The 57,671-nt window shown below is 60.8% G+C and carries 49 protein-coding genes (1 of these 49 running past the window's edge); 16 read left to right on the forward strand and 33 right to left on the reverse strand.

What is annotated here, in order from left to right; translation table 11 throughout:
- A protein-coding gene (gene hpnN, locus HNQ36_RS02950) for a hopanoid transporter HpnN (RefSeq protein WP_184082436.1) crosses the window boundary here: on the reverse strand, positions 1–2,208 show its 5' portion. 390 nt of this gene lie to the left of the window's left edge; 2,208 of the gene's 2,598 nt are visible here — the first part of the coding sequence; the start codon lies at positions 2,206–2,208; its stop codon lies off the left edge, out of view.
- Between the two features lie 213 nt (positions 2,209–2,421).
- On the opposite strand from hpnN, the gene dxs reads away from it, so the two are divergent.
- Genes dxs through hpnH form a run of 3 tightly spaced genes read left to right on the forward strand, consistent with a single transcriptional unit; the run spans position 2,422 to position 6,523 of the window.
- Complete coding sequence (gene dxs / locus HNQ36_RS02955; protein WP_184082437.1) at positions 2,422–4,338, forward strand: 1-deoxy-D-xylulose-5-phosphate synthase; 1,917 nt, start codon at positions 2,422–2,424, stop codon at positions 4,336–4,338.
- A 4-nt stretch (positions 4,339–4,342) separates the two neighbouring features.
- Complete coding sequence (ispH, locus tag HNQ36_RS02960; RefSeq protein ID WP_137325331.1) at positions 4,343–5,320, forward strand: 4-hydroxy-3-methylbut-2-enyl diphosphate reductase; 978 nt, start codon at positions 4,343–4,345, stop codon at positions 5,318–5,320.
- A 6-nt stretch (positions 5,321–5,326) separates the two neighbouring features.
- Positions 5,327–6,523 (forward strand): adenosyl-hopene transferase HpnH, encoded by a 1,197-nt coding sequence (gene hpnH / locus HNQ36_RS02965; RefSeq protein ID WP_184082438.1) that lies wholly within the window; start codon positions 5,327–5,329, stop codon positions 6,521–6,523.
- Positions 6,524–6,600: 77 nt separating this feature from the next.
- Here hpnH and HNQ36_RS02970 read toward each other — a convergent pair whose 3' ends face one another.
- The 8 genes from HNQ36_RS02970 to HNQ36_RS03005 form a co-directional block, all read right to left on the reverse strand.
- A complete protein-coding gene (locus tag HNQ36_RS02970; RefSeq protein WP_184082439.1) occupies positions 6,601–7,293 on the reverse strand; it encodes a phosphorylase in 693 nt (230 codons plus the stop codon).
- On the reverse strand, positions 7,290–9,263 hold the full coding sequence (shc, locus tag HNQ36_RS02975) for a squalene--hopene cyclase (protein ID WP_184082440.1): 1,974 nt from the start codon (positions 9,261–9,263) through the stop codon (positions 7,290–7,292). Before shc ends, HNQ36_RS02970 begins: the two co-directional genes overlap by 4 nt.
- Before the next feature lie 22 nt (positions 9,264–9,285).
- Entirely contained in the window at positions 9,286–10,545 is a 1,260-nt protein-coding gene (gene hpnE / locus HNQ36_RS02980; RefSeq protein WP_184082441.1) for a hydroxysqualene dehydroxylase HpnE, read from the reverse strand.
- Entirely contained in the window at positions 10,545–11,384 is an 840-nt protein-coding gene (hpnD, locus tag HNQ36_RS02985) for a presqualene diphosphate synthase HpnD (protein WP_184082442.1), read from the reverse strand. Before hpnD ends, hpnE begins: the two co-directional genes overlap by 1 nt.
- 6 nt (positions 11,385–11,390) lie before the next feature.
- On the reverse strand, positions 11,391–12,269 hold the full coding sequence (gene hpnC / locus HNQ36_RS02990; protein ID WP_184082443.1) for a squalene synthase HpnC: 879 nt from the start codon (positions 12,267–12,269) through the stop codon (positions 11,391–11,393).
- A complete protein-coding gene (locus HNQ36_RS02995) occupies positions 12,269–13,519 on the reverse strand; it encodes a glycosyltransferase (protein WP_184082444.1) in 1,251 nt (416 codons plus the stop codon). The genes hpnC and HNQ36_RS02995 overlap by 1 nt, the downstream gene beginning before the upstream one ends.
- A 115-nt stretch (positions 13,520–13,634) precedes the next feature.
- Positions 13,635–14,822, reverse strand: a complete 1,188-nt coding sequence (locus HNQ36_RS03000; RefSeq protein WP_184082445.1) for a BaiN/RdsA family NAD(P)/FAD-dependent oxidoreductase — start codon at positions 14,820–14,822, stop codon at positions 13,635–13,637.
- Positions 14,823–14,869: 47 nt separating this feature from the next.
- Complete coding sequence (locus HNQ36_RS03005; RefSeq protein ID WP_184082446.1) at positions 14,870–16,456, reverse strand: B12-binding domain-containing radical SAM protein; 1,587 nt, start codon at positions 16,454–16,456, stop codon at positions 14,870–14,872.
- Between the two features lie 237 nt (positions 16,457–16,693).
- Between HNQ36_RS03005 and HNQ36_RS03010 the strand changes: the two genes are divergently transcribed.
- Both HNQ36_RS03010 and HNQ36_RS03015 read left to right on the forward strand, forming a co-directional pair.
- The gene (locus HNQ36_RS03010; RefSeq protein ID WP_184082447.1) at positions 16,694–17,692 is read left to right on the forward strand and encodes an NADP-dependent oxidoreductase; all 999 of its coding nucleotides are present in this window, start codon (positions 16,694–16,696) and stop codon (positions 17,690–17,692) included.
- Positions 17,693–17,878: 186 nt separating this feature from the next.
- Positions 17,879–19,468, forward strand: a complete 1,590-nt coding sequence (locus tag HNQ36_RS03015) for a gamma-glutamyltransferase family protein (protein ID WP_184082448.1) — start codon at positions 17,879–17,881, stop codon at positions 19,466–19,468.
- A gap of 142 nt (positions 19,469–19,610) precedes the next feature.
- Here HNQ36_RS03015 and eda read toward each other — a convergent pair whose 3' ends face one another.
- The 7 genes from eda to HNQ36_RS03050 all read right to left on the reverse strand — a co-directional run bounded on the left by eda (position 19,611) and on the right by HNQ36_RS03050 (position 26,796).
- Positions 19,611–20,270, reverse strand: a complete 660-nt coding sequence (gene eda, locus HNQ36_RS03020) for a bifunctional 4-hydroxy-2-oxoglutarate aldolase/2-dehydro-3-deoxy-phosphogluconate aldolase (RefSeq protein ID WP_184082449.1) — start codon at positions 20,268–20,270, stop codon at positions 19,611–19,613.
- Positions 20,267–21,205 (reverse strand): sugar kinase, encoded by a 939-nt coding sequence (locus HNQ36_RS03025; protein ID WP_184082450.1) that lies wholly within the window; start codon positions 21,203–21,205, stop codon positions 20,267–20,269. The genes eda and HNQ36_RS03025 overlap by 4 nt, the downstream gene beginning before the upstream one ends.
- Before the next feature lie 17 nt (positions 21,206–21,222).
- Entirely contained in the window at positions 21,223–22,206 is a 984-nt protein-coding gene (gene denD / locus HNQ36_RS03030) for a D-erythronate dehydrogenase (RefSeq protein ID WP_184082451.1), read from the reverse strand.
- A 40-nt stretch (positions 22,207–22,246) separates the two neighbouring features.
- Entirely contained in the window at positions 22,247–23,158 is a 912-nt protein-coding gene (locus HNQ36_RS03035) for a carbohydrate ABC transporter permease (RefSeq protein WP_184082452.1), read from the reverse strand.
- Positions 23,159–23,245: 87 nt separating this feature from the next.
- On the reverse strand, positions 23,246–24,205 hold the full coding sequence (locus HNQ36_RS03040; RefSeq protein WP_137325270.1) for a carbohydrate ABC transporter permease: 960 nt from the start codon (positions 24,203–24,205) through the stop codon (positions 23,246–23,248).
- A gap of 119 nt (positions 24,206–24,324) precedes the next feature.
- Positions 24,325–25,650 carry an ABC transporter substrate-binding protein gene (locus HNQ36_RS03045; RefSeq protein WP_184082453.1) on the reverse strand — a complete coding sequence of 442 codons (1,326 nt, stop codon included), beginning with the start codon at positions 25,648–25,650 and terminating at the stop codon, positions 24,325–24,327.
- Positions 25,651–25,728: 78 nt separating this feature from the next.
- Positions 25,729–26,796 carry an ABC transporter ATP-binding protein gene (locus HNQ36_RS03050; RefSeq protein WP_184082454.1) on the reverse strand — a complete coding sequence of 356 codons (1,068 nt, stop codon included), beginning with the start codon at positions 26,794–26,796 and terminating at the stop codon, positions 25,729–25,731.
- Positions 26,797–27,053: 257 nt separating this feature from the next.
- Between HNQ36_RS03050 and HNQ36_RS03055 the strand changes: the two genes are divergently transcribed.
- Genes HNQ36_RS03055 through HNQ36_RS03065 form a run of 3 tightly spaced genes read left to right on the forward strand, consistent with a single transcriptional unit; the run spans position 27,054 to position 30,407 of the window.
- Complete coding sequence (locus HNQ36_RS03055) at positions 27,054–28,877, forward strand: dihydroxy-acid dehydratase (protein ID WP_184082455.1); 1,824 nt, start codon at positions 27,054–27,056, stop codon at positions 28,875–28,877.
- 21 nt (positions 28,878–28,898) lie between these two features.
- The gene (locus HNQ36_RS03060) at positions 28,899–29,633 is read left to right on the forward strand and encodes an SDR family oxidoreductase (RefSeq protein WP_184082456.1); all 735 of its coding nucleotides are present in this window, start codon (positions 28,899–28,901) and stop codon (positions 29,631–29,633) included.
- A 27-nt stretch (positions 29,634–29,660) separates the two neighbouring features.
- Complete coding sequence (locus tag HNQ36_RS03065) at positions 29,661–30,407, forward strand: SDR family NAD(P)-dependent oxidoreductase (protein WP_184082457.1); 747 nt, start codon at positions 29,661–29,663, stop codon at positions 30,405–30,407.
- Positions 30,408–30,428: 21 nt separating this feature from the next.
- Here HNQ36_RS03065 and HNQ36_RS03070 read toward each other — a convergent pair whose 3' ends face one another.
- The 10 genes from HNQ36_RS03070 to HNQ36_RS03115 form a co-directional block, all read right to left on the reverse strand.
- On the reverse strand, positions 30,429–30,854 hold the full coding sequence (locus HNQ36_RS03070; RefSeq protein WP_184082458.1) for a DUF4399 domain-containing protein: 426 nt from the start codon (positions 30,852–30,854) through the stop codon (positions 30,429–30,431).
- Positions 30,855–30,862: 8 nt separating this feature from the next.
- Entirely contained in the window at positions 30,863–32,386 is a 1,524-nt protein-coding gene (locus HNQ36_RS03075) for an SUMF1/EgtB/PvdO family nonheme iron enzyme (protein WP_184082459.1), read from the reverse strand.
- Between the two features lie 218 nt (positions 32,387–32,604).
- Positions 32,605–34,323, reverse strand: a complete 1,719-nt coding sequence (locus HNQ36_RS03080; RefSeq protein ID WP_184082460.1) for an IlvD/Edd family dehydratase — start codon at positions 34,321–34,323, stop codon at positions 32,605–32,607.
- Between the two features lie 97 nt (positions 34,324–34,420).
- Positions 34,421–35,944, reverse strand: a complete 1,524-nt coding sequence (locus HNQ36_RS03085; protein ID WP_184082461.1) for a UxaA family hydrolase — start codon at positions 35,942–35,944, stop codon at positions 34,421–34,423.
- A 75-nt stretch (positions 35,945–36,019) separates the two neighbouring features.
- A complete protein-coding gene (locus HNQ36_RS03090) occupies positions 36,020–36,796 on the reverse strand; it encodes an HpcH/HpaI aldolase family protein (protein WP_184082462.1) in 777 nt (258 codons plus the stop codon).
- 92 nt (positions 36,797–36,888) lie between these two features.
- Positions 36,889–37,974 carry a malate/lactate/ureidoglycolate dehydrogenase gene (locus HNQ36_RS03095; RefSeq protein WP_184082463.1) on the reverse strand — a complete coding sequence of 362 codons (1,086 nt, stop codon included), beginning with the start codon at positions 37,972–37,974 and terminating at the stop codon, positions 36,889–36,891.
- A gap of 3 nt (positions 37,975–37,977) precedes the next feature.
- The gene (locus HNQ36_RS03100; RefSeq protein WP_184082464.1) at positions 37,978–38,706 is read right to left on the reverse strand and encodes an ABC transporter ATP-binding protein; all 729 of its coding nucleotides are present in this window, start codon (positions 38,704–38,706) and stop codon (positions 37,978–37,980) included.
- Positions 38,707–38,709: 3 nt separating this feature from the next.
- Positions 38,710–40,488 (reverse strand): branched-chain amino acid ABC transporter ATP-binding protein/permease, encoded by a 1,779-nt coding sequence (locus HNQ36_RS03105; protein ID WP_184082465.1) that lies wholly within the window; start codon positions 40,486–40,488, stop codon positions 38,710–38,712.
- Positions 40,485–41,360, reverse strand: a complete 876-nt coding sequence (locus HNQ36_RS03110; RefSeq protein WP_184082466.1) for a branched-chain amino acid ABC transporter permease — start codon at positions 41,358–41,360, stop codon at positions 40,485–40,487. Before HNQ36_RS03110 ends, HNQ36_RS03105 begins: the two co-directional genes overlap by 4 nt.
- Before the next feature lie 105 nt (positions 41,361–41,465).
- Complete coding sequence (locus tag HNQ36_RS03115; protein WP_184082467.1) at positions 41,466–42,611, reverse strand: ABC transporter substrate-binding protein; 1,146 nt, start codon at positions 42,609–42,611, stop codon at positions 41,466–41,468.
- A gap of 303 nt (positions 42,612–42,914) precedes the next feature.
- Here HNQ36_RS03115 and HNQ36_RS03120 point away from each other — a divergent pair, with 303 nt between their 5' ends.
- Entirely contained in the window at positions 42,915–43,418 is a 504-nt protein-coding gene (locus HNQ36_RS03120; RefSeq protein ID WP_184082468.1) for a hypothetical protein, read from the forward strand.
- 75 nt (positions 43,419–43,493) lie between these two features.
- Here HNQ36_RS03120 and HNQ36_RS03125 read toward each other — a convergent pair whose 3' ends face one another.
- Entirely contained in the window at positions 43,494–45,848 is a 2,355-nt protein-coding gene (locus HNQ36_RS03125; protein ID WP_184082469.1) for an efflux RND transporter permease subunit, read from the reverse strand.
- A 262-nt stretch (positions 45,849–46,110) separates the two neighbouring features.
- On the opposite strand from HNQ36_RS03125, the gene trhO reads away from it, so the two are divergent.
- The 7 genes from trhO to HNQ36_RS03160 all read left to right on the forward strand — a co-directional run bounded on the left by trhO (position 46,111) and on the right by HNQ36_RS03160 (position 52,200).
- Positions 46,111–46,911 carry an oxygen-dependent tRNA uridine(34) hydroxylase TrhO gene (trhO, locus tag HNQ36_RS03130; RefSeq protein ID WP_184082470.1) on the forward strand — a complete coding sequence of 267 codons (801 nt, stop codon included), beginning with the start codon at positions 46,111–46,113 and terminating at the stop codon, positions 46,909–46,911.
- Entirely contained in the window at positions 46,904–47,122 is a 219-nt protein-coding gene (locus HNQ36_RS03135; RefSeq protein ID WP_184082471.1) for a SlyX family protein, read from the forward strand. Before trhO ends, HNQ36_RS03135 begins: the two co-directional genes overlap by 8 nt.
- 129 nt (positions 47,123–47,251) lie before the next feature.
- The gene (locus HNQ36_RS03140) at positions 47,252–48,433 is read left to right on the forward strand and encodes a substrate-binding domain-containing protein (RefSeq protein WP_184082472.1); all 1,182 of its coding nucleotides are present in this window, start codon (positions 47,252–47,254) and stop codon (positions 48,431–48,433) included.
- Between the two features lie 203 nt (positions 48,434–48,636).
- Positions 48,637–49,404 carry an ABC transporter ATP-binding protein gene (locus HNQ36_RS03145; protein ID WP_184082473.1) on the forward strand — a complete coding sequence of 256 codons (768 nt, stop codon included), beginning with the start codon at positions 48,637–48,639 and terminating at the stop codon, positions 49,402–49,404.
- The gene (locus tag HNQ36_RS03150; RefSeq protein WP_184082474.1) at positions 49,401–50,138 is read left to right on the forward strand and encodes an ABC transporter ATP-binding protein; all 738 of its coding nucleotides are present in this window, start codon (positions 49,401–49,403) and stop codon (positions 50,136–50,138) included. The genes HNQ36_RS03145 and HNQ36_RS03150 overlap by 4 nt, the downstream gene beginning before the upstream one ends.
- On the forward strand, positions 50,135–51,145 hold the full coding sequence (locus tag HNQ36_RS03155) for a branched-chain amino acid ABC transporter permease (protein ID WP_184082475.1): 1,011 nt from the start codon (positions 50,135–50,137) through the stop codon (positions 51,143–51,145). The genes HNQ36_RS03150 and HNQ36_RS03155 overlap by 4 nt, the downstream gene beginning before the upstream one ends.
- Positions 51,142–52,200: a branched-chain amino acid ABC transporter permease gene (locus HNQ36_RS03160; RefSeq protein WP_184082476.1), complete on the forward strand. Its 1,059-nt coding sequence runs from the start codon at positions 51,142–51,144 to the stop codon at positions 52,198–52,200. The genes HNQ36_RS03155 and HNQ36_RS03160 overlap by 4 nt, the downstream gene beginning before the upstream one ends.
- Positions 52,201–52,253: 53 nt before the next feature.
- Here HNQ36_RS03160 and HNQ36_RS03165 read toward each other — a convergent pair whose 3' ends face one another.
- The 6 genes from HNQ36_RS03165 to HNQ36_RS03190 form a co-directional block, all read right to left on the reverse strand.
- The gene (locus HNQ36_RS03165; protein ID WP_184082477.1) at positions 52,254–53,027 is read right to left on the reverse strand and encodes an esterase/lipase family protein; all 774 of its coding nucleotides are present in this window, start codon (positions 53,025–53,027) and stop codon (positions 52,254–52,256) included.
- A 203-nt stretch (positions 53,028–53,230) separates the two neighbouring features.
- A complete protein-coding gene (locus tag HNQ36_RS03170) occupies positions 53,231–54,520 on the reverse strand; it encodes a DUF445 domain-containing protein (protein WP_184082478.1) in 1,290 nt (429 codons plus the stop codon).
- Positions 54,521–54,808: 288 nt separating this feature from the next.
- Entirely contained in the window at positions 54,809–55,303 is a 495-nt protein-coding gene (locus tag HNQ36_RS03175) for a phasin family protein (RefSeq protein WP_246395223.1), read from the reverse strand.
- Positions 55,304–55,462: 159 nt separating this feature from the next.
- The gene (locus tag HNQ36_RS03180; RefSeq protein ID WP_184082480.1) at positions 55,463–56,059 is read right to left on the reverse strand and encodes a GNAT family N-acetyltransferase; all 597 of its coding nucleotides are present in this window, start codon (positions 56,057–56,059) and stop codon (positions 55,463–55,465) included.
- Positions 56,056–57,150, reverse strand: coding sequence for a PHA/PHB synthase family protein (locus tag HNQ36_RS03185; RefSeq protein ID WP_184082481.1), 1,095 nt, complete (start codon positions 57,148–57,150; stop codon positions 56,056–56,058). The genes HNQ36_RS03180 and HNQ36_RS03185 overlap by 4 nt, the downstream gene beginning before the upstream one ends.
- Positions 57,147–57,533: a hypothetical protein gene (locus HNQ36_RS03190; RefSeq protein WP_184082482.1), complete on the reverse strand. Its 387-nt coding sequence runs from the start codon at positions 57,531–57,533 to the stop codon at positions 57,147–57,149. The genes HNQ36_RS03185 and HNQ36_RS03190 overlap by 4 nt, the downstream gene beginning before the upstream one ends.
- Positions 57,534–57,671 lie beyond the last annotated feature (138 nt).

Consider the following 57,671-nt stretch of genomic DNA (forward strand, 5'->3'; position numbering starts at 1 on the left):
CCGCTTCAGAACGATCCAGAGCAGGATTGCAATCGACAGTAGCGCCCAGCCACCCGCCTGAATAAAGGCCGACACGATGGTGTCGCCCGATTTCAGAATAGAGATCGGGCCGCCGATGGCGGTCGGCTCGACCTTCAGGACCGCGGCGGCGAAACTGCGCAGCGTGTCGTTGTCGTTCGGATCACCCTTCGGCTGCGCCTCGACGCGGGTTCGTCCGTCGGAAGACGTCCAGTCGGCCAGAATGTCGGGCGGCAAGGTTTTCGCGCTAACCGGCTGCGCCTTGAGCAACCCGCGAACCTGATCCAACGCGACGTTCAGGGAAGAAATAAACGTCGTCTCGGCCCTGTCACGCGTGGCCTTGTCGGCCTGCGCGAGTTTCGCGAGCGCGTCCGCGAGGCGGCGTGCTGCCACAGCGCCCGGCCCCTTGTCGTCGCCGGCGGTCCTGCGCAGGCTGTCCACCGAGCCCTTCAGCGCGGCGACATTTTCCTCATCTGACGGCGCAGTGCCGCGCGATGTCTCATTCAGGATCGGATTGAGCGACGCCGCCGCCTTGCGGATAATCGCGAGCTTTGCGGGCTGATCGTCGGGAATGAAACTGTCGAGCGAAACCGTTCGCGACACCTCTGGAATTTTCGCGAGGCGAGCCTGAATTTCCTTGGCCGCCGCCACAGACGGGGCCAGGACTTCGACGGCATTGGTGCCGGTGTTGGGATCGCGGCGCAGATCGAGATAGGTCGCAACCGATTCAACCTTCGCGCTGCGCAGGTTCATCGGGTTGAAGTCGAACTGCAGGAAATACAGCAATGGCAGGCCAAGAACGGCCACGCCAAGCGTCGCTGCAACAACGCCGACGCGATGCCGCTCCAGGAAACTATCGACCGGAGCCAGGAACTTGAAGCCCAACGGTTCGGCTTCGCCCGGAGGATTGAAAATCTTGAGCAACGCCGGCAACACCGTGATCGCGGCGACGAATGCGATAAGCATGCCCGCACCGGCGATCTTCCCGAGTTCAGACACGCCCTTGTAGTCGGTCGGCAAAAACGAGAGGAAGCCCGCAGCCGTGGCCACCGCCGCAAGTGTGAGCGGAATCGCAGAATACTCGGCGGCTTTCTCAAGCGCCGGACTAAGCTCGTCCTTTTCGTGACGTTCAGCGCGATATCGGACGCTGTACTGGATGCCGAAATCGACTCCAAGACCGACGAAGAGCACAAAGAACGCAATCGAAATCAGATTGAACGCCCCCACCAGCATAAGTCCGACGGCGGTGGTGATCGACAGCCCGATCACGAGCGTGATGAAAACGGCACCGATAATCTTGGATGATTTCAGCGCGCACCACAGGATGAAGAGGACGATCAGCACAGTCCCGGTATGGGTGACGAGCGCGCCCTCCTGCACCGTCGCGAATTCATCATTCGCAATCGGGACGGGTCCGGTGAGACGGACCCTGGCGTTGTACTCACCGGCGAGATTCGCATCCTGCGCCGCCTTCCGGATCGCCTCGGTGGCAGCTCCGCCCGGTTCCAGCGCCTTGAAGTCGAGAATCGGCCGCATCATCAGGAGCGTGCGCTTGTCAGCCTCCGTCAGGGCCTCGTTGCTGGACAGTTCCTTCCAGGAGAAGGTCGCAGGCTGATTTGCAGCCACCTTCTCAACGGTCGCGGCGACCAGGTTCAGCGGCCCCGCCATGGAATCTCGCGAATACTGGCCCCGCTGGGACCCAGCCAGACCGAATTCCAGCACGCCTGTCAGGCCGCGCAGGCTGGGGTCGTCCACCAGAATATCGAAAATTGGGGCTGCCGAAGCCAATTGACCGACCTGCTTGGCCACCTCGGGGGTCGGCAAGAACAAAAGTCCGTTATTATCGAAGAACGGTCCGCCGCCCGGACGCCTGATCCAAATGAACCTGTCGGTCTGTGGGAGCAACTTCTTCTCAAGAGCGGCGGCGGCTTGCCGGGAGAGTTCCGGCGTCGGAGCCTCCACAACGGCCAAAATGCTGTCATTTCGGCCCGGAAATGCCTTCTCGAAGTCAATTTCGCGCTTTCGCCAGTCCAGATTAGGAGAAATCAGCGTCGCGACGTCGGTATTGATGGCAAAGTTCCGGTGTGAATAGACGCCTGCCACCGCTGCCAAAGCTACGCCGGCCAGGAGGACCAGCCATGCATGGCGCGTGCAAAAACGAACAAGCGATACAATAGTCCTTGTCAGCACAGGTTTTCTTTCTATTTCTGGCGACCAGCTTGGGGTAAAGGCAACTGCCGGGGAGGCAGCGGGTTAACTTACTGATGCCTCAAACGATGCCCTTAAGTCACACAATAGTGGCATTTAGCCAGCAGTTCCTCAGAACTACTGCTGAATAGCTGCAATAATGCTACACTGCAAAATGTTCCCGTCTTGTTCCACAGTCGCATTGGAAGCCTTGGTATGACCTCATCGACCCCATTGCTCGACGCAATCAAGTCGCCCGCCGATCTTCGCAAGTTGAAGGAAAGCGAACTGCCTCAAGTTGCAGCGGAACTCCGCGCGGAGACAATTAGCGCGGTTGCGGTTACGGGCGGTCATCTGGGCTCCGGTCTCGGTGTCGTTGAACTCACGGTTGCAATACATCATGTTTTTAATACGCCTTCCGACCGCGTCATTTGGGACGTCGGCCATCAGGCCTATCCGCACAAGATCCTGACCGAGCGGCGCGACCGGATTCGCACCCTGCGTCAGGGTGGCGGCCTGTCCGGCTTCACCAAGCGCGCAGAAAGCGAGTACGATTGTTTCGGCGCCGCTCACTCGTCGACCTCCATTTCAGCAGGCCTCGGCATGGCCGTCGCCCGCGATCTTGCTGGCGAGGAGCGAAATATCGTCGCAGTGATCGGGGACGGCGCGATGTCGGCCGGCATGGCCTATGAGGCGATGAACAACGCCGGCGCCATGGATTCGCGCCTGATTGTGATTCTGAACGACAACGAGATGTCGATTGCACCGCCGGTCGGTGCGATGTCGTCCTATCTGTCGCGCCTGACGTCCAGCAACACCTATCGTTCGCTGCGCGAGATCGGCAAGCAGGTTGCCAAGCGCCTTCCAAAATTCGTCGAGAAGGGCGCGCAGCGCGCCGAGGAATACGCCCGCGGCATGCTGTCGGGTGGCACACTGTTCGAGGAACTCGGCTTCTACTATGTCGGCCCGATCGACGGCCATAACCTCGATCATCTTCTGCCGGTTCTGAAGAACGTTCGGGATTCGAAGGTCGGCCCAACGCTGATCCACGTCGTGACCGAAAAGGGCAAGGGTTACTCCCACGCCGAGACCGCATCCGATAAGTATCATGGCGTCGTCAAATTTGACGTGGCGACCGGCAAGCAGGCGAAGGCACAGGCCAATGCCCCCGCCTACACCAAGGTGTTTGGCACCAGTCTCGTCAAGGAAGCCGAGAAGGACGACAAGATCGTCGCCATCACCGCTGCGATGCCATCCGGCACCGGCGTCGATATCTTCAGCAAGGCCTTCCCTGAGCGTACGTTCGACGTCGGCATCGCCGAGCAGCACGGCGTCACGTTCGCCGCCGGCCTTGCGTCCGAAGGCATGAAGCCGTTCGTCGCCATCTACTCGACCTTTCTGCAGCGTGCCTACGACCAGGTGGTGCACGACGTCGCCATTCAGGGCCTGCCGGTCCGCTTCATCATCGACCGTGCGGGTCTTGTCGGTGCCGACGGACCGACCCACGCGGGTTCGTTCGATCTGGCCTATCTCGGCTGCCTGCCGGGCATGGTGCTGATGGCCGCAGCCGATGAGGCCGAGCTGGTGCACATGGTCGCCACCGCTGCCGCGATCGACGACCGCCCCTCCGCTATCCGCTTCCCGCGTGGCGATGGTGTCGGTGTGGACCTGCCGTCGGTCGGCGTTCCGCTGGAGATCGGCAAGGGCCGCATCGTCCGCGAAGGCACCTCGGTGGCGCTGGTATCGCTCGGAACCCGCCTTCAGGAATGCCTGAAAGCTGCAGACATTCTAAAAGCCCATGGCTTAACGGCGACCGTCGCCGATGCCAGATTTGCCAAACCGATCGACACGGACATGATCCTGCGTCTGGCGCGGGACCACGACGTGCTCGTCACCATCGAGGAAGGCTCGATCGGAGGCTTTGGAGCGCAGGTCCTGCATACGCTCGCAGAGAACGGCGCACTGGACAAAGGACTGAGGGTTCGCTCGATGGTTCTTCCCGATACGTTTATCGATCAGGACAGCCCTGCTGCGATGTACGCAAAGGCCGGTCTCGACGCCAAGGGCATCGTGACGCGCGTCTTCGAGGCGCTTGGCCGCGAAGGCGAGATCAGCGCGGTGCAGCTTGCTTAATCACGTGCCCCAAAAAGCCGAGATTAAGATCCTGCTGGCTCAGCCACGCGGGTTTTGCGCTGGCGTCGTGCGCGCGATCGAGATCGTCGAACGCGCGCTCGAGAAGTACGGCCCGCCGGTCTATGTCCGCCACGAGATCGTGCACAACAAGTACGTGGTCGAAAGCCTGAAGGCCAAGGGCGCGGTGTTCGTCGAAGATCTGCACGAGGTCCCGGCCAACGCGATCACAGTGTTCAGCGCCCATGGCGTCGCCAAGAGCGTCGAGGAAGAAGCCGCATCGCGCGGTCTTCCGGTTCTCAACGCCACCTGCCCGCTGGTCACAAAAGTTCACAATCAAGGCAAGCGCTACGTCTCCAAGGGACGCAAGCTGGTCCTGATCGGCCATGAAGGTCACCCGGAGGTCGTGGGCACCATGGGCCAGGTTCCCGGCCCCGTGATCCTCGTTCAGAGCGTCGAGGACGTTGCGGAACTCGATCTGCCGAACGACGAACCGATGGCCTATATCACCCAGACGACGCTCAGCGTCGACGACACCCGCGATATCATCGCGGCCCTCGAGGACCGCTTCAGTGACCTCGAAGGCCCCGATACCCGCGACATCTGCTACGCGACACAAAACCGCCAGTCTTCGGTGCGAGACCTCAGCAAGCTCGTCGACGTCATTCTGGTGGTCGGCGCAACCAACAGTTCCAACTCCAACCGCCTCCGCGAAATCGGGACCGAAGTTGGCGTCCCGAGTTATCTCATCGCCGATGGCAGCCAGCTCAATCCTGAATGGTTGAAAGACGCGAAGACCGTCGGCATCACCGCGGGCGCCTCGGCGCCGGAGGTGCTGGTGGACGATGTGATTGACGCCCTGCGAAGAATCGGACCGGTGACAGTGTCCGTACTGCCGGGCCGGGAGGAGAATATCGAATTCCGACTGCCGGCCGAGCTGACCCAACGCCAGCCGCGCCCCTCTCCCGTGATGCAAGAAAGATAAACATTCATGGCGATACCTTTTTTCAAAGAGATCAAGATCGGCTCGTACCTCGTTAAGCAGAAGCTGCTTGGCCGTAAGCGTTATCCTCTGGTGCTGATGCTGGAGCCGTTGTTCCGCTGCAACCTCGCCTGCGTGGGCTGCGGCAAGATCGATTATCCCGATGCGATCCTGAACCGCCGCATGTCGGCGCAGGAATGCTGGGACGCGGCCGACGAATGCGGCGCGCCGATGGTAGCGATCCCGGGCGGCGAACCGCTGATCCACAAGGAGATCGGCGAAATCGTGCGCGGTCTGGTCGAGCGCAAGAAGTTCGTCTCGCTCTGCACCAACGCACTGCTGCTCGAGAAGAAGCTCGATCTGTTCGAGCCCTCGCCTTACCTGTTCTTCTCGGTGCATCTCGACGGCCTTAAGGATCATCACGACAAGGCCGTGTCGCAGAAGGGCGTGTTCGACCGCGCCGTGTCTGCGATCAAGGCCGCCAAGGCTCGTGGCTTCACCGTGAACGTCAATGCGACAATCTTCGACGGCCATGCCGCCGAGGACATCGCGAAGTTCCTCGACTTCACCACCGAGCTCGGCGTCGGCGTCTCGATGTCGCCGGGCTATGCCTATGAGCGTGCGCCGGATCAGGAGCACTTCCTGAACCGCACCAAGACCAAGAAGTTGTTCCGCGACGTGTTCGCGCTCGGCAAGGGCAAGAAGTGGAATTTCATGCACTCCGGCCTGTTCCTCGACTTCCTGGCCGGCAACCAGAACTTCGAGTGCGAACCGTGGGGTATGCCTGCGCGCAACATCTTCGGATGGCAGAAGCCCTGCTATCTGCTCGGCGAAGGCTACACCAAGACCTTCAAGGAGCTGATGGAAACCACTGACTGGGACACCTACGGCACCGGCAAGTATGAGAAGTGCGCCGACTGCATGGCGCATTGCGGCTACGAGCCGACGGCTGCCAACGCTGCCGTCAGCAATCCCTTGAAGGCTCTGAAGGTCGCGATGTTCGGCATCAAGACCGAGGGTCCGATGGCGCCGGAAATCGACATGTCGAAGCAGCGCCCGGCGCAGTACGTCTTCTCGTCGGAAGTGCAGAAGCGTCTGTCGGAAATCCGTGCCGATGAGGCAAAGGCCGCGGAAGCCAAGGCCGCGAAACTCGCTGCCGCAACAGCAGACGCGAAGTCGGCTCAGAGCGCTTCGACCGCAGCCTGATTTCCAACCGCATCCACCAAAAAAAGGCGCGAGCATTGCTCGCGCCTTTTTCTATAGAGATGATCGTGAACGTGGCGTCAGCCGAGAGCTTCTCGGCAGCCGCGTAACGAACGCAGCGCGCGGCTGAAGTCGCGTCCCGTTGAAATCAGGTGCGGGATCGTCTTCGGGTTACGCGCGATCCCGCGCATCACCTTCCACATATCGACGTTACCATTCGGCTTGATGGCGCTCATCGTCAGCTCCGGCAACGCGCGATGCGCTGGATCGCTGATGACGCGTACCGCTGCGAACGGCAGGCCATAGTGCTCGGCATAGCGAGCCGCGATGTGGCTCTCCATATCGACGGCATCGCCGCCGCTGGTAGCGCGCAGCGCAGCCTTGGCGACCTGACCGGTCACCACTTCCTCGACACCGACGAGAATCCCGGGAACGACGACGCGGCGGCGTTTTGCCGGCAGAGCAACGAGATTCTCAGTGAGCGCCGCGGCGGTAGACCAACGCTGCTTGCCGGCGATGATCTCAGAGGCAATGACGACGTCACCGGATTTCAGTTCAGGATTGAGCCCGCCTGCGACGCCAAAACTCACGATGCCGCGAATGCTCGCCGGGTCGAACGACGTCATCATCTCGCGTAGCTGAACTGGATTGCTGGAACTGCAGATGACGGTGAGGCCGGGCCCGGCAGCGATGCGAGCCTCCTGCTTCAAGCCAGTAACGATCAGGACTGGCAGCCCGTCGTGTGCGGCGTCCCCGCCCGCGCCAATAATCACATCCCGATCCCCACGAAACGACTGTTAGTATTACGCAGATTCCGATACCGCGCCAGCGCCCACAACGGGAAGAACTTGGAATACCCGTGGTATCGCAAATAGAACACACGTGGGAAACCGCCCCCGGTGTACTGCGGCTCGGTCCAGAGCCCATCCCTTGTCTGATTTTGAATCAAATACGCAATGCCGCGCTGAGTCGCGGGATGATCCACCTTCCCCGCAGCCATCAGAGCCAGCGTCGCCCAGGCCGTCTGCGAGGCGGTGGTTTCCGACTTCACATAGCCCTTATAATCGAGCCGGTAGCTGTTGCCGTCCTCGCCCCAACCTCCGTCGCTGTTCTGGATCGAGATCAGCCAGTCGGCGCCCTTCGCCATCACCGGATCGTTGTGATCGACGCCGGCTGCGTTCAGCGCGCAGAGCACGGACCATGTCCCGTAGATGTAGTTGACGCCCCAGCGACCGAACCATGAGCCATCCGGCAACTGGGTGCGGCGCAGATATTCGATGCCGCGGGCCAGCGCCTCACTGGTCTTGGCCGTTTCGCCAAGCTGCGCCAGCATCGAGACGCAACGCGCGGTGACGTCCTCGGTCGGCGGATCAAGCAGCGCGCCATGATCCGAGAACGGAATGTTGTTCAGATAGTACTCGAGATTGTCGGCATCGAACGCGGCCCAGCCGCCATCCTTGCTTTGCAGGCCCAGCAGCCATTCGCGGCCGCGCGCGATCGCCTCATCGTATTTGGTGCCGGCTTGCAGCGTGCCGCGCGCGCGGTCCATCGCCATGACGACGACAGCGGTGTCGTCGAGATCCGGATAGTGCGCATTGTTGTACTGGAACGCCCAACCGCCGGGACGCACGCCCGGCCGCTTCTCGATCCAGTCGCCCTCAACGTCGAGCACCTGCTTCGGCTTGAGCCAGTCCAACGCGGCCTTGGCCGACGCTTCAGCCTTTTCACCGCCGACTTCGATCATGGCGTGTGCGGCCAGCGCGGTGTCCCAAATCGGCGACACGCACGGCTGGCAGTAAGCCTCATCGTCCTTGATCACGAGCAGGTTTTCGACCGACTGCCGCGCCAGCACGTAGTGAGGATGATCCTTCGGATAGCCAAGCAGATCATACATCATGACGGTGTTGGCCATGGCCGGGAAGATTGCACCGAGACCGTCAACGCCATTCAGGCGTTCGGTGACGAAAGCCACCGCCTTGTCGATCGCGTGCTGGCGGCTCTTCTTCGGAAATAATGGGTCAACCACGCGCAGCACGGCATCGAGGATGCTGAAGCCCGTGAACCAGAGCTGGCTCTGATGCGGCGCTTTCGCCGTCATGCCGATCGACTTCGGGTCTTCCAGGAACAGTTCATCGATGCCGACGCCGAGCGGGTTGCGCGCGCGCGGCTTCTTGTTCATCAGCACCAGCAGCGGCACGATCACGGTCCGCGCCCAATACGAAATCTTGGTCAGATGGATTGGAAACCAGCGCGGCAGCAGCATGATCTCCACCGGCATCATCGGCGCCGCACGCCAGGTGACGACGCCGAACAGCGCCAGCATGATACGGGTGAACACGTTGCTCTTGATTGCGCCACCGCGGCGGAGCATCTCCTCGCACGCTTTTTTCATATGCGGCGCGTCCACGGAATCGCCGATCATCTTGAGCGCGAAGTAAGCCTTCACGCTGGCGCTCATGTCGAACTCGTGGCCGTAGAATAGCGACCAGCCGCCATTCTCATTCTGGATGCGGCGCAGGTAATTGCCGATCTTGGCTTCCAGCACGGCATCGACCGGCTCGGCCAGATAGTGCCGCAGCAAAACGTACTCAGCCGGAATCGTCGCGTCAGCCTCCAACTCGAACACCCAGTGTCCGTCAGGCTTGCGGGTATCCAGAATCGCGCGGCTGGCAGCCGCGATACTGCTTTCGAGGGCCGGCGCGGTCGGCGCAACAGCGGCCTTATGGTCGTCAAGAAGGGTCATGGAACTCCGTAAAATGCTGAATTTATTGCATTTTCAGGGCCATATCGGCAGCCTGATCACCTGAGCGGATAGCCCCCTCAATGGTCGCTGGCAGTCCCGTATCAGTCCAGTCGCCCGCGAGGAACAGGTTTTTCCAATCGGTGGCAGTCCCTGGACGCATGGCATTTTGTTCCGGAGTTGCCTCAAATGTGGCACGGCGTTCGCGCACGATCTGCCATGGCGGCAACGGCCCGTTTGCAACCTCATCGCCGAGGCCTGCGGCCTTGCAGATGTCGCGCCAGATGTCGCGCGCCAATTGTTCACGCGGCACATTCACCAGCCGATCGGCATTGCTGATGGTGATCGACAGCCGCTGCGGAAACGCAAACAGCCATTCAATCAATCCACCGACCACGCCCATCATCGGCGGCATGTTGTCCGGTGGATCGTAGCGGAAATGCGCATTGACGATCGCGCGAAATTTTGTCGGCGCCTTCAACCCGAGCAGGATGGATGACGCAGCACGCGGCGGCACTGCGAGCACGACAACATCGCTTGGTGCCACGGTGACCGTGTCGTCGCCGAACTCCAGCGCCGAGATGTTCTCGCCTGCCATCAACACCTGACGCAATTCATGACCGAAGTTGAGCGAGGCCCCCTTCTCACGCAGCAGTTTGAGCGCTGGATCGACCAGAACGGCGCTGAGGCCCTCGCGCGCAATCAGCGGACGACACGACTTTCCGCCAGCAAGCAACGTCTCGCGCACGATAGCGCCCGCAAGGCCCGCCGAGCCTTCCGGTGGATCGACGTTCAGCGCCGCAAGTAAAAGCGGCTGTACCAGACGTTCATACAGTTTGCCTTCGCACTTCACGGTTTTGCCGACCAGCGCATCGGCCCCAGCCCAGATCACCGGCGCGAGCGCGAGATAGTCGCCCACCGTCGTGTCCGGGACGCGGCGGGTCTTGTCGAATACCCATGTCGGCAAGCGGCCGTTGCCAAGGTCAAGCATCCAGCGCTTGTCGGCTTTCAGATCGACAAAATTGAATTGCGCGCGCTCCGGTCCCACAAGACCGGCCTCGCTCCCGATCGCCAGCGCATAAGACCGCGCATGGAGATTCCCCGACAGCAAGAGATGATTGCCGTTGTCGATGACGAGATCGGTCGCAGCGTCATAGTACGAGCGGCAACGGCCACCGGCCTGCTGCGTCGCTTCATGGACGTGAACCTGAAATCCTTCATTCGCGAGCCGAACAGCCGCGGCCAGGCCGGAGACCCCGGCGCCAATGATATGAGCTTTTGCCATCAGATAAATGCGTACCGAATGAGAATGAAAATCTTTGCTGCCTTGCTGAGCTTGACCGGCTTGCGCGGCAACGCGAAACCACGCTCAACCAGCTTTTCGAGAATCGCGTGGTAATATTCCGACATGATCTTCGGCGCGCGAACCACGCGGCGTGAATTGCGCGCCATGATATCGTTCGACTTGGCGAAGTGATCGCGCGCCTGCTTCAGGATGCCCTCGCACACGCGCGACAGCCGCGGATCGGATGCGACCACCAGCGGATCGTTCGACATGATCCCGGCGGCGTTGAGGTCTTCGCGCGGCAGGTAAAGCCGGCCGAGACCGGCGTCCTCGTCAATATCGCGCAGAATATTGGTCAGTTGAAGCGCGCGGCCGAGGTGATGCGCCAGCAGGATTCCGTCGTCCTCACCAAGGCCGAACACTCGTACCGACAATCGCCCCACCGCACTCGCAACCCGGTCGCAGTAAAGATCAAGCGTCCGTGCGTCCGGTGCGCGGATATCGGCGGGCACGTCCATCTCCATGCCGTCGATAATGGCGATGAAATCATCGCGGCGCAGACCAAACCGCTTCACCGACAACACATAGTCACGCAGGTGCTGCGGTGGATTTCCTGCGTAAAGCGCATCAATATCGCGCCGCCACTGATCCAGCGCCTTCAGGCGCTCAGGGCGCGGGCCGTCGGAATCCGCGATATCGTCGACCTGCCGGCAAAAGCTGTAGATCTGGAACATCGCCTCGCGCTGCTCGCGCGGCAGAATACGCATCGCTGCATAGAACGAACTGCCGGAGGCGGAACCTTCGGGCGTGACTTGCGATGTGACGTCAGCAGCGGTCATGATGCATCACGCGCCGGAAACATGACGAACAACCGGCGTCTGCCCGGTCGCACGCTGGTACAGGGCGCGCGCCATGGCGGACAGCGCAACGCCCAGCATCTGCTGCTTGGAGAGGTGAACGCGCTCGCTCAACGGATCGCGGACCTTCAGCAGATTGACGATCCTGTCGGCGAAGGCATCGATCACGGCAATCTCCAGCCCGAGGCGCGTATCCTTCACCTGAGCGGGAAGCGAACGCCCCTTGTTCAGAAGCGCTTCAGTCCGGCGCGCCAGATCTTGCAGGCACTTCAGCAAGGCAGGCTGCGCGTGTCCCTCGCCCAGCATCTCCACCGTCGCACCGGCGGCCGCAAGCGCATCGCGCGGGATATAGACGCGGTCGAGGTCAAGGTAATCCTTGCCGCAATCCTGCAGGTGGTTGTTGATCTGCAGGGCCGCGCAGATCGCATCGGATGCCGCCCAGGTCGAACGATCCTCGCCGTGGACATCCAGCATAAAGCGGCCGACCGGCATCGCCGAGAGCGAGCAGTAATGGATCAGTTCGTCCCAGTTTTCGTAGCGTAGCTTGGTGACATCGAGACGAAACGCATTCAGCAGATCCTGCGCATGCTTCGGCGACATCCCGCGCTCGGTAAATGCAGCCCGCAGCGCCACCGCTTCAGGCTGGCTATCACCCTTGCCCAGCAGTTCGGCTTCCAGCAAGTCGAGCTTGTCGAGCTTGTCCTGCGGCGCCAGCGACGCATGATCGGCAACGTCGTCACCGGTGCGCACGAAGTTATAGAACGCAAGAATCAGCGCGCGATGACGCGGATGAATGATCCACGACGCGACCGGAAAGTTCTCGTCCTTATGGCCTTTGCCTGAACGCAATTCGCCTGCTGTTGTCATTACGAACTGGATACCTGTGCCTGGGCGCGGCCTTTCCACATTCCGCCACGTCCCTGAAAGTGCTGGACTGCGGAATTGACCGTGAACACCATGTAAGCGATTGCGATTGCGGGGAGCGCGAGCCCCCAAAGCGCGGACTGCCCATAATATCGCAGGGTGGGCTGGAACGCGAGCGCCATCAGCGCCCATGCCGCCACAGCAAATACCGCAGCAAAACCGTGGCCGAACAGTGCGATCAGCACCGGCGCCAGATATACGAGGCACATGCCAAGAATGGTTCCGATCAGGATTGCCACCGAATATCGCAGTTGCGCGTAGGCCGACCGCGAAATCATATGCCCGACGTTGGCGATGGTATCCGATGCACGAACGCTTTTGACGTCCTGCGAGAAACCGAGCCACACCGAGCCCTGCGTCTTCAGCCGCGCACCGAGGGCGCAGTCGTCGATCAGTGATCCGCGGATCGCATCAATGCCACCGGCATTTTTCAGCGCATCCCAGCGCGCAAGGATGCAGCCGCCAGCCGCAGCGGCGGTTGAACGCGATGGATCGCGAACCCAGCCGAACGGGTAAAGCATTCCGAAGAAGAAGATGAACGCCGGTATCAGGTATTTTTCCGCAAAGCTCTCGCAACGAAGCATCGCCATCACAGACGTCATCGCGAACTTGTCGTTTTGCGCGCGCGCCACCAGCCGCATCAGCACATCGCCGGAGTAAACGATGTCCGCGTCCGTCAGCAGGACGTAATCTGGCGGCGATGAACGGCCCTCGACCATCGTGAGGCCTTGTTTCACCGCCCACAGTTTGCCCGTCCAGCCGGATGGCAACGGACGACCCTGCAATACCGTGAGACGATCCGAAGCACCAATTGCGGCGGCGGCATCGCTCGCAATCTGCGAGGTGTCGTCCTGGCTTTGATCGTCAACCAGGATCATCGACAACACGCCGGGATAAGGCTGGCTCAAAATCGACGTCACACAGGCACCGACGCCCGCAGCCTCGTCCCGCGCCGGCACGACGACAGCAATCGATGGCCAATCCATGAAGCCGGGCGCTGGCGCGAGGTCATCGAATTTCTGCGTTCGCCAGAAGTCACCCCGGGCCGCGATCAGATAGACCCAGATCGCGAGAGCGAGTACGGCAACAACCAATGAGATTTGAGCAGACAATTCAGGCTCACAAGCAGGGTTGAACAGCGGTGGAAGCAAGTCTCCGCCGCAGTCGATTAGCAGGTTCGCGCCTCCTAGCACAATCCTCCGCCAAAAGGAAATATCGCTGTTATTTCAGTATTTTATGGCTGTGTTCCGAGCTGATGGATGGCCCTGAGGGGCGGCTCCACCATGTTCAGGCTGATTCAGGGAACTGTCAGACGTTTTGGCCGGCCGCAAAACCCGATGACCACGCCCACTGGAAATTGAAGCCGCCGAGGTGGCCCGTGACATCGATGACCTCGCCGACAAAGAACAATCCCGGCACGGATTTGGTCTCAAAGGTTTTCGAAGACAGTTCGCCCGTGTCGACACCGCCGAGCGTGACTTCCGCTGTCCGGTAACCTTCAGTCCCACGCGGCGTCACTTGCCACCTGTTCACGAGCATCGCGACCGCTTGCAATTGCCGGTCGGACAGATCCGCCATGCGCGAAGCTCCGCCGCCCGCCTCTGCGATCATCTGCGCAAGCCGCCCCGGCAGCAGCCGCGCAAGCCCGGTCGCCAATTCCTGGCGCGGATGATCGCGGCGCATCTCCTTCAGCGCCGCGAGTGCATCGACACCGGGCGCCATATCGATCTGAATATCGTCACCGTCGCACCAATAGGATGAAATTTGCAGGATCGCCGGACCGCTCAGTCCGCGATGGGTGAACAGCATCGCCTCGTCGAACTGCGTCCCGTCGCATTTCACCACCGCCTCGACGGAAACTCCGGCGAGGTCTTTTGATCGCGCCAGCAGCGCGTCATCGAATGTCAGCGGGACAAGTCCTGCACGTGGGGGCACAATCTTGAGGCCAAATTGTTCGGCGATTTTGTAGCCGAAGCCGCTCGATCCCATCTTGGGAATGGATGGGCCTCCGGTGGCGATGACCAGCGAGCGCCCGCGCATCTCTCCACGATCGGTGACGACGACAAATCCGCCCTCGCCCTTCGCGACCGACGAAATCTTCGTACCCGGATGCAGCGTTACGCCGGCGGATCCGCACTCATCGAGCAGCATGTCGATGATCTGCTGCGACGAGTCGTTGCAGAACAGCTGCCCGCGTGTCTTCTCGTGATAGGCAATGCGATGTTTCTCGACCTGCGCGATGAAGTCGTGCTGCGTGTATCCGCTTAGCGCCGACTTGCAGAAATGCGGATTGCGGGACAGGAAATTCGCAGGCGTGGTGTGCAGGTTGGTGAAATTACAGCGTCCGCCGCCGGAAATGCGAATCTTCTCGGCCAGACGCTTCGCCTGCTCGATCACAGCCACGCGCTGGCCACGCCCGCCGGCAACACTGGCGCACATCAAACCCGCCGCCCCTCCGCCGAGGACGACGACGTCGTAAATCAGCGACTGCTTCATAGCAATTCAGGCGATAACGCGTTCGGCGCGACCATCATCGTGTCGCGTCATTCAGCGGCGACAGGTATGTCCCGCAATCTCGTCGAGTAATACGATGCATTCTGCTGCCCGCCCGATGCGTCCCGCGCGAACAATATCAGATGGTGGGCGACCAGACCAACAGTGATGACACGCTCGATGTCGCCGCGCTTGAGAAGCGGCAGCGAGAATTTCCAGAATTCGCGGCGATAATCGCTCTTGATGCCGACCTGCCAGACGATGTTGGCAAACATGGTCAGGCCGCGCTTGATATTGCGCAACGACAACCGTTCCTTGCTGTTGGGCAACTTGATCCGGTTCGGATAGGTATGGATCACCTGATACTCAAAACGCGCAAACAGCTTTTCCGGGGTATAGGCCCGGCCCATGCACTCGCGCCACGTGGAAACGACGTGATCGTAGGGAAGCAGGAAATCGACGTTGGAATCGCGGTCGCTGTCCTCAAGCAGGCGGCCTTCGCGCTTGAGGCGATCCCATAGCGGCGTCTTCGGCAACGCCTGCAACAGATTGATCGTCAGCAACGGAATCTCCGACTGATCGACAAATTCGAGAATGCCCTCGCCCGCGTCGAGCGAGTCGGTATCCAGCCCGAGGATAATGCCCGACACCACTTCCAGGCCATAGCTGTTCAGCGTCTGCACACCTTCAAGGATAGGCACCACCATGTTGTGCTGCTTCGACATCGCCTTCAGCGCAGCAGGATCCGGCGTTTCGATGCCGCAGAATACCGTGGCGAAGTAGGCATCGCGCATCAGCGCCAGGATTTCGGGACGCTTCGCGATGTTCAGCGTGGCTTCGCACGCGAACTGAAGCGCGAAGCCGTTGCGCTTCTGCCATTCGACAAGATGCGGAAGCAGATCCAGCGCCGCCTTGCGGTTGCCGATGAAATTGTCATCGACGAAGTATACCGAGCCGGTGAGACCGCATTCGAGCAGCTTGTCGAGTTCTGCCGTAACCTGTGCAGGCGTCTTCAGACGCGGATTGCGCCCATAAAGTCCGGGGATGTCGCAGAACTCGCACTGATAGGGACACCCGCTGGAAAACTGGATGCTGCCGAGAAAATAACGCTCGAGCGGAATCAGCTCATACGCCGGAATCGGAAATTCCGACATCTCGCGGCGTTCCTGCGTTGTGAGAACGACCTGCTTGCCCGGCCGCGACGTATCGCGCCCCAGACGCCGAAACAGTTCTTCGGTAGCGTCGCCGAGTTCGCCCACATGAAGATAGTCGAAATCCGGGTAATTCTCCGGACATGCACTGACCGACGGGCCTCCGAGCGCCACGGCAAGATTATGCTCATGAGCGCGGCGGCAGATGTCGTTGATTTGCGGACGCTGGATATGCATTCCGCTAACGAAAACAGCGTCGGCCCAGTCGAAATCCTCGTCCGTCGCGACTATCATGTTCTCGTCGAGAAAGCGCACCTCCCAGCCCTTGGGCAAGGAAGCGGCGATCAGCAGCAGCCCCTGAGGGGGCATGAACGCCTGAACGCCGTCGGTCAGGGGGTAAGCGTATTCAAAGGTGCCAAATGAAGGGGAATATCGGGGAAAAACGCAAAGGATGCGACGAATGGAAGGACTTACGACGTCTCTCATCAGGCCCCCTGCTCTCAAGATGTGCAGTTGCGCTAAGAACGAGCCACAATTCCGGTGAGATTAGGGCGCTTCCGAGGAGGCAGCCCCACACTCAGCGCAACCTTACTCAGATAAGCAAGCCGCAGACCATTCCAATAACAACCGCCATTCAAAGGCTTGGTTCCACGGGTTCCAATCCCAGTTGAGGCTGCTATCGTCCTCCGCACAAAAAGACACAAGCCCTGCGGAGGAATGCCCATGACACAATCCAATCGCCAGATCCTGCTGGTCGAGAAACCCACCGGCAAGCTGCTGCCGCAGAATTTCAAGATGGCCGAAGCCGCCATCCCCGAGCCGAAGGACGGCGAGGTGCTAGTGCGCGTGCGCTACATCTCGCTCGACGCCGCGAACCGCGCCTGGATGCACGGCGCGACTTATCGCGCAGCGGTCGAAGCCAACACGGTCATGGCTGGCGGCGGGGTTGCCGAGGTGGTGTCGTCGAATGCGCCCGGCTTCGCACCCGGCGACCTCGTGTTCGGCGATACCGGATGGCAAGAATACGCTGCGGTGAAAGCGAAGACTCTCGTCAAGGTGCCCCACATGGAGCCAATGACGCATCTGCTCAGCGTGTATGGCATCGCCGGCCTCACGGCTTATTTCGGATTGCTTGAAGTCGGAAAGCCGAAATCCGGTGAGACGGTCGTGGTCTCGGCGGCGGCGGGCTCGGTTGGATCAATCGTCGGCCAGATAGCAAAGATCAAGGGCTGCCGCGTGGTCGGCATCGCGGGCGGTAAGGACAAGTGCAACTGGCTGGTCTCCGAACTCGGCTTCGATGCCGCGGTCGATTACAAGTCGGAGCCGGTGTTCAAGGCGCTGAAGGCCGCCGCACCAAACGGCATCGATGTCTATTTCGATAACGTCGGCGGTGACATTCTCGAAGCGTGTCTGCCTCAGATGAACAATGGCGGCCGCATCGCGTGCTGTGGCGCGGTCTCACAGTATGATGGCGCACCATCGGCGACAGGCCCACGCGGCGTCCCCGGACTGATCGTGGTGAAGCGCCTCATCGTGCAGGGGTTCATCGTGATGGACTATTACGACCAGCGCGAAAAGGCGATGGCCGATCTGCAGTCGTGGGTGAAATCAGGCAAGCTCAAGGTGCAGGAAGACATCATCAACGGGCTGGAGAACACCCCCCAGGCGCTGATCGGACTGCTCGCCGGCGAAAACCGCGGCAAGCGCATGGTGAAGGTGTAACGGACGCGCCGGTTGATTGCGGCGCGGCTGCTGCAATCTCGTCGGAATAGCGTCCCGACGCCGACACACTACAAATGCCCGGTGAAAGCCGGGCATTTTGCGTTTTGCCAAAAGTGAAGTTTTCACTTACATAGGGACATCGCGTCCATTGTCGGCGCATCAAACGCTAGAACATGGATACGACCGATGCTGAATACGCCCCGCTCCCGCCGCGGCATGGTGACCTCGCCCCATCATCTCGCCTCTGAGGCCGGGTTGCGCGTGCTGCGCGAGGGCGGCAACGCCATCGAGGCAACTCTGGCCATGGCCGCCAGCCTGCCGGTGGTCTATCCGCATATGAACTCGATCGGCGGCGACGGGTTCTGGCTGATTTCCGCCGAGGGCAAGCCGCCGATTGCGGTCGATGGCTGCGGCGCGGCCGCCATGGCAGCTACGCCGGAATTTTACCGCGCCAAGAGTCTCTCCGCGATTCCGCCGCGCGGTCCCCTCGCCGCAAATACCGTCGCCGGCACGCTATCCGGCTGGGCCGAGGTGATCGCGATCAACAAAGAAATGGGCGGCAAGCTTCCGCTGTCGCGTCTGGTGGAAGATGCGGTGTGGTCGGCTGAAAACGGTTTCGCCGTCACGGCGACACAGCAGGAATTGACCGAGACGAAATTCGCCGAACTGAAAGACTCGCCGGGCTTCGTCGATACATTTCTGCTCGGCGGCAAGCTGCCGAAGGAAGGTCAATTGATGAAGCTGCCGGCGCTGGGCGCGACGCTGAAGCGGCTCGGCCAGCATGGACCAATGGATTTCTATACGGGCGCACTCGCCAAGGAAATCGCCGCGGATCTGGCGCGGTGCGGATCGCCGGTGGCACTCGCCGACCTCGCCGCGCAGAAGGCGCAGCGCCGTCAAGCGCTCTCCGTCGCCGTCAAGGACGCGACGCTGTATAATTTCCCGCCGCCGACGCAGGGTCTCGCCTCGCTGATGATCCTGGCGATCTTCGAACGGCTTGGGGTGAAGGAGGCCGAGACCTTCGAATATCTTCACGGCATCGTCGAAGCCACCAAGCAGGCGTTTCTGGTGCGCGATCGCATCGTCGGTGATCCGGCTCATATGATTGAAGGAGCCGAGCACTATCTGACCTCCAAGGCGCTGGACGGCCTGGCCGCCAACGTCAACCGCAAGCGTGCGCTGCCTTGGCCGGTGCCGGCCAATCCCGGCGACACGGTCTGGCTCGGCGCCATCGACAGCAACGGCATCGCCGTCTCCTTCATCCAGAGCATCTACTTCGAATTCGGTTCAGGCTGCGTGCTGGAGAACTCCGGAATCGTCTGGCAAAATCGCGGATCAAGCTTCCTGCTCGACGGCGATGGCCCCCGCGCACTGCGCCCCGGCCGCAAGCCGTTCCATACTCTCAATCCGGCGATGGCGCTGTTCAACGATGGCCGCCGCATGGTCTATGGCAACATGGGCGGCGAAGGCCAGCCGCAGAGCCAGTCCGCCGTGTTCAGCCGCTACGTCATGTACGGTCAGGGCCTGCAGGCCGCTGTCACTGCACCGCGCTGGCTGCTCGGCAAGACCTGGGGCGATGCCACGGTGACGCTGAAGCTGGAGAACCGCTTCGATCCAGCCGTTGTGCAGGCCATGCGCGACGTTGGCCACGACATCGAGATCCTGCCGGATTTCACGTCGACCATGGGCCACGCCGGCGCTGTGGTGCGTCACGCCGACGGCATGTTCGAGGGCGCTACCGACCCGCGCAGCGACGGCGCGGCGATGGGATTTTGAGAGTCGCGACAGAGTCGTAGGGGGTGCTCTTCATCTTCACGCGCAACGTGATCTGAATTTCAGCTTTCGTTTCACGCCAGGTTACGGCTACGGCCGTAACCACTTCGCCAGACTCGACTTTTCGGCATTGGCCGGAAATGGATTACCGTCGCCGCAGGTGCTTCATCGCGTCGATGCAGCGGCCGGTGATAACTTCCCAATTCGCGGCCTTGATGTCCGACGCCGGACACAGCCACGATCCTCCCGCCGCAATCACGTTCGGCTCTGCCAGCCAGGTCGCCACGTTCGATCCATCAATGCCACCGGTCGGACAGAAGCGCATTTTCGGAAATGGCCCCGCAAGCGCGCGCAGCATCGGAATGCCGCCAGCCTGCTCGGCGGGGAAAAACTTCAGCAGATTGAATCCCTTCGCTTGCGCTTGCATGATTTCGGATGCGGTCACAACGCCGGGCAGCAAAGGCAGCGCGCTGTCTGCCGCCGCATCAAGCAGTTCCGGGGTGGCGCCAGGGCTGACCGCGAACCGCGCGCCTAGTTCGTGCGCACGGCGAAGGTCGTCCGCGTTGAGCACGGTGCCGATCCCGACAATGGCCTCCGGAACCTCGGCAATGATCGCCTTGGCGGCGGCCGCCGCAGCCTCCGTGCGGAAAGTGACTTCCAAAACCTTCACACCACCCGCCACAAGGGCGCGGGCGAGCGGCACGCCATCCTCGACGCGGTCGATGGTCAGCACAGGAACAATCCGCGCCGGGATCAGGATTGGCTCCAGCGCGGCCTGTCGCGCAGAGGCCGATAGACCGGTCATAATGGTCGCTCCGTGCCGATCACATTAAATATCCTGTCCGACGGCATTTCGGTGCGTGGTATGATCGCGCCACGATGGCCGACCACTACACCCGCCAGACGATGCCCTGCCTTCGCCGCCTCGACCGGCGTTAGCCCCCTCAGCCGGGCGGCGAGATAGGCCGCCGAAAAACTGTCGCCCGCCGCCGTGGTATCCACCACCCTGCTGACCGGTTCCGCCTTCACGGTATCCTCCACGCCATCATGCCTGACAACGCTGCCAGGGGTGGCAAGTTTCAGCACGACCTCGCGGGCGGCCATGCGGTCGATCAGTTCGCCGTGCATGCGTGCTCCGAATAACGGAGTGAGGTCATCGACAGACGCCAGCACGATGTCGGCGACGGCTAGCATGTCGCGATAGACCTGACGCGCGGTATCCAGCACCGGCCAGCCCTGCGAACGAAAGTTGGTGTCAAACGCCACGCGGGTTGAGCCCTTGCGCGCCCGTCGCAGCGCATCGATCAACCGCTGGCGACCGTCAGCGCTGTAGAGTGACAGTGTGACGCCTGAGAGGTAAATCATGTCGTAGCCCGCCAATGCTGCGAGCATCGCTTCGGTTTCCGGCAGATCGAGTAGCATGCGTGCTGCGGCGTTTTCGCGCCAGTAATAGAACGACCGCTCACCAGCCTCGCTGGTCCGGATCGCATAGAGACCCGGCAGCTTGCCGCTCACACGCGACACGTGCACCGTACCGATGCCCTCGCCCTTCCAGGCCTCAACCATCTCGTCACTGAGCGGATCATCGCCGAGCGCGGTGATATAGTCCGCTTTCACCCCAAGGCGCGCGAGATAGACTGCGGTATTCAGCGTATCGCCGCCATAGCCGCGCGTGAGCTGATCACCAGCGCCCTGCGACAGCTCGATCATGCATTCGCCAATGCAGGCGACTGTCGTCATTGTCTTACCGGGGGTTGTCAGCTTACGAATGTACCGCCGAGTTCGTCTTCGATATGAATCCGAATGATGTCATCGAACGTCTTCTCAGTGGTTGTGAAGCCGAGCTTGAGCGCGCGATCGGTGACGAAGTCCCGCGGCCATCCGGCGACAATGCCGACGATGGTCGGATCGGGCTGATGTCTGATCCGTGCCGTCACGCTTGGACCTGCCACCCGCGTCAGCGCGGCGATCTGCTCACCCACCGTCGCCGAGAGGCCAGGCATGCTCAGTGCCCGGCGTGGGCCGATGGTGCTGGTGTCCATGGTCGCGGCATGCAGCAGGAAGCCCACGGCGGAACGCGGCGACGCGTGCCAATGGCGAACATCCTCTGACACCGGCAGAATCGCTTCCTTACCGGCAAGAGGCTCGCGGATGATGTTGGAGAAGAAACCCGAAGCAGCCTTGTTCGGCAACCCGGGGCGCACGCATATGGTGGGAAGGCGGATGCTGACGCCGTCGAGCAGGCCCTTTCGGGTGTAGTCCGAAATCAGAAGCTCGCCGATCGCCTTTTGCGTGCCGTAACTCGTCAGCGGCGTCGTGAAGAACTCGTCACCGATCTTTTCAGGGAACGGCGCGCCGAACACCGCGATCGACGACGTGAATACCACGCGCGGCTTGTAGCCGTCGCCGATGGCGCGGATGGCATCGATCAGATAGCGCGTGCCGTCGAGATTGATCCGGTACCCCTTGTCGAAATCCGCCTCAGCCTCGCCTGACACGATCGCAGCGAGATGGAAGATCACGTCCGGCTTTGCAGCCACCAGCTTTGCCACCGCTGCCTGTTCGGCGACGTCACAGGTCACAACCTCGACTGGAATGGACGTGTTCGGCTTCGTGGGGGCTACGACATCCTGCAGCGTCATGCGCGTGACATCGGACTTGCCGAGTCTGCCGTCGCGCGTCAGCCGTTCGACAAATTTGCGCCCGACCATGCCGGCCGCGCCGAGAACAAGAATATGCAAAGCCTTCGTCCTTCCGTGGAGTTTCTTCTAGATGCCGAGACTATTCCTTGACCGCACCGGTCATCGCGGACACGTAGTGCTCGACGAAGAAGGCGTAGAGGATCACCAGCGGCAGCGAGCCGACCAGTGCACCCGCCATCAGCGATCCCCATTTGTAAATGTCGCCATCGACAAATTCGTTGACGATGGCGACGGGGACCGTCTTGTTCTGGGTCGAAGACAGGAACGTCAGCGCGTAGATAAACTCGTTCCAGCACAGCGTGAACGAGAAGATGAACGCCGAAATCAGCCCTGGCACAGCCAGCGGCAATACGATCTTGGTCAGAATCTGCCAGCGACTGGCACCGTCGATCAGCGCACATTCCTCCAATTCATAAGGAATGGTCTTGAAGTACCCCATCAACAGCCAGGTCGAGAACGGGATCAGCAGCGTCGGATAGACCAGGATCAGCGCCAACGGTGAATCGAACAACCCGTAGGAATGGATCACCGACGCCAGCGGAATGAACAGGATCGACGGCGGAATCAGATAGGCCAGAAAGATCGAGGCGCTGACGACATTGGCTCCCTTGAACCGCAGGCGGACGATGGCATAGGCCGCCAGCACGCTGGCGACGATGGAGATGAACGTTGCCGCTCCTGCGACATACATCGTGTTCCACAACCAGCGCGGATATTGCGTCTCAAACAGCAGCTTCTGGATATGCTTCAGCGTCGGCTTCACAACCCAGAACGGGTTGTATGTCTCCATGTCGATCAGCTGTTCGTCGGGTTTAATCGATGTCAGCGCCATCCAGTAGAATGGAAACAGCAGAATGACGATCATGATGAACAACGGAATATAAAGCGTCACGATCTTGCTGGGCAGCGTCTCGAGATAGCTCATGCCCTCGCTGTTGTCGGTCGACGACTGCGTTGCGGCGGCTGGCGGATGTGCGGCGTGATCGGTCATTGTCGGATCCTTGCTGCCATTTGCGCCATACGCGCGCGGAGCGAGCCCCGATCGCGCGAAACCAAACACTTCAGCGGCGCGACGAGATCAGTCATTGTCAGACCCCTGCTGCCATTTGCGCCGCTGCATGCCGAACCAAGAGATGGTGATGGCCGCGAGCAAGAACGGGATCATGGCGGTTGCAATCGCCGCTCCCTCGCCCAGCCGGCCGCTGAGAATACCGCGCTGGTAGCTCAACGTCGCCATTAGATGAGTGGCGTTGACCGGGCCGCCGCGCGTCAGCGCCCAGATCAGCTGGAAATCGGTGAACGTGAACAGCACCGAGAAGGTCATGACCACGGCGATGATCGGCGTCAGCAGCGGATAGGTGATGAAGCGGAAGCGCTGCCAGTTCGTCGCCCCGTCGAGCGTCGCAGCCTCATAGAGCGACGGCGACACCGTCTGCAGACCCGCCAGCAATGTAATGGCGACGAAAGGAACGCCTCGCCAGATGTTGGCGATGATGACACTTACGCGTGCCCAGGTGGAGTCGCCCAGAAAATTGATATTCTGATTGATCAATCCCATCTTGGTCAGCGACCAGGAGATGATCGAGAACTGCGAGTCGTAGATCCACCAGAATGCGATCGCCGACAACACAGTCGGCACAATAAACGGGATCAGGACAGCAGCCCGGATCAGCGCCTTGAACGGCATGCTGCGATTGAGCAGCAGCGCGAGGTAAAGCCCGAGCGCGAATTTGATGGCGCTGGCGATGATCGTATAGACGAGCGTATTGAACACCGATAGCCAGAAGACGCCGTCTTCCCATAACCACTCGTAGTTCTCCAGGCCGATGAATACACCGGGGCGACCGATGCGCACGTCTGTAAAGCTCATCCAGACACCAAGGCCGAGCGGATAAGCCAGAAACAGGATCAAAAAACCCGCCGCAGGCAGCATGAACCAGAGTGCGATCCAATTGTGATTCGTAATTAGACGCTGCCAGGCCGACTGCGTGCTGACGTAAGGCTTCGCTGCGGGCGCGCTTGCAGGGATCGCGGTCATGGTTCGAACCTTTGTCGCGTCGTCCACAAAATGGAAACCCGCCTTGTGGAAAGATCACGCGCAGATGGTTGATCGAGAAAACCGCCGGCGCGAGATGCCCCACGCCGGCGATGTAGGCGTTAGCGATACAGCCGCTTGGCCTGACGTTCTGCGAAGGCAATAGAGCCCTTGAGATCTTCGCGGCCGGTGCAGTAGTTGGCGAACATATCGACGACGACGAAATCGGCAATCGCCGCCGCGGCATTTTCGCCGAGGGTGCCGAGGCCGCCTGGCGTGAGCGTGCGCTTGGCGACATCGCGATACACGGTGTTCTTCGGATCGGAGGTCCAGACCGGGTTGCTGTCGGACGCATTCAGGAACGACGACAGATAGCCCGACGCAGATGTGAGCCACGGATTGTACTGATCGGCTTCCATCATGAATGCGGTCAGCGCCTTGCACGCCTGCGGATACTTCGTGAAGTTGAAGGTCAGCATGGTGAAGGGCAGATGCAGTTCGGTCGGCTTGCCGGCCGGGCCGATCGGCATGTAGGCGTGGTTCATGTCGTCGGCGATCGCCTTGGCTTCGCGCTTCGCCGTGACGTAAACCGATATTCCATTACAGGTGACGTGCAACTGACCGGCAACGAACGCCTTGTTGTTGGACGAGTCGTTCCATGACGCCGTGCCGGGAATGAACTCGGCATACAGCGCCTTGACGTATTCCAGCGCCTTGGCGGTTTCCGGCGAGTTGATGATGACCTTGTCGTTCTTGTCGACGAGGTAGCCGCCATGGGTCCACAGTGCCCAGTGCAGCCAGGTATTGCCGTCACCTGACGCGTGGCCGAGCGCCATGCCGGCCGGCGTGCCGTTCTTGTTGAGCGCCTTGCAGAGTTCGAGGAAACCCGCCGTGTCCTTCGGGAATTCTTTGAAGCCTGCTTTCTCACACGAACTGATGCGATAGTTCATCAGCGCGCCGGTGCAGGCGACCGGAATGCCGATCCACTTGCCATCCTTGTTCTTGCCATAAGCATTGGCCGACTCCGCCCAGCCGCCGTACTTCTTGCCGAGATAGTCGGCGACATCGGAAACATCGATGCATTTGGTCGGCAGAAGATGCGGCAGCGAATACAGACCCCACACCATGTCGAGTCCCTGCCCGGTGTTCGCAGCGACAGATGCCTTCGGCTGAAGATCGTCATAGGATTCGTTCGTGACGTTGACTTCGACGCCAGTGGCCTTGGTAAAGGCCTGCATGATGTTCATGAAGGCAACGTCTTCGGCTTCCACGAAACGCTTCCAGCGCAGCAGGTTGATCTTGGCGCCGGCTTCAGGCTTCCATTGCGAGGTCTGCGCCCAGGCCGTGGCAAAGCCCATCAACTGGTCGACCGATACTGTCGCCGCACCGGCGAGCACGGAGGCGCCGCCCTTCAAAAGCGAACGCCGATTTGGTGTGAAATCACTCATAATCTGACTCTCCCTGTTGTACCGGCTCTTGATTGTTTCGGCCGGCTGTTGGCTATGATTTTGATGTAACGCGCAACGCTAGTTAATGAGACGCTTTCCGGTCTCTTTGTCGAAGACATGGGCAGCGGCGGGATTTGGCCGCAGCCGAACCTTGTCGCCCGGCTTCACCGGACGACGGTCGCGAATGACTGCGATCAGGTCTTGCTGACCGATGCGGGCAACGATCTGGGTTTCCGATCCTGTCGGCTCCACCACGATGACGTCGGCCTCGATGCCGTCGTCGGCGAACTCCAGATGTTCCGGGCGGATGCCGTAGATCACGGGCTTGCCGTCCAGACCGGTGCGAGATGCCGCCAGCGGCAGCTTGCTGCCGTTCGCCGTCTCAACGTACGGGGTGTTGCTGCCGACCAGTTTGCCTTCGAGGAAGTTCATCGCCGGCGAACCGATGAACCCGGCAACGAACCTGTTGTCCGGATGATCGTAGAGCTCAAGCGGCGAGCCCATCTGCTCGACAATTCCGTCGTGCATGACGACGATCTTGTCCGCCATGGTCATCGCCTCGATCTGATCGTGGGTGACGTAGACGGTAGTGGTCTTGAGCCGCTGATGCAGTTCCTTAATCTCGGTACGCATCGCGACGCGCAGCTTCGCATCCAGATTCGACAGCGGCTCGTCGAACAAAAACACCTGGGGGTCGCGCACGATGGCGCGCCCCATGGCAACGCGCTGACGCTGACCACCGGACAACTGCCTCGGATAACGCTCAAGCAGCGGTGTCAACGCGAGAATGTCGGCCGCGCGGTGAACGAGCTTGTCGATCTCGTCCTGTGGCGCGTCGCGCAGCTTCAGCGAGAATCCCATGTTCTTGGCCACGGTCATATGCGGGTAGAGCGCATAATTCTGGAACACCATGGCGATATCCCGCTCTTTCGGCTGAACATCGTTGACCACGCGATCGCCGATCGAAATCGTTCCCGACGAAATCTTTTCCAGGCCGGCCAGCATCCGCAACAAGGTCGACTTGCCGCAACCGGAAGGGCCAACCAGAACGACGAACTCCCCGTCCTCGATCGGAACAGTCACGCCGTGCAGAACTTCAAATCCGCCAAACGATTTACGCACGTCGTGAATATGCACGGACGCCATATAGCCTCTCCTCCCTGTCGTCTCGGCGTCGTCCGGCGGAAGCCGTCGCTGCTCTGTTTTTTGTTTCGATGTTCGGAAGCGCGTCGAACCTATTCTCTGCGGTTTGCCCGTTCTTGCTATTAGACAGACGTATTAGCAGAGATTTTCGATTTTGTCCCAAAGATCGGATGTTTGAGCCGGCAGCGTTGCAGATGCCGCTTCGACATGCAAACATTACGTACGCGGACGCACAAAGTGTGCAGTGCGGGAGAAATCTTGTGAAAAAAACTGACGAACACGCCGCAACAAAAAATGGCGCAAAGCGAAAACTGCGTTCCCAGCTCTGGTTCGATAATCCGGACAACCCCGGGATGACTGCGCTCTATCTCGAGCGGTACCTGAACTACGGGCTCACCCGGCATGAGCTCCAATCCGGTAAACCCATTATCGGTATCGCCCAAACCGGCAATGACCTCTCCCCCTGCAACCGGCATCATATCGAGCTCGCGCAGCGGGTCCGGGAAGGCATCCGCGAAGCCGGCGGCATTGCGATGGAATTCCCGACCCATCCCATTCAGGAAACCGGCAAGCGGCCGACGGCGGCGCTTGACCGCAACCTGGCCTATCTCGGCCTGGTCGAAATCCTGTTCGGCTATCCCCTCGACGGCGTGATCCTGACCACCGGATGCGACAAGACCACCCCGGCCTGCATGATGGCGGCAGCAACCGTCAATATTCCTGCCATTGTTCTCTCGGGTGGACCGATGCTCAACGGCTGGTTCAACGGCGAACGAACCGGTTCCGGCACCGTGGTGTGGAAATCGCGCGAGGAAATGGCGGCGGGCAAGATCGATTACGACGAGTTCATGGACATCGTCGCTTCATCCGCACCGTCCGTCGGTCACTGCAACACCATGGGCACCGCCTCGACCATGAACTCGCTGGCGGAAGCGCTCGGCTTTTCGTTACCCGGTTGCGCAGCGATCCCTGCGCCTTACCGCGAGCGTGGCCAGATTGCCTATGAAACCGGCAAGCGCGCCGTCGAGATGGTGTGGGAAGACCTCAAGCCTTCCGACTTCCTGACTAGGAAGGCCTTCGAGAACTGCATCGTCGTCAATTCCGCGATCGGCGGCTCGACCAACGCGCCAATCCACATCAACGCGCTGGCCCGCCACATCGGCGTCGATCTAACCATCGAGGATTGGCAGAAGTTCGGTCATGACGTGCCGCTGCTCGTGAACATGCAGCCAGCCGGATTCTATCTCGGCGAGGAGTATCACCGCGCCGGCGGCGTACCGTCGGTGGTACGCGAGTTGATGAAGCACAAGCGCATTCACGAGGACGCGCTGACCGTCAATGGCAAGACCATGGGCGAGAATTGCAGGAATGCAGCCCCGCCGGACAGCGATGTGATCCGCACTTACGACAAGCCGCTGGTGAAGGATGCCGGCTTCATCGTTCTGCGCGGAAATCTATTCGATTCGGCGATCATGAAAACCAGCGTGATCTCGAAGGAATTTCGCGACCGCTATCTTTCCAATCCGAAAGACCCCGAGGCCTTTGAAGGCCGCGCCATCGTGTTCGAGGGGCCGGAGGACTATCACCATCGGATCGACGATGAATCCCTGAACATCGACGAGCACTGTATGCTGTTCGTGCGCGGCGTCGGACCGATCGGTTACCCTGGCGGCGCGGAGGTCGTGAACATGCAGCCGCCAGCGGCTCTCATAAAAAAAGGCATCACATCGCTGCCCTGCATCGGCGACGGGCGCCAATCCGGCACATCGGGTTCGCCGTCGATTCTCAATGCCTCGCCGGAAGCCGCCGCCAATGGCGGGCTTGCGATCCTGAAAACCGGCGACCGCGTGCGCATCGATCTCAACAAGGGCGAAGCCAACATCCTGATCTCCGCCGAGGATCTGAAGAAGCGCCATGCGGATCTCAAAGCCAACGGTGGCTTCCCCTACCCGAAGAACCAGACACCATGGCAGGAGCTCTATCGCGACACCGTCGGCCAGCACGCTACCGGTGCCTGCCTGGAGCTCGCGACGCGGTATCGCAATATCGCAGGCACTATCGGCGTCGCGCGCGACAATCACTGAAGACAAGGGCTGAGAGAACACATGTCTGACCGACTGAAGGGCAAGCGCGCGTTCGTGACCGCTGGCGCTGCGGGCATCGGCCGCGCCTGTGCCCTCGCCTTTACCCGCGAAGGCGCGACCGTGATCGCGACCGACATTGATGAGGTCGGCCTCGCTGCGTTGAAGAAAGAAGGCGTCGCCGAAATGTACAAACTCGACGTGCGCGACACCGCGGCAGTCGAAAACATGGCGAGGACGGTCGGCAAGGTCGATATTCTGCTCAATGCAGCGGGATTCGTGCACAACGGTACCGTGCTGGACTGCACGGACGCCGACTGGGACTTTTCCTTCGACCTGAACGTGAAGTCGATGCACCGTACGATCCGCGCGTTCCTGCCCTCGATGCTGGAGGGCGGCGGCGGATCGATCGTCAACATTGCCTCTGCCGCCGGTGTGTTCAAGGCTGCGCCAAACCGTTATGTCTACAGCGCGACGAAGGCCGCCGTCGCGGCATTAACCCGCGCCGTGGCTGTCGATTTCATCGCTAAGGGCATCCGCTGCAATTCGATCTGCCCCGGCACCATTGAAACGCCGTCGATGCTGGGCCGCGCAGCCGCGCTGGGTACCGGCGGCCGTGAAATGTTCGTCAGCCGCCAACCCATGGGCAGACTCGGCACTGCGGACGAAATTGCCTCACTCGCGCTTTATCTCGCCAGCGATGAAAGCGCCTTCACCACCGGCGTCGCACACGTCATCGACGGTGGCTGGACGCTCTGACAACAAGCAAGATCCCGGGAGAACGCCTTGAACAAGATTGATCTGAGCGGACGGTTCGCCGTCGTCACCGGCGGCGCGCAAGGGTTTGGCCGTGCCATCACCGAACGCTTCGCCGCCTCCGGCGCGAAAGTCGCGATCTGGGATTTCGACCAGGCACTGGCTGAAAAGACCGCCAAGGAGATCGGCGCTACTGTGACCGTGCTTAAGGTCGATGTCACGGATCCGGCTGCGGTCGAGGCGGCGCGCGACGCGACATTGAAAGCGTTCGGCCGCATTGACATCCTCGTCAACAACGCAGGTATCGCAGGCGTCAACAAGACGGTCGCCGATCTGTCCTATGACGAATGGCGTCAGGTGATGAAGATTAATCTCGATGGTCCGTTCATCTGCTGCAAGGCCGTCGTCCCGGCCATGATGAAGCAGAACTACGGGCGGATCGTGAATATCGCCTCTATCGCCGGCAAGGAAGGCAACCCCAACGCGTCGCACTATTCGGCTTCGAAGGCGGGCGTAATAGCGCTGACCAAATCGCTCGGCAAGGAACTGGCCGGCACCGACATCGCAGTCAATGCCGTAACACCTGCCGCCGCCAAGACCGCAATCTTCGACCAGATGACGCAGCAGCACATCGACTTCATGCTGTCGAAGATCCCGCGCGGACGATTCCTGAAGGTGGAAGAACTGGCCTCCCTCGTGACGTGGATGGCGTCCGAGGAGTGCCTCTACACTACGGGGGCCGTGTTCGATATATCCGGCGGCCGCGCCACGTATTGATTCAGCCGGAGCACTCTCGGTCTATTTGATCGTTACCGTGATTTTCTTCGACACGACCGGCGGATCGAAGGGATAGTGCTTGGCGTCGCCCAGCACCAGTTGAAGCGTGTGTTTTCCGGGCGGCAGTTCGATGCGCGCCTCTGTCTGTCCTGCGCCGAAATGAAGATGAGACTTGTCCTGCGGGATCGGCTCCTTCGGATCAAGCGGCTCGTTCACATCGATCAGCAGATGATGGTGACCGGCGTTGGCGTAGGTGTCGCCTGCGTGGGTTACTCCCATATTGCGCAAACCGAACCGGCACCAGAACGCCCCCTTGATTGTCATGCCATCCTGCGGCCAGACAAAATAGAGATACGCATCCTTGGCCGCCGGCGTACCTTGGGCGTGCGCTGCGAACGACAGCAATGACAGTGCCGCCGACAGCGTGATGGCCCTGATAAATTCCATGACGCCTCCTATCGGGAGAGAGCAACGCGGAAGCCGTGGGTCGGATAGCGCACCGCGACATCGTATCGATCCCGACTCGCTGGCCGGGCCGAGTTCAGGCCGTTTCGCCACGAGCCTGACCGGAGCACGCGCGCGGAACAATCGCCGTCGGTCAGCCATGGCGAGCCGTCCGATGGCGCGCCCTGATAGTTCTTGTGCCAGCAATCCTCGACCCATTGATGGACGCTGCCACCCATCTCGTGAAGTCCAAACGGATTGGCCTTGAGGCTGCCGATCTTCATCGGCTGTTCGGTCGCGGCGCCATCGAGACAATTCTTGCAGTTGGCCATGCCGGACCGGAATTGATCTCCCCACCAGTACTTCGTCTGGGTGCCGCCGCGCGCGGCATATTCCCATTCCGCTTCGCTCGGAAGCCGATAGCTTTTTCCCGTCACCTGTGCGAGCCATGCCGTGAACGTCTTGGCATCTTTCCAGCTCACATCCGCGACGGGAGCGTCTTCTTTCCCCGTTGCCGTAAATCCGCAGGCCTTTGCTTCCGCGCACTCGTTCCATTCCCGCACCGCGACGGGATGCTTGCCGATAGAAAACGGCTTGATCGCAACCTGATGAACCGGCTTCTCCGTGATGTCGTCATTGCTTCCCATGGCGAAACTGCCTCCGGGCAGCGAGACCATGTCCGGCTCCCTGACCGGCTGAGGCGGGGGTTGCTTTGTCGCGGGCACAGCTGTCGTAATAGACGTTTTCGGTGCAACTTGAGGAACTACAGGCGGTGGCGGTAGCGTCGTCTTCGCGACGTCTGCCGGAGGCAGAATCGCAACAGGCGGGCGGCTGGCCATTTGGCTGTCCGACCGGTTCAACAGATACCAAAGCACGCCGCCTGCAAGAGCCAGAACAACGATGGTCGCCGCAGCCAACAGTGCAATCAAGGGCCGTACGCGGCTCTCCGTCATCGCGGACGGATCGGGCAAGACCCGATAGACCCGCACCGGATCGGTGATGTTCTTGACCTGGCGATCGCCGAGCGACTGGTAGCCGCAGACGAGCTTGTGCTTGACCTGCTCGTAGATCCCACCCGAAATGAAAATCTGCCCCGGCGTGGCGATGCCTTCGAGGCGCGCGGCCACATTCACGCCGTCGCCGTACACATCCTCATCTTCGATAATGACGTCGCCGAGATTGACCCCGATGCGGTACACGATCCAGTGTTCCCGCGGCAGTGACGCATTTCGTCCGACCATGCTCTGCTGAATGACGATGCCGCACCGGACGGCCTCGACCGGACTGTCGAAGATCGCGATAAAGCCATCGCCCGTTGTCTTGACCAGTCTGCCGTGATGTTCCGCAATGGTCGGCTCGACCAGCTCGCGCTCGATACGCTTGACCCGCGCGTAAGTCCCGTCTTCATCGATCTGCATCAGGCGGCTATAGCCCGAGATGTCGCCCGCAATGATAGCCGCGAGGCGACGCGATGTTGCGTCGTGCGAATTTTCCTCGTCGTTTCCCGAATGGAGGTGACGAATTTCGCCGCGCATGCTCAGCGCCTCACCATCGAAACACGCAACTTTCGTCGCGGCAATCTTACCTTGCCGCTCTGCAGCCAACTGGCGCGAAAGCTACGCCTAACGGCCTGTTCCGACAATTACCTGAAAGATGCTCAATGCGGTTCCCAATGGGTCAGCGCACCTGCCTGATGGTGGGAAGCGAGACCTAATCCAGCAGAGCTAGTCAGAACGAGTCCGGTTCGCCAGATTTACCGCTTAAGTCCAGCGGGACCTTCTCGCCGCATGAAATCGAAGTCGCAGCCCTCGTCCGCCTGCGTGATGGTTTCATGAAACAGATGTGCGTAGCCCCGCGCGGCCCATTCGGGGGTTGACGGTTTCGGCAATGCACTCTGGCGCTGCGTCAGTTCGACTTCATCAACGAGTAGATCGATGCGCCGTTTTGGGACATCGAGCCGGATCATGTCGCCGGTCTGCACCAGCGCCAACGGCCCGCCGACCGCGGATTCCGGCGTGATGTGCAGCACGATGGTGCCGAAGGCCGTACCGCTCATGCGCGCGTCGGAAATCCGCACCATATCCTTGACGCCCGTGCGCAAAATCTTCTGCGGAATCGGCAGATAACCGGCTTCCGGCATGCCCGGCGCGCCCTTCGGTCCGGCATTACGCAACACCAGTACATCGTCAGCAGTGACATCGAGAGCGGGATCATCGACCCGCAGAGTCATGTCCTCAACAGACTCAAACACCACCGCGCGTCCGGTGTGCTGCAACAGCTTGGGGCTCGCCGCCGAATGCTTGATGATCGCGCCGCGCGGCGCGAGGTTACCGTGCAGCACCGCCATTGCGCCTTCCGGTGTGATCGGGTTGGTTCGCGGCCGGATCGCGTCCTGCCCCGGCACTTCTTCCGCGTTGGCGACGACATCGCGCAATGTGCCCCCGGCCACGGTCTTCTGATCGAGATCGATCAGGTCGCCGAGTTGCTTCATCAGCTTCGGTACACCGCCCGCGTGATGAAAATGCTCCATGTAATGTGAGCCAGAGGGCTTGAGATCGATCAGCACCGGCACGTCTCTGCCCAATTGATCGAACGCGGCAAGATCGATGCGATGTTCGGTCCGGTTGGCTATAGCTGTCAGATGGATCAGCCCGTTGGTCGATCCGCCGATCGCTTGCAGCACCACCTGGGCATTCCTGAAGGCAGCAGGCGTCAGCAATTCGCTTGGACGCGGTCCGCCGGTCACAGCCATTTCGGCCGCGCGCTTGCCGCTCAACTCGGCCGAGCGCACTCGCTCGGAGTGCGGCGCGGGGATCGTCGCGCTCATCGGCAGCGACAGTCCAAGCGTTTCGGTGATGCATGCCATGGTGCTGGCGGTACCCATCACCATGCAGGTGCCCACGGACGGCGCGAGACGACCGTTGACCGCCTCGATCTCGGCCTCGTCGATCTCACCCGCGCGAAATTTCCCCCACATACGGCGGCAATCGGTGCAGGCACCCAGCACCTCGCCCTTGTGATGCCCGACCACCATCGGCCCCACCGGAATAACCACCGTCGGCAGATCGGCGCTCACCGCAGCCATGATCTGCGCGGGCAGCGTCTTGTCGCAGCCGCCAATCACCACCACCGCGTCCATCGGCTGGGCGCGGATCATCTCCTCGGTGTCCATCGCCATCAGGTTGCGCAGGTACATCGAGGTCGGGAACGAGAAGCTTTCGGCGATGGAAATGGTCGGAAACACCATGGGCATCGCGCCGGCCAACATCACGCCGCGCTTCACCGCTTCGATGAGCTGCGGAACGTTGCCGTGGCAGGGATTGTAGTCGCTGTAGGTGTTGGTGATGCCGACGATGGGACGCTCCAGCGCGTCGTCGGAATAGCCCATCGCCTTGATGAAGGCCTTGCGCAGGAACAGCGAAAATCCCGGATCGCCGTAGCTGGTCAGCCCCTTCTTGAGACCCTTGGTCATCTTGCTTCCCGTCGCATTGATTTGCGGCGGCACATTAGAAGCATTTCAACAGCGTGGCAAAGCGGCCGTTACATCGTCGCCCCAAGCACCCGGCGCGCTACATCGTAGCGCCTAATACCCAAGGCGCAAACTCCGCAGCGCCGAAATCGAACGCCTCGCTCTTGGTCTGCTCCCCGGAGGCCACCCGCAGGATCAGCTCGAAAATGCGCTGGCCGCATTGCTGCACGGTTTCGTCGCCGTCCAGAATGGTCCCGCAATTGACATCCATGTCGTCTTCCATGCGGCGGAACATCGGCGTGTTGGTCGCGAGCTTGATCGACGGCGACGGCTTGCAGCCGAACACGCTGCCACGGCCGGTGGTGAAACAGACGAGGTTCGCGCCGCCTGCCACCTGCCCCGTCGCAGCCACCGGATCGAAACCCGGCGTGTCCATGAAGGTGAAGCCCTTCTTCGTAACCGGCTCGGCATACCCCACCACGTCGACAAGATTCGTGCTCCCGGCCTTGGCCATCGCGCCGAGAGACTTCTCAAGAATAGTGGTCAGACCGCCGGCCTTGTTGCCGGGGCTGGGATTGGAGTCCATCTCCGCGCCATTGCGCTGGGTGTAATCTTCCCACCAGCGCATCAGCGCGACGAGCTTCTCGCCGACTTCCGGGCTGACCGCGCGACGCGTCAGGAGATGCTCCGCGCCATAGGTCTCAGGCGTTTCGGACAGGATCACAGAGCCGCCGTGCCGCACCAGCAGATCGCTGGCCGCGCCGAGCGCCGGATTGGCCGACACGCCGGAGTAGCCATCCGAGCCGCCGCATTGAAGCGCGACCATCAACTCGCTCGCCGGACACGGTTCACGCTTGACGTTGTTGGATTCCGCCAAAACCTCGTGAACGAAGGCCACCGCCTTTTCCACGGTCTTCCGCGAACCACCCACATCCTGAATATCCAGCGAGCGCAGGCGCCCCGCGAGTCTCTGCTCTTCGAGAAAACCGCCGATCTGGTTCATCTCACAGCCGAGACCCAGGATGATCACATGCGAGAAATTCACATGGCGCGCGTAGCCGCCGAGCGTCCGGCGCAGCACGGTCAGCGGTTCAAGCTGCGTCATGCCGCAACCGGTCTTGTGGGTCAGCGCGACGACGCCGTCGACGTTGGGAAATTTCGCCAGCGGATCGTGGCCGGTGAACGGATTTTTCCTGAACACGTCGGCGACGAGACCGGCGACATGCGCGCTGCAGTTCACCGAGGTGAGAATGCCGATGTAGTTGCGCGTCGCGACGCGGCCGTCGGGACGGCGGATGCCCTGAAAAGTCGCCGGCAGATCGAAGTTCGGCGTCGGCCTCACATCCACGCCATACGCGTAGTCTTTCGAGAACTCCCCCATGCCGATGTTCTGCACATGGACGTGCTGACCCGGCGCAATGGCTTGGGTGGCAAAGCCGATGATCTGGCCGTAGCGCTTTACCGGCTCGCCCACCGCAATGGGTTTCACCGCCACCTTGTGGCCTGCAGGAATTCGCTCAGTCGCCGCGACGCCTTGCGCTACCTCCGCGCCGGGCAGCAGCGCCGCTCGCGCGATAACCACGCTGTCATCGGCATGCAGACGGATCACGGGTGTCGGGGCCATGGCTATTATCCTTTTTGGCTCTGGCGTATTCACCCCTCCCGCATACGGGAGAGGTGAAAAGTAGGTTGGCGGTTTCTACGCCTTGCCGCCGGAGTTTTTCCGCGTCTCCGCGATGTGGCTCTTGGCGGACATCGCGAGCAACCCGCTGTCGTTCAGGATCGTCACCAGCTTGAAGCCGCGTTCGATGGCGAGCGCGGCCCCTGCCGCACCACTGCAATGAATGCCCGGGAAGATTCCGCGCTTGTCGCATTCCTTCACGATCCGCTCATAGATCTTGATGATCTCCGGCTCGGTGCGGTCGAGCGTCGGATGAAGACCGTATGAGAAGCCAAGGTCGGAAGGACCGATGTAGACGCCTGCGACGCCCTTCACGTCGAGGATCGACTCGAGGTTCTCGACCGCCGTCTTGGTCTCGATCATCGGAATGCACAGCGTCTCGTCATTGGCGGTCTGCTGATAGATGCCGGCGGAGCCATACATCATGGCGCGGATCGGACCGTTGCTGCGGGTGCCGCGCGGCGGATATTTCGCGGCGGCGACGAAGCGCTCGGCTTCTTCCCTGGTGTTGATCATCGGACAGATCACGCCATAGGCGCCGCCGTCGAGAACCTTGCCGATGATGCCGGGTTCGTTCCACGGCACGCGCACCATCGGCGTCACCGGATGCGCCTGCATCGCCTGGAAGCACTGGATCATCGACTGATAGTCCTGCACGCCATGCTGCATATCGACCGTGACGCTGTCGAAGCCGCATTGCGCCATCACCTCGGCGGAGAATCCGGAGGGGATCGCGAGCCAGCCGTTGACGACCACCTTGCCCGCAGCCCAGACTTCCTTGACCTTGTTTGCCATTCGTTCGTTTCCCGTTTCTGTTTTGATTGTTGTGGCTTGATTTGGGCGCGGGTCATGCATGGGCAACCCTCCGGCTACCCCCGATCCTCGCCCTATCCGGCGGCCTTGGCAACGGCAGCATCATCGATCCCGACCGAGCGCGCAGTGGCCGTGATGGAATTCCAGGTTTCCTCGGTGAGCGGCACGCCGTTCTTGGTGCGGTCGGCGCGCGTCGCGGCTTCCGGTTCGCCCGGAATCAGGACCGCGTCGTGACCTTGCGCCAGCTTGCTGTCCTTGAAATAGGCGATGTAGCGCGCGACTTCGCCGTCGAAGAAATGCGCGGGATCAACGACCTTCGGATCGATGAAGATTGCCAGCATGCCGTTGGAAAAGCGCCGATCAGTCTTGGTTGCGCCGTTGCCGGTCAGCGCGCCGCCCAGCAGTTCGCACATCAGCGCGAGGCCTGAGCCCTTGTGGTCGCCGAAGGCGCGGATCGCGCCCTTGCCCTGCGCATGCACGCGCGGACCGTCGGCTTCATAAGGCCCGTAAAGAACATGCGGGTCTTCGCTCATGCTGCCGTCTTCATCGACCAGTGCGCCCTTCGGCAGTTTCTTGCCGCCGCGGCTCGCCACCATGACCTTGCCTTCGGCGACGATCGAGGTCGCGAAATCCAGCACGACAGGCCCCTGCCCCGGACGCGGAATGCCGACGCAATACGGCGCGGTGGAGAGCTTGCGTGCGACACCGCCGTAAGGTGCCACCAGAACGGAGCCTGCCGCGTTGACGAAGTAGATCGAGACCAGCCCTTCGGCCGCAGCCATTTCCGCCCAGTCGCCGACGCGTCCAAGATGACCGGAGTTTTTTAGCGTCATGGCCGAAAGCCCGTTGGCCTTGCACTTGTCGATACCGACCCGCACCGCCTGCGGCGTCACCGTCTGGCCGTAGCCGAAGCCACCGTCGAATACGGCGAGCGACGGCGTATCCACAACCAGCTTGATGGTCTGGTCGGGGATGATCGCCCCCTCTTTCGCCCACTTCACATATTGCGGGACGCGGATGACGCCGTGGCTGTCGTGCCCGGTGAGATTCGCCGTGGTCAGATAGGTGGCGATGCGCTCGGCCTCGGCTTTCGAAGAGCCTGCGCGCGAAAAAATATCGGAAACGAAGCCGATCAGCTTCTGGGAGTTGATTGTAACCATGATTTAAACAGTTGCCTTGGTATGGCCGCCTAGATAAGCGGCTCTGATTGCTTCGTTACCCCACAGCTCGTCAGGCTTGCCGCCGAGGGCGAGGCGGCCAGTCTCCAGCACGTAGCCATAATCGGCGACGGACAATCCCATTCGCGCATTTTGCTCGACAAGTAAAACGGTCGTATCGCGGCGGATTTCGGCGATGATGCGGAACACCGCCTGCACGATCACCGGCGCGAGGCCGAGCGAAGGCTCATCGAGCAGCAGCAGGCGGGGCTTCGCCATCAGCCCCCGCGCCACCGCGACCATCTGCAATTGTCCGCCCGACAGCGTCCAGCCGAGCTTGTCGGCGAAAGCACGGATGTCGGGAAACAGGTCGAACATCGCATCCGCTTCACGCGACAGTTGAGCCTTGGCCACCCGGCGGTTCGAAGCGCCGAGCATGATGTTCTCTTTTACCGTGAGCCCGGGAAATACCCGCCGCCCCTCCGGCACATGCGAGATGCCGAGCCGCACGATGGCTTCAGGACCGAGACCCACGATGGACTTGCCTTCGAACAGGATTTCTCCGGCAGCAGGCTTTGCAAGGCCGGAGATGGCACGCAGCGTGGTGGATTTTCCTGCGCCGTTGGAGCCGAGCAGCGTTACCACCTGTCCTGTGTCCACCTTCAGCGAGATGCCGCGCAGCGCTTCAATTTCGCCGTAGAGCACGATGAGGTCATTGATCTCGAGCAGCGCCATGACTTACTCCGTCCCGAGATATGCGGAAATGACGTCAGGATGCTGCAGCACCGCCAGCGACTCACCGTCGGCAATACGCTTTCCGAAGTTCAGTACCGTGATGTGCTGTGCCGCCTCGCGCACGAGAGTCATATCGTGATCGATAATGAGGATGGTCAATCCCTGTGCCGCGATGCGCTTGAGCAGGTCATGCAGTTCGACTTTCTCGCTGGAATTCAGTCCCGCCGCCGGTTCATCCAGCAACAACAACACCGGATTGCCGGCGAGCGCGCGGGCGATTTCTATCAGCCGCTGATGGCCGTAAGAGAAGCTGGAGACCAGTTCGTTGGCCCGTCCACCCAGCCCGACAAACGTGAGAGCCGACATCGCGCGTTGCGTCAGTGCGTCCTGCCCTCCTTCGCCGATCAATGTATTGCCTGGACGTTCCGCGCCGATCACCACGTTCTCCAGCGCCGTCATTGAGCGGAACAGCCGTATGTTCTGGAAGGTACGGCCGAGACCCGCCGCCGTGCGCTGATGCGCCGGCATGTCCGTCACATCGGTGCCGTCGAGCACGATCTTTCCTGACGTGGTCTTGTAGAGGCCCGAGAGCATGTTGAGCGTGGTGGTCTTTCCAGACCCGTTGGGGCCGATCAGCGCATGCACGCTGCCCCGGCGGACCGACAGATCGACCTTGTCGACCGCTTTCAGGCCACCAAAATGTTTCGACAGCCCTATCACTTCGAGAACCATGTCCCCGCCGGTCTGTGCCGGTTTGAGCAGCAACGCAGGACTTGCGATATGGGGTGGCGTTTTCGCCCGCCATTTGGTGATCAGTTCCTGAACGAAGCCCCAGATGCCATCCGGCATGAAGCGCACGATTAGGATCACGAACAGACCGTAAATGGCGAGGTACAACCCCGGTATGGTTTTGAGAAAACGCAGCCATTCCGGAATAAGGATCAGCAGGCCGGTACCGATGGCCGCTCCGATTGGCGACGCCACGCCGCCGAGCAACGCCATGGTCAGGAATACGATCGACTCGGCAAACGAGAACTGATCCGGGCTGACGTAGGAGAATCCGCCGGCGTAGAGCCCGCCGCCGATGCCGCCGAGCAATGCGGAGAGTGCGAACGCGGCCACCTTGGTGCGAAAGATGTCGATGCCCGCCACGCCAGCGGCGAGTTCGTTGTCGCGAACCGCGCGCATCGCCCGGCCGATCCGCGTGTCAGGCAGGTGCCAGACGATGTATCCAATCAGAGCTAGCGCTGCGACGCAAAAAGCCAGGAAGGACTGCTGCGACTGGAACAATGCAGGCCGGCCGATTTTCGAGATGCCGTCGGGACCGCGCGTGAGCCAGATCGCGTTGATCATGACCAAGGTCACGATCTGCTGAAACGAGATCGTCACCATCGCGAGGTAGTGACCGCCGAGCTTCAGCGTTGTCATGCCCAGCACAGCGCCCGCGAGCAGTGCGAGCAACGATCCACCGATGAGGCATACCCAGAAGTTGATCTGGTAATCGGCGGTGCCGAGACCGACGACATAAGCGCCGAGGCCGAAGAACGCCGCCTGCGCCAGATTGATCTGTCCACACAGACCGAGCACGATCGATAATCCGAACACGGCGATCGCGAACGTCGTGGCCTGCATCAGGATGTTGAGGACATATCCATCGAAGCTCATCGTGGCCGCCGCGAACACGGCGACCGCGGCCGCGATGAAATACGGCAAGTGGCGCAGCACCAGTGGGGTGGAACGCATGGTGGCGATGACGGGCATGTTTTCGCTGGGCACGCTCATGCTTTTTCCGCCACGCGTTCGCCGAAGATACCTTGCGGACGAAAGACCAGAAACGCGATCAGCACGAGGAATGCGAACGCATCCTTGTAAGGCACGGACACGTAAGCCGCCCCGAAGGTCTCGATGATGCCAAGCGCGATGCCGCCGATGATCGCACCCGTGACGTCACCGAAACCGCCGATAATGGTGGCGGCGAATGCCTTCAGCGCGATGGTCGCGCCCATCTGAATCGAGACGAACAGAATGGGAGCCACCAGAATGCCAGCCAGCCCTCCGAGCACCGCGGAGTATATGAACGTGATCATGATCATGCTGGACACCGAGATGCCAAGCAGCGACGCCATCTCCTTGTCCTGCGAGGTCGCCTGCAGTTTCTTGCCGAGCATCGTGTGCTCGAAAAACCAGTAATTCAGGATCACCAGCGCGATGGTGACGGCAATGATCAGCAGATACTGGCTGTCGAGATAGACCGGCCCCAACTGGATGCCCGGCGTCTCGAACCAGCCTTCCAGCACTTGCGGCGCAGGCCCGTAGATCGCCAGCACCGAGTTGGCCAGAAAGATCGACGCACCGATGGTGGCGATGATGACTGGCAGGAAGGTGCGGTGGCGCAGCGGATAATAAACCCCGAGATTGAAGATCACGCCGAACAGCGCCATCCCTCCCAGCGAGATCAGGAACGACAGCCAGTACGGCCATTGCAGATCGACTGCAAACACCACCATCAGGAATGCCGCCACCATCGAAAACTCGCCCTGGGCGAAGTTCACCACGTTGGTCGCACGGAAAATCAGCACAAATCCCAGCGCCACAAGCGCGTAAACCGAGCCGATACCGATGCCCGTGAAGAGCAACTGAAGAACCTGATCCATGAAAATCGACTTTCGGGATTCGTCGCGATCGGAAGGATGACCGGCTCATATCGAGACATGCTCAAGGAAATGCGGCGGCTCCCCTGAAGAAAGCCGCCGCGACGATCACTTGGCCGCTTCGATATGCTTCTCGAAGACGATATTTCCCTTCTCGTTCTTCACGATGTTGTAGCCGTGAAGGCCGTCGCCGTTGGCGTCGAAGTTGTATTCACCCTCCGCGCCGTCATGCTTCTTGATCGCGAGGATCGCCGTGCGGACCTTCTCAGGTTCCGTCGACTTCGCGGTGTTCATCGCCTTCGCCAGCACATTGACCGCGTCGTAAGTCCAGGCGCTCTGGTTGTCAGGCGCGAGCTTGTAGGCATCGCGATAGGCCTTGCCATACGCCTTGGCTGCCGGGCTCGAATCTTCGGCATAATCGGCAACGCCGTAAGTCCCGTACAGCGACGCGCCCGCAAGACGCGTCGATGACACACCGACGATGGATGGCGAGCCGACCCACGGAATGTTGACGCCAAGCTGGCGCAACTGACGGGCGAAGATGCCGAGATCGTTCTCGAAGGTGAAATAAGAGCCCAGAACGTCTGCGCCCGATTGCTTGATCGCCAGCACCACCGGGGTGAAATCCTGGCTCTGGTTCGCATAGCCTTGGACCAGCACCGGCGTCACGCCAAGTTTGCTCAATCCCTCGGCGAGCGCCTTGCCGCCTGCCGTACCGAACGCGTCGGTGGAATGCAGCACCGCCCATTTCTTCTTGCCGAGCGTGTTGGTGCCGTAGTCAGCAATCACTCTCCCGGAATAGCTATCATTGGGGCGAAAGCGAAACAGCCACTTGTTGCCCATATGGGTGAGGTTTGGATCGGTCCCACCGATCGCCATCGGTTTGCCAAGCTTCAGAACGTCCGGCGCCATCGCGTGGACCTGGGTCGAGCGGATCGAGCCGAGGAAGGCGACGATATCCTGCTGGGCGGCGAGCTTGGAGAATGCGAGGACAACACCCGGGTTCGTAGTCTGGTCATCTTCGGTAATGAGTTCGACCTGCTTGCCGAGAATACCGCCAGCCTTGTTGACGGCATCGAGCGCCAGCTTTGCGCCGTTGAGGGCGAACTTGCCCTGCTCGGCGGCCGATCCGGTCACCGGAAGAACCATGCCGATCTTGATGGTGGCGCCTTGGGCTCCGGCGCTTTTGATGAATGCTGGCGCCGCAAGAGTTGCGGCGACGCCGACAGAAAAATCGCGTCGCGTTAATTTCATTCGTCGTCCTCCCAAATGACCGTGCTTTTGTCCGCCGGCCTTGGGGAGGATTAGATGTCCGAAAAACCAGATTGTCCATCGATCCGAGGAGGAAATATTTCAAACATCCGATCATTGCGCTGCAACGCGCGAAATGACCGGAAGACGCCCGGAAATCGCCAGATACCCATCCGTCATAAGACTGACAGGAAACGCCTTCTGGCGATTTTGTCATTTTGGTGCACTGCGCTACATTTTCGGGTGAACCAAAGCGTGCTATGAGCGACCAATACTTATCGCGACCGCAACCGATGGTGTTTAGCAATGTCTTTTCCCGCTTCGAGTTTTGATTTTCGGCGTTTCCGCAGCGCGACCTTGGCCACAGCCGTTCTGATGGTCCCGGCATTCGCGCAGGCCGATTCCGCCCCGTTTGCCAATTTTGCAGGCAACTGGTCTGGCAACGGCACGATCACCATCGCGGAGGGCGGAACGGAGCGCATCCGCTGCCGTGGCACCTACACCGTCGATGGCAGCGGTAACAACCTTCATCAGGTTCTGCGCTGCGCTAGCGACAGCTATAGATTTGAGCTGACCAGCGACATCGCAGCCAGGGGTGGCAACATCACCGGCTCCTGGAGTGAAGCCAGCCGCGGCGTCAACGGCACCGTCGAGGGCAGCATCGCGAATGGCCAAGTAAGCGCCCTGGTCCAGACCAACGGTTACGCTGCGAGTTTCAACGTCACGACCCGCGGCAACAAGCAATCGGTCAATATCAGTTCCAAGGGCGAGCTTCGCGGCGTCACGATCAGCCTGGCGCGCAGCAACTAAGCCCTGCAATCGACCATCAAAAAAGCCCGCCGATAAGAAATCGGCGGGCTTTTTGCTGTCCGGGATGACGTCTGCCTACTTGCTGCGCATTGCCGCCTTCAGGCGATGCGACGTGCTCATCAGCCACATCGCCGTCGGCCGAAGGATGAAGAGATCGGCAATCAGCGCCGCGATCATCGAGAAGGCGCTGAGCCAGCCGAACAGGCGCAGCGACGGCAGATCCGAGAACACCGTCACTACCAGGCCGCACGCCAGCACCACCGTGGTCAGGATCAAAGCCGGCCCGACCAATACGGTGGCGCGCTCGACCGCCTGCGCTTCGTCGACACCGGGCTTTTCCTCCAGCCGCAGCCGGTTGAGGAAATGGATGGTCGCGCTCAATCCAAGGCCAAACGATACGGTCAGTGCGACCACGCTGGCGAATTGCAGCCCCTCCCCCAGAAACCACAACACGGTTCCTGACAGCACCACCGGGAAGATGCCGGGAAGGATGCTCGCGAACATCACCACTACGGAGCGGAACGCCAGTCCGATGAAAACTGCAACCAGAAGAAACTCGATGGTGAGGCCGGCATTGAGCTTGCCGATCATGCTGGCACTGTTTCGCGCCGCGATGGCGGACAGACCAGTCACGGCGACATTGTAACCGGGATGTGCGCTTCGGACCGCGCCCATCGCCGCGTCGAGCTTATCGACCGTCGGCAAAATCTGGCTGGAGTCGAGATCCGGCACCCGCCCCGACACCACCACCGCGTCCTCATTCTCGGAGATGAAGCGCCGCGACAGATACTTCGGCAGCAGATCGACATATTCCTTCAGGATCGCCACGTCCGAGCGTCCGGCTTTTTCGGCCAGCCAGCGCCGCAGCGTCTCGATCGACCACACGTTGCCGACACCCGCCTGCTTTTCAATGATGGTGTGAACGGCCGCGATGGTATCGAGCGTTTCCTTATCGTAGAGCGATTTACCCTTCGGGAATTCGATCAGCACGTCGATCGGATTGGCGCCGGTGAGCTTGGCGTCGAGGCGACTGGAAGCTTCGACCGCCTGCTGCTTGTCCGGAACCTGATCGGCGAGCCGGTAACGCGGTTCAAGGCTCGCATAGATAATGCCGAGACCGAGCACCACAAGCAGCGCAATCAGACTGAAAAGACCCGGACGGCCGACCATTCGCTTGGCGATAAACGCGCAGAACGCGCGCAAGGCTTCGACACCCCTGTCCGCGCCCTTGATCTTGGTGGCAAGCAGATTTTCCTTGCGGACCAACAGCACACCGAACACCGGCACCAGCGACAGTACCGCGATCAGCGCGATGATCGTCGCCATCAGGCCTGCTTCGCCGAAGGTGCGGATCAGGTCGGAGTCGGAGAACTGCAACGCGAGGAACGAGAGCGCGGCGGTGCCATGGGTCAGCACGCAGGCTGGACCGACCACCAGCACGGCGTTGCGGAAGGCCGTGTATTTGTCCTCGCCCGCAATCAAACGATCACGCGCAGCGAAGGTGAGCTGCATCGAGTCCGCAAAACTGATGACCATGATGAGCGGCGTCATCACGTTCAGGAACATGTTGAGGCTGAATCCGAGCCAGCCCAGCGTGCCGATCGAGAGCAGGATCGCCAGCAGCGGCGGAAATGCCGCGACAATCATGAACGAGATACGGCGGAAGAAAATGATCGCGATGATGCAGCCAGCCAGAATACCCGCGATGTTGTAGGTCAAGCCGTCACGCTCGACAGCGTTACGGATTTCAAGCTGCATCACTGGCACGCCGGACAACTGGCTGCTGAGACCTGTTCCCTCCAGATCGTCCACCATCGTCTTGCGGACTTCGCCGATGGTGGTGTTGAGTCCCTTGTTGCCGACGATCGTGGGGTCCAGCGCCAGTACGATCAGCGCCAGCGTGCCGTCGTCCGACAGCAACTTGCCGCGAATGACCTCGTTGGCTTTGACCGTCTGGATAAACGCATCGTAGGCGGCGCCTTCCGGCAGCGTTTCCGGGAACAGCGCAGCGGGCAGCTTGCCGCCTTCGGGCGGCTGCCGCGCAGAAAAGAGAGAGATAATGCCGCGCGTACCGTCGATCAATTGCAGGTCGGTGACCAGATCGCGGAGCTTCTCGAGCGAGGCGCGCTCGAGCAGCGACTTGCCTTCCACGACCACCAGCACGTCATACTCGCTGGACGGGAAGCGCTTGGTCACTTCCTCATATTGCTTGTATTCGGGCGTATCGGAGCGAAACAGCTGGCTCAGCGAATCGTCGATCTTGATGCGCTGGATGCCGAAAACCGCGACGACACAGAGCGCCAGCAGAATCGCGGCCGCCGTGCGGGGCGCGCGCAGCGCGATCAGCCCGATCCGTTCCAGACCGAACGCAATGCTGAAGTGTTGCTTTCCGGAATCGCTGTGGGCGGGCTCTTTTGAAATCTGGTGCAACTGGACAGTTCCGATTCGAAGGTAAGCCGACGTTTTATCTAGCAGATTCCGCGGGCACGCGAGGCATGCTACCAAATAAAGCAGGACTAAGTAGCCTCCACGACACATCCCGCTACGTTCGGCATACCACCTCACTGGAACGCAACACCGTCCATGGGGCCAAATTTGCCCCAAAATGCGGCAAATCAGACGGTCTGCCGCGGTCCGCCGAAACCGAATACCGGCTTTTTATGCGCCGCCTGGTGCTGATATAACCCCCGCCATGTCGTACAAAGTCGCCGCCTTTTATCAGTTTGTCGCCCTCCCCGATTTCGAAGCCCTGCGGGAGCCGCTGCGCAATATGTGCGTGGCACTCGACGTGCGGGGCATCATCCTGCTCGCTGCAGAGGGCATTAATGGGACCGTCGCCGGCCGCGAGGTCGCCATCGACGCCCTGATGAACCAGTTGCAACACGGCGCCTTGTTCGGCGGCCGCCTGGACGGTCTGGAGCTGAAGTTCTCGACCGCCTCCGACATGCCGTTCAACCGGATGAAGGTCCGGCTGAAAAAGGAGATCGTGCGGCTGGGCGATCCGGAAACCGATCCGAACGCCAAGGTCGGCATCTATGTCGATGCGGCGGACTGGAACGCGCTCATCAAACAGGATGACGTGATGCTGCTCGACACCCGCAACGCTTTCGAGGTCGAGATGGGCACATTCGACGGCGCGATCGATCCGAAGATTTCCCGTTTCGGTGAATTCCCTGATTTTGCCGGCCGGACGCTCGACCCGAACAAGCACAAGAAAATCGCGATGTTCTGCACCGGCGGCATCCGCTGCGAAAAGGCCAGCTCCTACCTGCTGTCGCAGGGTTTTAATGAGGTCTATCACCTCAAGGGCGGCATCCTGAAATATCTCGAGGACGTCCCGCAGGAGCAAAGCCTGTGGCGCGGCGAATGCTTCGTGTTCGACCAGCGCATCGCGCTCGGCCACGGGCTGAGCGAGCGTCAGGCAGTGCGCGGAGACGGAGCGGATCACACCGACGCAACCGAAATCGAGATGAGCGAGCAGGCCAATGATTGAAACCCCCTCGCCCGTCGCGCGGATCGATGCGCTGGAAATCCGGATCGTTCATCTGGATGAGACCATCGAGGCCCTGAACACGACCATCACCGCGCAATGGAAGCAGATCGATGCCCTGAGCCGCGAGATGCTTAACCTGCGCGAACGGCTCGAAGACGCCGAGATGAAATCGGGCGCGGGCCCCACGAATGAGCCGCCGCCGCATTACTGAGCAGTGTCACAACTGTGACAACCAAGGCCTGCTGACAATTCATCGTCCTGATCCGTGGATGTCTGCAAAAAAATTGGTAATTCCAGCGCGGGCATGTATCGTCCCCTCAAGGAAATGGGGAGGACATCAATGCGTAAGATTGCAATTCTCGCAGGCGTCGCGGCTGTGCTGGCTGCAGCACCGGCATCCGCGCAAGATCTGAAGATCGCGCTGATTTACGGCAAGACCGGACCGCTGGAAGCCTATGCCAAGCAGACCGAGAACGGCCTGCGCATGGGTCTGGAATACGCCACCAAGAACACCATGACGGTCGATGGCCGCAAGATCGTCCTCATCACCAAGGACGATCAGGGCAAGCCGGACCTCGCCAAGGCGGCGCTGGCCGAAGCCTATCAGGACGACAAGGTCGATCTCGCGATCGGCACGACCGCTTCGGGCGCGGCACTAGCCATGCTGCCGGTCGCCGAAGAAAACAAGAAAGTGCTGATCGTCGAGCCGGCCGTCGCCGACGCGATCACTGGCGAAAAGTGGAATCGCTACATCTTCCGTACCGGACGTAACTCGTCGCAGGACGCGATCTCCAACGCGGTCGCCATCGGCAAGCAGGGCGTGACCATCGCAACCCTCGGCCAGGACAACGCCTTCGGCCGCGACGGTGTCGCAGCGTTCAAGGAAGCGCTCTCCAAGACCGGCGCAACGCTGGCAGCGGAAGAATACGTTCCGCCCGCGACCACCGACTTCACCGCCGCAGGTCAGCGCCTGTTCGACGCACTGAAGGACAAGCCGGGCCGCAAGATCATCTGGGTGATCTGGGCCGGCGGCGGCGATCCGCTGACCAAGATCCAGGACATGGACCCGAAGCGCTACAGCATCGAGCTCTCCACCGGCGGCAACATCCTGCCCGCGCTCGCCGCCTACAAGCGGCTGCCCGGTATGGAAGGCGCCACCTATTACTATTACGGCATCCCGAAGAATCCGATCAACGAGTGGCTCGTCACCGAGCACCAGAAGCGCTTCAACGCGCCGCCGGACTTCTTCACGGCGGGCGGCTTCGCCGCGGCGATGGCTGCGGTCACCGCCGTGCAGAAGGCGAAGTCGACCGACACCGAGAAGCTGATCGCGGCGATGGAAGGCATGGAGTTCGATACGCCGAAGGGCAAGATGATGTTCCGCAAGGAAGATCATCAGGCGCTGCAGAGCATGTATCACTTCCGCGTCAAGGTCGATCCGAACCTCGCATGGGCCGACAACGAGCTGGTGCGCGAACTCAAGATCGAGGACATGCAGATCCCGATCAAGAACAAGCGGTAAGAACTGTTCGACTCAACTCTTCACCTCTCCCCGCCTGCGGGGAGAGGTCGGAGACTGAGCAGCAAGCGTCGCTGCACATTCAATGTCGTCCCCGCGAAAGCGGGGACCCATAACAACAAAGCGTTTTCAACGACCGTAGGAGAACCATACTCAGGGAGTATGGGTCCCCGCTTTCGCGGGGACGACAACATGATGATTGCTCCATGACCCTTACCCTCGAGACCCGCGACCTGACCATCCGTTTCGGCGGCCATGTCGCCGTCAACAAGGTGAGCTGCACGTTTCGCCCCGGCGAACTGACGGCCATCGTCGGCCCCAACGGCGCCGGCAAGACCACCTATTTCAACCTCATCTCCGGACAGCTTCGCCCCTCAGCCGGCGACGTCCTGCTCGCGGGCGAGAACATCACCGGCCTCACCGCTCCCCTGCGCACGCGCAAGGGCCTCGGCCGCGCCTTTCAGCTAACCAATCTTTTCCCGAACCTGAGCGTTGAGGAAAACGTCCGCCTCGCCGTGCAGGCCGCCTCCGGGGTGCACTATGAGATGCTGCGCCCATGGATGAAGCGCCGCGACCTGATCGAACGCGCCGACGCCATTCTCGACTCAATCGCGCTCGGCAACCGCCGCGCGGTTCCGGCCGCAGCGTTGTCGCACGGCGATCAGCGCAAGCTGGAAGTCGCGTTGATGATGGCACTGGAGCCGAAGGTCTTTATGTTCGATGAACCGACCGCAGGCATGAGCGTCGATGAGGTGCCGGTGGTGCTCGATCTCATCGCCCGGCTGAAGCAGGACCAGAGCAAGATCATCCTGCTGGTCGAACACAAGATGGACGTGGTGCGCTCGCTCGCGGACCGCATCATCGTTTTGCACAACGGGCAACTGGTCGCCGACGGCAAGCCCGCCGAGGTGATCGCCTCGCCGATCGTGCAGGAGGCCTATCTCGGCATCGCGCCTGGAAAGACCGCCGCATGAGCCAAGGTCTTGAAAATAGCGCGCTGAAGCTCGACGGCGTCCACACCCACATCGCGCAGTATCACATCCTGCATGGCGTCGATCTCAATGTGCCGGAAGGCCAGATCACCATGCTGCTCGGCCGCAACGGCGCGGGCAAGACCACGACGCTGCGCACCATCATGGGGCTGTCGCCGCCCTCCTCCGGCACGATCACACTGGCAGGCCAGCGCACCGAAAAGAAACTCACACCAGACATCGCCAGCATGGGCGTGGGCTATGTGCCCGAATCCATGTCGGTGTTCTCCGATCTGACCGTGAAGGAAAACCTGATCCTTGCGGCGCGCGAAGGGCCGCTCGACGACACGCGCCTGCAATGGATCTTTGGATTCTTTCCGGCGCTGAAGCGCTTCTGGCTATCGCGCGCGGGATCGCTCTCCGGCGGACAAAAGCAGATGCTGTCCATCGCCCGCGCCATTGTCGAGCCGCGCAAGCTGTTGTTGATCGACGAACCAACCAAGGGCCTCGCCCCCGCCATCGTTGTCGGTCTGATCGAATGCCTCGCCGAGGTCAAAAAGCGCGGCGCGACTATCCTGCTGGTCGAGCAGAATTTCCGCGTGGCCCAGGAAGTCGGCGACAACGTGCTGGTGATGGACAACGGCAAGATTGTGCATCGCGGCGCAATGGCAGAACTCGCAAACGATACATCGTTGCAGGAAAAGCTGCTGGGTCTCAGCCTCGAGGCGCACCAATGACCGATCTCACCGCCTCCGAACCGCTCCCGCAGACCAAGCGCGACGTCATTCCCCTGCTGCTGCCTGTTGCGCTTGCACTCGTCGTGATCCCCTTCATCGGCTCTCCGAGCACATGGGTCACTCTGACGGTCGCCAGTCTCGCCATGGGCATGATGATCTTCATCATGGCGTCGGGTCTCACGCTGGTGTTCGGCCTGATGGATGTCCTGAACTTCGGCCACGGCGCGTTCATCGCGGTCGGCGCGTATGTTGCGACATTGGTGCTGGTTCCAATGGCCGGATACGTGCAGGCCGACTCGCTTTGGCTTAACCTTGTCGCACTGGCCCCTGCCGCTTTGCTGGCGATGGCGGTATCCGGCGCGCTCGGCCTCGTGTTCGAGCGCGTGCTCATTCTCCCGGTCTATGGCAGCCACCTCAAGCAGATCCTGATCACCATGGGCGGCCTTATCGTGGCTGAGCAATTGCTCTACGCGCTGTGGGGACCGCAACGCATTCCGCTGCCGTTGCCGACATCACTTCGCGGCTCTTTTATCTTCGGTGACATCGCCATCTCCAAATATCGCGTGCTGGCGATGATCGTCGGCCTCGTTGTGTTTGGCCTGGTGCTGCTGGTTCTGAACCGCACCAAGATCGGCCTCCTGATCCGCGCGGGCGTCGAGAACCGCGAAATGGTCGAGGCGCTCGGCTATCGCATCAAGCGGCTGTTCCTCGGCGTGTTCATGGCAGGCTCCGCGCTCGCCGGCCTCGGCGGCATCATGTGGGCGCTCTATCGCGAGGAGGTGCACGCCTCCATGGGCGGCGACCTGACGGTGCTGATATTCATCGTCATCATCATTGGTGGCCTGGGCTCCATCGGCGGCTGCTTCATCGGCGCAATCCTCGTGGCGATGATAGCCAACTACGGCGGCTTCCTGATCCCGAAACTGGCGCTGATTTCGAACATCCTGCTGATGGTGGCGATATTGATGTGGCGGCCCCGCGGACTCTACCCGGTGACAAATCGATGATGATCCTTTCCGGCGATCCGCCGCGCAGCCGCGTTCTCAGCCTCCTGCTTATCGTCATTGTGACGATGCTGGCGCTGGCACCGTTCCTGTTTCCCGGGGCCAAGGCGATGAACGTCGCCACCAAGATCTGCATCTTCGCAGCATTGGTGGCGTCGTACGATCTGCTGCTGGGATACACCGGCACGGTGTCATTCGCGCACACGATGTTCTACGGCATCGGCAGCTACGCCATCGCGATTGCGCTCTATGCAATGGGGCCGACATGGGCGAGCGTCGCCACCGGCATTGTTATCGGCCTGCCGCTGGCGGCGCTGCTCGCTCTCGGCATCGGGCTGTTCTCGCTGCGCGTGCAGGCGATTTTCTTCGCGATGATCACGCTCGCTGTGGCATCTGCATTTCTGGTGCTGGCCTCTCAGTTATCGTGGTTGACCGGCGGCGACGACGGCCGCAGCTTCCAGCTTCCCGAACTGTTGCGGCCCGGCACCGTTCTCATCTCCAAGAATGTCTTCGGCTTCGAGTTCAACGGCCGCACGCTAACCTATTACATCGTGTTCTTCGGTTCGGCGGCGATGATCCTCACGCTGCTGCGGATCGTGAACTCGCCATTCGGACGCGTGCTGCAGGCCGTGCGCGAAAACCGTTTCCGCGCCGAAGCGCTCGGCTACCGCACCGTGTTTCACCTCACATGGGCCAATGTGCTGGCCGCTCTCGTCGCCGCGTGCGCCGGTATGCTGAATTCATTGTGGCTGCGTTATGCCGGGCCGGAGACATCGCTCTCCTTCATCATCATGGTCGATATTCTACTGATGGTGGTGATCGGCGGCATGGGCACGATGTACGGCGCGGTGATCGGGGCAGCGATGTTCATTCTCGCGGAGAACTATCTGCAAACGCTGATGGGCATGGCCGCGAAGGCCACCGCAGGCGCGGGCATCCCGGTGCTACCGGACCTGCTGCATCCCGACCGCTGGCTACTTTGGCTGGGGCTGCTGTTCATCGCCAGCGTGTACTTTTTCCCCACGGGCGTGGTCGGCAAGTTGCGCGGGAAGAACTGACATAAAAATGGCCGGGACAAGCCCGGCCATAAGCAGCGTTATCCAATTTACGTTCAGCGCGCCGGATCTGGGTAAACCAGGCTTCGCCATCCGCTACGGTCGAACGGCTTCCACTCACCTTCCGGCTGCGCGAGTCTTTCGGCCACAGCATAGACGATCGCCGGATGATGGCCCATGCCGCAATGGCTGGCGCCCTGCACTTCGATGTTCTCCGCAAACGTTCCCGGCTGCTCGATGCAGTTCTGCCACGCGCAGATTCCATCGGTACGGCTGAAGATCGCCGTCGTCGGCACCGGCGGCGTCTTCGACATCTCGCCCCCGAAGTCGGGGTTATGATTGTCAGCGCTCTGTCCGCTGACGGCTTCATAGGTGCGCCACGCATTGGTCGCTCGCGGGCTGCCGCCGAACGGGCTGCCGAGCGTGATAACCGAGCGCACGCGATCCGGCATCATCTTCGCAAGCTGGCGCGCGTAGATCCCGCCAAGGCTCCATCCCACCAGGCTGACCTTGCGGCCGTGGGTCTCGTTAAGATCCTGCACAAGGTTCAACATCGCGTCCTGAACCCCGGCGCGCGGGCCAAAGTTGCGGCCGAGGCCCCACCCGCTCACGGCATAGCCGCGGCTCTTGAGAAACGAACGCAGCGGTCGCGTCGCGGTATCGCTGGTGATCAGTCCCGGAAGCACCAGCACCGGATGACCATCACCTTTGGGAGCAAGGCTAAGCAGCGGAAGCGCGCCAAGGAAGGCGCCGAATTCGTTGATGGCGCGCGCCTCCAGGAGCATCAGCAATCTGGACGGCGGGCGAAGCGTCTGGGCAGCAGCGGACATCCGATTTCCTTTTCGTCAGTACGTTTCCGGCTTTCGGCCGGCACGACAAAATCAATTCCGGTATGCGAAACGAATCAACACAGCACGCTAGGCGACGCACATCTATTCAAGCTAGGGGGCAAATTCCGCCATTTCAAGCCGCCTGCGTCGCGTTTGAAACAGGTGTTGCATATCTCCGACAGGCCGGATTTTCGCGTGGATAATCAGAGTGTTTTGAGCACCACCTCTGCGGTGTGGAGCGCAAGTCCTGCAAGCCCCCCGATCAACGCGCCGTTGAAACGGATGTATTGCAGGTCCTTGCCGATGTTGATTTCGATAAGGTTGATCAGCTGCTTCATGTCCCATGACTTGACCTGATCCGAGATGAAACGCGACACGCCGCTCTTCTGATCCGCAATGAAGCTGCGCAGCACGGCAACGATGCCTTTGTTGATTTCGTCGCGCATTTCGCTGTCGGCGCGAAGTTGAGTTCCGGCCTCCACGAACACGTTGGTCAAATGATATTGCAGAACATTACTTTCGCCGCTCGCGTTCCTGTCGATGAACGCCTTGACGTTGGCCCAGATGTCGCGCGTGAGCGCGGCCAGTTCAGGGCGCGCTAGCAGATCGCGCTTCAATCCGTCGATACGATCCGCGTAAGCTTTGTCATTCGCCAGCTTGTCGGGAAGCGTCAGTAGAATGCGATCGATCTCGTCCCGAAACGGATGTTTCGGATCGGCGTGCACCTCTTCGAAGAATGACGTGGCCGATGCCGCGATCCTCTTCAGCAGGAATTTGTCCGCGCGGTAGAGCTTCAGCAGGGTCGGAAGTTCATTGCGGATTTTCTCGCGGAGAAGCGCGAGCGTCTCGGGCTTGTTGAGCGAGTCGTGAATCGCCTGCAGCAGATCGTCGAGCATTCCCTTGTGGCGCCCCTCGGCGATGAAGCCGCGCAGCGTGCCGGCCGCCAGCGGCGCGAGATCGACGCTCTGCAACTGCGTGACGATGCGGCGCGTAAAGTACGATTTCAGCCCGGATGTCTCGGCGGCCGTCAGCGCCTCCGGCAACAGGCGAAGGACGAAACGCGCGAGATCCGAACTCTTCTTGGCGTCGGTCAGCCAGTCCGAAATAAAAGATGCGAAATCGACCTCGCGCAGTTTGGCGTCAACCGGCGCGGGGCTGAGGAAATGCACCTCGATGAATTCGCCGAGTTTCTCGGCGATTCGGTGCTGATTTTGCTGGATGATGGCGGTGTGGGGGATCGGCAGTCCCAGCGGACGCCGGAACAAGGCAACTACCGCATACCAATCGGCCAATCCGCCGATCGTCGCCGCCTCCGCGAACGCTGCGAGAAAACCGAAGCCCGGATGCACGCGCTCCATCATTTTCGCGATGACGAGCACAACGACGCAGCCCGCGAGGACGAGCGTCGCCAGCATCTTGACCCGGCGCAGTTCGGCGGCGCGCGCGATATCGCCCGCATCCGCGATCAGCACGAATTTCTCGGTGTCAGACATGATCGATCCCGGTCAACCGACATTGCATCGCGGACCCGCTCCCGTCAAAGGAGCTAGTGATCCGGTTCTGACATTCGTATCACTTCTCGACCGGCACCTTTTACGAATGTCAGAACCAAAGGATCACTAGAATTGTAATTGCTAGTGTCCTTTCGTATCCGACGTTCGCTCGGAAGGCGCTGCAGAGTGAAGCGAACGTCGGATACGGGACACTAGTTCGCGGCAAACAAAGGCCCGCACGAGGCGGGCCTTTGGTCGTCGAATTGTGAGGTAGTCGGGGCCGCGCTATCAGGCCGACTTGGTGTAGGACGCAACCTTGGAGAAGTTGTCCTGCGCGGTCTTCGCACCGTCGGCGATCAGCTTGCCGAAGTACTCGGTGGTCGCCTTGGCGCGGGCCATCACGACTTCACCCTGGGCGCGGAGCAGGTCGCCCTGGATCGTCACGGCTTCGTTCAGCGACTTGGCCGAGGCCAGCTTGTCGATGCCAGCGAACAGTGCCTGCGCGTCGTCGTAGACGGCCTGCTGGATGTTGCGGGAAATCTTCGCGGTCTCGCTGACCGAACCGGCAACTGCGGTCTCGATCGCCGAGGTCACCTTCTCCGAACCGGTGTGGATTTCAGCAGCGCGGTCCTTGGCGGTGCCGGCAGCCTTCTTCACGAACTCACGAGCAGCTTCGGGAACTTCCATGTTCTGGAAATTCTTGAGCGCGTCGGTGACGGGCGCGAAAGCGGTCTTGACGGTGTTCAGCACGGACTCGGCGTTGAAAGAATTGGTGTTGGTCATGTTCGTCTCCATCCTCAGGGTTTGAGCTATGGGCTCACCCCGTCCGGTATGGCCCGGGGCACGGGTGTTATGCCAAAGTCTATGACGCGCCGCAACATTAATGTTGCGACGCATCATCACGAAATCGTGACTAAGATAAACTTTAGCTAATTTAATGACTTAGCCAACAGCCTCGGTTACACCGTAGGCTTCGAGCTGGGCGCGAACCTTGGAGACATTGTGGCCGAGGACCACGATATCGTGAGTCTTTCCAGCCAGATCCCTCACCTGATCGTGCAACAGGGCCTCTGCCTTGAAGCCAAGGCTTTCGAACAGGGCAATCGCCCCGGTCTGATCGACCGTCATCTGGGCCACGATCTTCTCCAGCCCTGATCCCAACGCCAGCGCGAAGGTTTCCTGCGACAACGCGCGGCCCACGCCAAGGCCGCGAACGTCCTTGGACACCACCATGCGGATTTCACCGACATGCGGCGACCACGACAGAAGGTCCCGCACGATGGTGCCGCAGCCCACCACCGCACTGCCCTTCACCGCCAGCAGGCTGGTCATGCCGCCGCGCTCGATCTCCTTGATCCAGGCGGAGAGCACCTTGGGCTCGCTGATGTTGCGCGGAATGAACAGCAGATCATGGACCGGCAGCTTTTGCGCGAAAGCGAGGACCGCCGCCTCGTCCGCCGCAGTCATATGGCGAAATTCGATTTCACCGCCTTCGGTCATAACGCGGCGCGGATAGGAACGGACTTCGGTGCTGTTCATGTTGATCGCTCACTTAACCAGGAATCGAGTTTGGGCCAGAGACGCTTGATGGCGTTCGCGCCGGCGACGAGGCTGACATGGCCGCCCTTGAGGATAACCTCGGTCTTGTCGGTCGATCCGATCTTCTCGATCAGATGCTTCGCAGCCTCATAGGGTACAATGTGATCGTGTTCGGCAACCGCATGCAGCACCGGCACCGTGATCTTGGAAAGATCCGCAGCGCGCCCACCGACAGTCATCGTGCCGTTGTAGAGCTTGTTGTCCCACATCAGATCTTTTGTTGTGGTCCGGAAATATTCGCCGGCGAGCGGCAGCGTATCCTGTGCCCAGCGGTCGAACATCCGGTAGGATTTTACGAACTCATCGTTCCAGATGTTTTCCCAGAGCTGGATCTGCCCCACGGCGCGCGACGCTGGCCGCAGCATTTCAAATGACGACAGGATCATTTCGGGCGGGACATTGCCGACACTGTCGACCAATTGATCCACGTTGAAATAGCGCCGGTCGGAAAAATTCTGGAACAGCTTCATCTGACGGAAGTCGATTGGCGTCGTGAAGCAGACCAGATTCTTCATCGGACCGTCATGGAAAATCGATCCGTACAGCAACGACAGCACGCCGCCGAAACAATAGCCGATCACATTGACGTCGGTCTCGCCGGAATCCTCCTGAACGCGACGAATGCAATCCGGAATGAAACCGAGGACATAGTCCTCCATGCGCAGCGATTTTTCCTCAGGCCGCGGCGCACTCCAGTCGAGCATGTAGACATCGAATCCCTTCTTGAGCAGGAATTCGATGAAGCTCTGGCCCGGCACCATGTCGAGGATGTAGCCGCGATTGGTCGTCGCCATCACGATCAGAATCGGGATGCGATAGATTTCATCCGCCAACGGCCGATAGTGATAGAGATTCATCGTGCCTTTGGAATGGATGATATCCTTCGGCGTCGATCCAAGCGCGGGACCGGACGACGCGAAATACTCCACGCCCTTGATGCTGCGCTGAATCGCGCGCTGAACCTCGCTCTGGATGCGTTCACCGACCTGCGCGATATCCGGCACCGCGCTCGCGCTTGCTTGTACGTTCATGGCGTGCCTCCTCCGGACGCGGACGGCGGCTGCTTCGTGCGCGGCGGTCGTGGCGGGGCGATGCCGTTCCCCTGCGACGCGACGTCGGCGTGAACGCGGTTCAGCAGCGCCCTGATCTCGTTCAATTGGCTTTCGATCGATTGCAGCCGTTCGCCCATGCTGACCATCTGCGCGCGACTGGGTAGATTCATGCTGACCAGATAGCGCTCCATCAGATCGCCGACGGTTTTCTGCGCGCCGACCGAAGCGCCAGTGAGTTGGTGCGTGACCTTACTGAATTGCTCCGACCCCATGACCTGATTGGCCATGGCGTTGAAACCCTTCTCCATCTCGGCAAGCATGGTGTGCCACACCTGCACCGGATCGGTCGGTTTGTCGGACATACTGGCGCCCCTCCGGAAGCGTTAACGAGTGGCCGTTGAACCGGCTTTTTTGCCATTCCATACCGTTGCGGGACCGGGGTCAACATAAACGGGCAAGACGTCGCGCCCGCCTTCTGCAAGGCCCAAAAGCGTGCCATA

It is taken from the genome of Afipia massiliensis (assembly GCF_014203115.1).
GTDB classification, from domain to species: Bacteria; Pseudomonadota; Alphaproteobacteria; order Rhizobiales; family Xanthobacteraceae; genus Afipia; species Afipia massiliensis.

What these genes read in the sequence shown, in the direction of transcription:
- trhO (WP_184082470.1), top strand. Translation starts at nt 46,111, where the DNA reads ATGTCGTACAAAGTCGCCGCCTTTTATCAGTTTGTCGCCCTCCCCGAT.
- HNQ36_RS03010 (WP_184082447.1), top strand. Translation starts at nt 16,694, where the DNA reads ATGACACAATCCAATCGCCAGATCCTGCTGGTCGAGAAACCCACCGGC.
- HNQ36_RS03140 (WP_184082472.1), top strand. Translation starts at nt 47,252, where the DNA reads ATGCGTAAGATTGCAATTCTCGCAGGCGTCGCGGCTGTGCTGGCTGCA.
- hpnE (WP_184082441.1), bottom strand. Translation starts at nt 10,545, where the DNA reads ATGGCAAAAGCTCATATCATTGGCGCCGGGGTCTCCGGCCTGGCCGCG.
- HNQ36_RS03025 (WP_184082450.1), bottom strand. Translation starts at nt 21,205, where the DNA reads ATGACGACAGTCGCCTGCATTGGCGAATGCATGATCGAGCTGTCGCAG.
- HNQ36_RS03190 (WP_184082482.1), bottom strand. Translation starts at nt 57,533, where the DNA reads ATGTCCGACAAACCGACCGATCCGGTGCAGGTGTGGCACACCATGCTT.
- HNQ36_RS03075 (WP_184082459.1), bottom strand. Translation starts at nt 32,386, where the DNA reads ATGCGCGGCGAAATTCGTCACCTCCATTCGGGAAACGACGAGGAAAAT.
- HNQ36_RS03045 (WP_184082453.1), bottom strand. Translation starts at nt 25,650, where the DNA reads ATGAGTGATTTCACACCAAATCGGCGTTCGCTTTTGAAGGGCGGCGCC.
- hpnC (WP_184082443.1), bottom strand. Translation starts at nt 12,269, where the DNA reads ATGACAACAGCAGGCGAATTGCGTTCAGGCAAAGGCCATAAGGACGAG.
- shc (WP_184082440.1), bottom strand. Translation starts at nt 9,263, where the DNA reads ATGACCCTTCTTGACGACCATAAGGCCGCTGTTGCGCCGACCGCGCCG.
- HNQ36_RS03185 (WP_184082481.1), bottom strand. Translation starts at nt 57,150, where the DNA reads ATGAACGTACAAGCAAGCGCGAGCGCGGTGCCGGATATCGCGCAGGTC.
- HNQ36_RS03035 (WP_184082452.1), bottom strand. Translation starts at nt 23,158, where the DNA reads ATGACCGATCACGCCGCACATCCGCCAGCCGCCGCAACGCAGTCGTCG.
- HNQ36_RS03005 (WP_184082446.1), bottom strand. Translation starts at nt 16,456, where the DNA reads ATGAGAGACGTCGTAAGTCCTTCCATTCGTCGCATCCTTTGCGTTTTT.
- HNQ36_RS03165 (WP_184082477.1), bottom strand. Translation starts at nt 53,027, where the DNA reads ATGTCCGCTGCTGCCCAGACGCTTCGCCCGCCGTCCAGATTGCTGATG.
- HNQ36_RS03060 (WP_184082456.1), top strand. Translation starts at nt 28,899, where the DNA reads ATGTCTGACCGACTGAAGGGCAAGCGCGCGTTCGTGACCGCTGGCGCT.
- HNQ36_RS03095 (WP_184082463.1), bottom strand. Translation starts at nt 37,974, where the DNA reads ATGGTTACAATCAACTCCCAGAAGCTGATCGGCTTCGTTTCCGATATT.
- HNQ36_RS03150 (WP_184082474.1), top strand. Translation starts at nt 49,401, where the DNA reads ATGAGCCAAGGTCTTGAAAATAGCGCGCTGAAGCTCGACGGCGTCCAC.
- HNQ36_RS03110 (WP_184082466.1), bottom strand. Translation starts at nt 41,360, where the DNA reads ATGGATCAGGTTCTTCAGTTGCTCTTCACGGGCATCGGTATCGGCTCG.
- HNQ36_RS03180 (WP_184082480.1), bottom strand. Translation starts at nt 56,059, where the DNA reads ATGAACAGCACCGAAGTCCGTTCCTATCCGCGCCGCGTTATGACCGAA.
- HNQ36_RS03170 (WP_184082478.1), bottom strand. Translation starts at nt 54,520, where the DNA reads ATGTCTGACACCGAGAAATTCGTGCTGATCGCGGATGCGGGCGATATC.
- eda (WP_184082449.1), bottom strand. Translation starts at nt 20,270, where the DNA reads ATGACCGGTCTATCGGCCTCTGCGCGACAGGCCGCGCTGGAGCCAATC.
- HNQ36_RS03175 (WP_246395223.1), bottom strand. Translation starts at nt 55,303, where the DNA reads ATGACCAACACCAATTCTTTCAACGCCGAGTCCGTGCTGAACACCGTC.
- hpnD (WP_184082442.1), bottom strand. Translation starts at nt 11,384, where the DNA reads ATGACCGCTGCTGACGTCACATCGCAAGTCACGCCCGAAGGTTCCGCC.
- HNQ36_RS03100 (WP_184082464.1), bottom strand. Translation starts at nt 38,706, where the DNA reads ATGGCGCTGCTCGAGATCAATGACCTCATCGTGCTCTACGGCGAAATT.
- HNQ36_RS03090 (WP_184082462.1), bottom strand. Translation starts at nt 36,796, where the DNA reads ATGGCAAACAAGGTCAAGGAAGTCTGGGCTGCGGGCAAGGTGGTCGTC.
- HNQ36_RS03015 (WP_184082448.1), top strand. Translation starts at nt 17,879, where the DNA reads ATGCTGAATACGCCCCGCTCCCGCCGCGGCATGGTGACCTCGCCCCAT.
- HNQ36_RS03155 (WP_184082475.1), top strand. Translation starts at nt 50,135, where the DNA reads ATGACCGATCTCACCGCCTCCGAACCGCTCCCGCAGACCAAGCGCGAC.
- HNQ36_RS03050 (WP_184082454.1), bottom strand. Translation starts at nt 26,796, where the DNA reads ATGGCGTCCGTGCATATTCACGACGTGCGTAAATCGTTTGGCGGATTT.
- HNQ36_RS03085 (WP_184082461.1), bottom strand. Translation starts at nt 35,944, where the DNA reads ATGGCCCCGACACCCGTGATCCGTCTGCATGCCGATGACAGCGTGGTT.
- HNQ36_RS03105 (WP_184082465.1), bottom strand. Translation starts at nt 40,488, where the DNA reads ATGAGCGTGCCCAGCGAAAACATGCCCGTCATCGCCACCATGCGTTCC.
- HNQ36_RS03135 (WP_184082471.1), top strand. Translation starts at nt 46,904, where the DNA reads ATGATTGAAACCCCCTCGCCCGTCGCGCGGATCGATGCGCTGGAAATC.
- HNQ36_RS03040 (WP_137325270.1), bottom strand. Translation starts at nt 24,205, where the DNA reads ATGACCGCGATCCCTGCAAGCGCGCCCGCAGCGAAGCCTTACGTCAGC.
- HNQ36_RS03115 (WP_184082467.1), bottom strand. Translation starts at nt 42,611, where the DNA reads ATGAAATTAACGCGACGCGATTTTTCTGTCGGCGTCGCCGCAACTCTT.
- hpnH (WP_184082438.1), top strand. Translation starts at nt 5,327, where the DNA reads ATGGCGATACCTTTTTTCAAAGAGATCAAGATCGGCTCGTACCTCGTT.
- dxs (WP_184082437.1), top strand. Translation starts at nt 2,422, where the DNA reads ATGACCTCATCGACCCCATTGCTCGACGCAATCAAGTCGCCCGCCGAT.
- HNQ36_RS03080 (WP_184082460.1), bottom strand. Translation starts at nt 34,323, where the DNA reads ATGACCAAGGGTCTCAAGAAGGGGCTGACCAGCTACGGCGATCCGGGA.
- HNQ36_RS03120 (WP_184082468.1), top strand. Translation starts at nt 42,915, where the DNA reads ATGTCTTTTCCCGCTTCGAGTTTTGATTTTCGGCGTTTCCGCAGCGCG.
- HNQ36_RS03160 (WP_184082476.1), top strand. Translation starts at nt 51,142, where the DNA reads ATGATGATCCTTTCCGGCGATCCGCCGCGCAGCCGCGTTCTCAGCCTC.
- HNQ36_RS03000 (WP_184082445.1), bottom strand. Translation starts at nt 14,822, where the DNA reads ATGAAGCAGTCGCTGATTTACGACGTCGTCGTCCTCGGCGGAGGGGCG.
- HNQ36_RS03070 (WP_184082458.1), bottom strand. Translation starts at nt 30,854, where the DNA reads ATGGAATTTATCAGGGCCATCACGCTGTCGGCGGCACTGTCATTGCTG.
- HNQ36_RS03145 (WP_184082473.1), top strand. Translation starts at nt 48,637, where the DNA reads ATGACCCTTACCCTCGAGACCCGCGACCTGACCATCCGTTTCGGCGGC.